27 protein-coding genes (1 of these 27 only partly in view) are annotated in these 50,349 nt (G+C 35.0%); 15 read left to right on the top strand and 12 right to left on the bottom strand.

Annotated features, from left to right (window positions below; all coding sequences use genetic code 11):
• Window positions 1-164: 164 nt before the first annotated feature.
• The 5 genes from ACFO3N_RS15830 to ACFO3N_RS15810 form a co-directional block, all read right to left on the bottom strand.
• On the bottom strand, window positions 165-533 hold the full coding sequence (locus tag ACFO3N_RS15830) for a SpoIIAA family protein (RefSeq protein ID WP_095930732.1): 369 nt from the start codon (window positions 531-533) through the stop codon (window positions 165-167).
• Window positions 534-1,408: 875 nt separating this feature from the next.
• Window positions 1,409-3,178: a RagB/SusD family nutrient uptake outer membrane protein gene (locus ACFO3N_RS15825; RefSeq protein ID WP_379799226.1), complete on the bottom strand. Its 1,770-nt coding sequence runs from the start codon at window positions 3,176-3,178 to the stop codon at window positions 1,409-1,411.
• A gap of 5 nt (window positions 3,179-3,183) precedes the next feature.
• Window positions 3,184-6,465, bottom strand: coding sequence for a SusC/RagA family TonB-linked outer membrane protein (locus ACFO3N_RS15820; RefSeq protein ID WP_379799224.1), 3,282 nt, complete (start codon window positions 6,463-6,465; stop codon window positions 3,184-3,186).
• Window positions 6,466-6,535: 70 nt separating this feature from the next.
• Complete coding sequence (locus tag ACFO3N_RS15815) at window positions 6,536-7,459, bottom strand: FecR family protein (RefSeq protein WP_379799222.1); 924 nt, start codon at window positions 7,457-7,459, stop codon at window positions 6,536-6,538.
• A 279-nt stretch (window positions 7,460-7,738) separates the two neighbouring features.
• The gene (locus tag ACFO3N_RS15810; protein WP_129748155.1) at window positions 7,739-8,263 is read right to left on the bottom strand and encodes an RNA polymerase sigma-70 factor; all 525 of its coding nucleotides are present in this window, start codon (window positions 8,261-8,263) and stop codon (window positions 7,739-7,741) included.
• A 265-nt stretch (window positions 8,264-8,528) separates the two neighbouring features.
• On the opposite strand from ACFO3N_RS15810, the gene ACFO3N_RS15805 reads away from it, so the two are divergent.
• A complete protein-coding gene (locus ACFO3N_RS15805; RefSeq protein ID WP_379799219.1) occupies window positions 8,529-9,587 on the top strand; it encodes a phosphatidylinositol-specific phospholipase C1-like protein in 1,059 nt (352 codons plus the stop codon).
• A gap of 363 nt (window positions 9,588-9,950) precedes the next feature.
• Window positions 9,951-11,882 (top strand): metallophosphoesterase family protein, encoded by a 1,932-nt coding sequence (locus ACFO3N_RS15800; RefSeq protein ID WP_379799217.1) that lies wholly within the window; start codon window positions 9,951-9,953, stop codon window positions 11,880-11,882.
• 493 nt (window positions 11,883-12,375) lie between these two features.
• Here ACFO3N_RS15800 and ACFO3N_RS15795 read toward each other — a convergent pair whose 3' ends face one another.
• The 5 genes from ACFO3N_RS15795 to ACFO3N_RS15775 form a co-directional block, all read right to left on the bottom strand.
• Window positions 12,376-14,001 carry a glycosyl hydrolase family 18 protein gene (locus ACFO3N_RS15795; RefSeq protein WP_379799215.1) on the bottom strand — a complete coding sequence of 542 codons (1,626 nt, stop codon included), beginning with the start codon at window positions 13,999-14,001 and terminating at the stop codon, window positions 12,376-12,378.
• Window positions 14,002-14,178: 177 nt separating this feature from the next.
• A complete protein-coding gene (locus ACFO3N_RS15790; protein ID WP_379799213.1) occupies window positions 14,179-16,833 on the bottom strand; it encodes a beta-1,3-glucanase family protein in 2,655 nt (884 codons plus the stop codon).
• 125 nt (window positions 16,834-16,958) lie between these two features.
• The gene (locus tag ACFO3N_RS15785) at window positions 16,959-20,270 is read right to left on the bottom strand and encodes a family 16 glycosylhydrolase (protein WP_379799211.1); all 3,312 of its coding nucleotides are present in this window, start codon (window positions 20,268-20,270) and stop codon (window positions 16,959-16,961) included.
• Window positions 20,271-20,555: 285 nt separating this feature from the next.
• On the bottom strand, window positions 20,556-23,483 hold the full coding sequence (locus ACFO3N_RS15780) for a triple tyrosine motif-containing protein (protein WP_379799209.1): 2,928 nt from the start codon (window positions 23,481-23,483) through the stop codon (window positions 20,556-20,558).
• A 654-nt stretch (window positions 23,484-24,137) separates the two neighbouring features.
• Window positions 24,138-24,782 (bottom strand): HAD family hydrolase, encoded by a 645-nt coding sequence (locus ACFO3N_RS15775; protein WP_379799207.1) that lies wholly within the window; start codon window positions 24,780-24,782, stop codon window positions 24,138-24,140.
• A gap of 213 nt (window positions 24,783-24,995) precedes the next feature.
• On the opposite strand from ACFO3N_RS15775, the gene ACFO3N_RS15770 reads away from it, so the two are divergent.
• On the top strand, window positions 24,996-26,165 hold the full coding sequence (locus ACFO3N_RS15770) for a DUF4861 family protein (protein ID WP_379799205.1): 1,170 nt from the start codon (window positions 24,996-24,998) through the stop codon (window positions 26,163-26,165).
• A 239-nt stretch (window positions 26,166-26,404) separates the two neighbouring features.
• On the opposite strand, the gene ACFO3N_RS15765 is transcribed toward ACFO3N_RS15770, so the two are convergent.
• Window positions 26,405-27,412 carry a substrate-binding domain-containing protein gene (locus ACFO3N_RS15765; protein ID WP_379799235.1) on the bottom strand — a complete coding sequence of 336 codons (1,008 nt, stop codon included), beginning with the start codon at window positions 27,410-27,412 and terminating at the stop codon, window positions 26,405-26,407.
• Window positions 27,413-27,597: 185 nt separating this feature from the next.
• Here ACFO3N_RS15765 and ACFO3N_RS15760 point away from each other — a divergent pair, with 185 nt between their 5' ends.
• From ACFO3N_RS15760 to ACFO3N_RS15705, 12 genes are all read left to right on the top strand, one after another.
• Complete coding sequence (locus tag ACFO3N_RS15760) at window positions 27,598-28,047, top strand: NanQ anomerase/TabA/YiaL family protein (RefSeq protein WP_095930745.1); 450 nt, start codon at window positions 27,598-27,600, stop codon at window positions 28,045-28,047.
• Window positions 28,048-28,050: 3 nt separating this feature from the next.
• Complete coding sequence (locus ACFO3N_RS15755) at window positions 28,051-28,713, top strand: bifunctional 4-hydroxy-2-oxoglutarate aldolase/2-dehydro-3-deoxy-phosphogluconate aldolase (RefSeq protein WP_379799203.1); 663 nt, start codon at window positions 28,051-28,053, stop codon at window positions 28,711-28,713.
• Between the two features lie 146 nt (window positions 28,714-28,859).
• Window positions 28,860-29,672 (top strand): SDR family oxidoreductase, encoded by an 813-nt coding sequence (locus ACFO3N_RS15750; RefSeq protein ID WP_250836411.1) that lies wholly within the window; start codon window positions 28,860-28,862, stop codon window positions 29,670-29,672.
• Window positions 29,673-29,790: 118 nt separating this feature from the next.
• Window positions 29,791-30,975, top strand: a complete 1,185-nt coding sequence (uxuA, locus tag ACFO3N_RS15745; RefSeq protein WP_379799200.1) for a mannonate dehydratase — start codon at window positions 29,791-29,793, stop codon at window positions 30,973-30,975.
• Window positions 30,976-31,217: 242 nt separating this feature from the next.
• Window positions 31,218-32,849 (top strand): hypothetical protein, encoded by a 1,632-nt coding sequence (locus ACFO3N_RS15740; RefSeq protein ID WP_379799198.1) that lies wholly within the window; start codon window positions 31,218-31,220, stop codon window positions 32,847-32,849.
• 462 nt (window positions 32,850-33,311) lie between these two features.
• Window positions 33,312-37,406 carry a two-component regulator propeller domain-containing protein gene (locus ACFO3N_RS15735; protein ID WP_379799196.1) on the top strand — a complete coding sequence of 1,365 codons (4,095 nt, stop codon included), beginning with the start codon at window positions 33,312-33,314 and terminating at the stop codon, window positions 37,404-37,406.
• Window positions 37,407-37,710: 304 nt separating this feature from the next.
• Window positions 37,711-40,713 carry a SusC/RagA family TonB-linked outer membrane protein gene (locus tag ACFO3N_RS15730; protein ID WP_379799194.1) on the top strand — a complete coding sequence of 1,001 codons (3,003 nt, stop codon included), beginning with the start codon at window positions 37,711-37,713 and terminating at the stop codon, window positions 40,711-40,713.
• 12 nt (window positions 40,714-40,725) lie between these two features.
• A complete protein-coding gene (locus ACFO3N_RS15725) occupies window positions 40,726-42,246 on the top strand; it encodes a RagB/SusD family nutrient uptake outer membrane protein (protein ID WP_379799192.1) in 1,521 nt (506 codons plus the stop codon).
• A gap of 436 nt (window positions 42,247-42,682) precedes the next feature.
• A complete protein-coding gene (locus ACFO3N_RS15720; RefSeq protein ID WP_379799190.1) occupies window positions 42,683-43,873 on the top strand; it encodes a glycoside hydrolase family 88 protein in 1,191 nt (396 codons plus the stop codon).
• A gap of 90 nt (window positions 43,874-43,963) precedes the next feature.
• Complete coding sequence (locus ACFO3N_RS15715) at window positions 43,964-46,378, top strand: glycoside hydrolase family 2 protein (protein WP_379799188.1); 2,415 nt, start codon at window positions 43,964-43,966, stop codon at window positions 46,376-46,378.
• Between the two features lie 219 nt (window positions 46,379-46,597).
• Window positions 46,598-48,397: a glycoside hydrolase family 2 protein gene (locus tag ACFO3N_RS15710; RefSeq protein WP_379799186.1), complete on the top strand. Its 1,800-nt coding sequence runs from the start codon at window positions 46,598-46,600 to the stop codon at window positions 48,395-48,397.
• A gap of 232 nt (window positions 48,398-48,629) precedes the next feature.
• A complete protein-coding gene (locus tag ACFO3N_RS15705) occupies window positions 48,630-49,193 on the top strand; it encodes a DUF2911 domain-containing protein (protein WP_379799184.1) in 564 nt (187 codons plus the stop codon).
• 302 nt (window positions 49,194-49,495) lie between these two features.
• Here the strand turns inward: ACFO3N_RS15705 and ACFO3N_RS15700 are convergent, their stop codons facing one another.
• On the bottom strand, window positions 49,496-50,349 hold the 3' end of the coding sequence (locus ACFO3N_RS15700) for a xanthine dehydrogenase family protein molybdopterin-binding subunit (RefSeq protein ID WP_379799182.1). 1,351 nt of this gene lie beyond the right edge of the window; the window shows 854 of its 2,205 coding nt (coding positions 1,352-2,205); its start codon lies off the right edge, out of view — the gene reads right to left on this strand; it ends in the stop codon at window positions 49,496-49,498.

The following is a 50,349-nucleotide window of genomic DNA, read 5'->3' as shown; positions in this document are numbered from 1 at the left end:
GCCTTTAACCGAGTTATGCCTTTTCATAACTTCTTCTACACAACGAAGTTTAAATTCACAATTGTACTTGACTTTTCTTTCCATAAAAATGCCCCCAAATAGTGTCTAACTTTTTGGGGGCAGTTCACTTTATAAGCGCTCTTTCTATTTTTGATTAGATTGAATTAAGAAATATTTCCTTCAACCCAATTTAATGCTTTATTAAAATCAGCCTTTTTATAACCACGAAACTCGCCTGGAACAATATAGCTAAATCCGTTTGTAAAGGAGATAATTTCTTCTGTATCGGTAACAATTGCAGCTCTATTCCATTTTCCTAAATGCTTAAGTCCCAAAAGTCCATCTTCTAGCCATGCTCCTGGTGTAAAATTTTTAATGTCTGTATCTAAGACCAATAAAAAATTAATTTCATTGACTTGTTTTACCAAATGCTCAACCGCTGGAGTTACTGTAGTCAAAAAATCTTCTTTTGTTACTTCTGCCAATGCTCTAAAGGCAACAATATTATCTGTGGTATCAATTTGATGTATCATGATTTTTATTCTTTTTGAGTTATTTAATTCTGTTCATTTTTAAACATTTTAAGAATGTTCAACACATACTCAAATATACTCATTATCAATCAGATAACACTTACATTTAACTATTCGTTTATTATATTTTTTTAAGGTGCTAAGGTTCTGAGTTGATAAGTTGCTGAGATGCTGAGATACTGAGATGCTGAGATACTGAGATGCTGAGATTTATATACTTTACGTTCTATGCACTGCAGTGCATTTCTACAACTATAATTACTACAAACCATGATTATCGTATAATTTGATTACCAAAGATCTTCCGTAGAGACGCACTGCTGTGCGTCTAACGTTTTGTGAAATAATGTAAGGAAATCTAATCGGAAATACTTTGCGTTAGATGCACTGCAGTGCATCTCTACAATTCTGTTATCTTATAAACCTAGATTATCGTATAATTTAATTACCAAAGATTTTCCGTGGAGACGCACTGCTGTGTGTCTAACGATTTATGAAATCATACAGAAAATCAAATCGGAAATACTTTGTGTTAGATGCACTGCTGTGCATCTCTACGATTCTGTGATAAATATAAACCTAGATTATCGTATAATTTAATTACCAAAGATTTTCCGTAGAGACGCACTGCAGTGCGTCTAACAATTTGTGAAATCATACAGAAAATCAAATCGGAAAGACTTTGCGTTAGATGCACTGCAGTGCATCTCTACAGTTCTGTACGGAATATCATTATCTAAAAAGCCTTTGCAACTTTGCAACTATAAACCTTAGAATCTTAGCATCTTAGAACCTTAGCATCTTTAAAAGAAAAAGCCTGCTTTTTTGAAGCAGGCTTTTTGAAAAAAAAATAAAAAATAAACTAACACACAAACTTAATTGTATCCTTGATTTTGTTTGAATTCCTTAGTCACATCGATAGTAGACTGTGGAATTGGAAAAACTCTTCTGTATGGTTCTGAAGCTGGTTTTGCGGTTCCTGGAAGATCAAATTTCCCGAAACGGATCATTTGTGGTCTTCTGTATAATTCCCAGTATAATTCGAAACCAATTTCGTTATATAAAACAGTCTGATCGATTGCAGTCAAAGCTTTTCCTGGTGTGCTTCCGTATAGAGATTCTCTTTTTCTGCTCGTACGTAATTTGTTCAAATCTTCCATAGCTTGAGCTGTATTCCCTTTTCTGAAATAAGCCTCAGCTCTCATCGTGTAAATTCCTCCTAAACGGAATAAAGGAATATCAACATTACTGTTTCCGTTTCCTCCTTCTGGATCGAATTCATATTTGAAAATACGTGCTCCCTGATTGATCTCGTTCTGAGCAAAAACTGCCTGAGCCGGATTTTTGAAAGTCAAGGAAGGTGTAAAATCCATTCTTGTAGTTGTGCTTTTTTCCATGTATAACGGAGAAACTTTAATACGTCCGTTAACCATTTCTAAAGAACCAGACGATAATAAGATTGGTCCATACTGAGGTCCAAATTCAATTCCTCTATTGAAGTGGAACCAAGGTAAATTAGCACTTTTCGGAACAATATCTGTCGCTGGAACGCTTACATCTGTACCGTCATTTTTAAACCAAGTTCCGTCAGCATATTGGTATTTCTGTTGAAATCTCGGATCATCGTGATTTCCATTCCATGTCGCAAAAAACTCAGGAGTTGTGCAAGCCGCGTTTGTTCCTCTATTGGCTGCAGAAGTCCTTTGGTTACGCTCCATACATACATAAGCAAAACTGTTAGATCCGTTTCTGATATAATCTATCTTCTGAGAAATAGCAAAAATCAACTCTTTTCCTTTATCATTGTCTCTCGCGAAGTTTTTGAAATAATCACTTTCTAAAGAATACTTTCCTGAATCAATCAATAATGAAGTATAATAAATTACACGATCCATATCTGTTCCTGTACCAGTTGCGGCAGCTTCAGTAAAATTAAAACTTGAAGATGCATTGAAACGATCTTTAAAAACCGCACGATTCAAATACATAGTTGCTAAGAATCCATAAGCTGCTTCTCTTGTAAATCTTCCGTGATGCGTTTGCTGTGTTCCCATTTCTGCTAAATCTGGCAGAAGAGCTTCAACGTCTTTTATCAATTGATCGATTTGCGTATCGGCTTTTAAAATCTGTAAAGGCGCATTTGGGTTCATCGGATCTCTGTAAGGCGCTTGTCCGTACAAATCTAATGTGGTGTACAAATAATACGCTAAAAGTCCTTTCGCTTCCGCTAAAAACAATTTCTTTTCGGGAATTGAACTTTCTTCGACTGATTGAATTGCAGTTAACGAACGCGTAATTCCGTTTGTCAATTTGTTCCAGTTATCCACTACAACAGCATTATCAGATTTCCATGTAAACTCATGCATATCTCTCCATTTTCCACCATCTCCCCAGTCACTTCCTCGAGTTGGCAAAATTGCTTCGTCTGTCGTGTATTCCTGCAAAGAAAAAATTCCTCCATGATCTACAAACGTTCCATCTCCTAAACGGTCGTAAGCAGCCGCAAGAGCTCCAGCAGGGTTTGAAGCATCTTCTCCTAAAACCTCATCCAAAACAACTTCGTCAAGGTTAGTACAGCTTGCAAAAAGCCATATAAAAGAAAATATTGCTAATGTTTTTATATTAAAAATTGTATTTGTCTTCATAATAATTATAGTTTTAAAGTTGCTCCAAAACTGAATGTTCTAGAAGTTGGATAACTTGCATAATCGATACCAATAGATTGATTTCCTCCGTTTGATTTCGGACTGTTGATTAACGGATCGTAACCTGTATAATTTGTAATCGTAATTAAGTTCTGACCTGTTACATAAAGCGTTAATCCGTTGATCCAGTTTAATCCTTTCAAATCGAAGTTGTAACCAATACGAGCTGTGTTTAATCTAATAAAATCTGATTTTTCTAAGAAAAGAGTTGATAAGATTGGTGAGTTTGCTGCATTTGCTCCAGACTCATAATAACCTGTTGCCACGTTACGATCTGATGCTAAATTGTTTATGTTTAATGCATTCAAACCTGTATTGTTTAATAAATAACCACCTGTTTGTCCGATGATAGAGAACGAAAACGTAAAGTTTTTGTATCTCATGTCACTATTAAATCCGTAGTAGAAAGTTGGAAGGGCGCCTTCAATAATAATTCTATCGCTGTTATCAATTTTACCATCTCCATTCTGGTCTTTAAAAATGTTTCCTCCATTTGCATCAAAACCAATGTGCTCCAATAAATAGAAAGATCCAGCTGCATAACCGCTTTTGTAAATATTTGCATTTACTCCAGATTGTCCAGGTCCTGAAATTGTTCCTGTTAAGATTTCTGAAACTGGAAGATCTTCAATCTTGTTATTTAATGTTGCTCCGTTCATGTCAATATTCCAAGAAAAGTTCTTAGTATCTACTATTTTTGAACCTAACATAAACTCAATACCTTTATTGATAATTTTACCGTCAATATTGGTCCAGATTGTAGTGGTTGGACTCAAAGCTTGAGAAGGAACATTCAAAATCGCATCAGTAGTGGTTTTATTGAAATAATCTAATGTTCCGTACAATTTGTCATTCCATAAATTGAAATCTAAACCTACGTTAAATTGCGTCACAACCTCCCATTTCAAATCAGGATTTGGTGTTCTATTTACAGAAACTCCATTTACTAGATTTAAATCATCATATAAATAATATCCATCAGCTCCAGATAATGAGTAACTTGCTTGCGTAATTTTATTCTCAACTTCTTGGTTTCCTGTCTGCCCCCAACTCGCTCTTAGTTTTAAGTTGTTTAAAGTAGAAGATTCTTTTAAGAAACTTTCGTTAGCAATATTCCATCCTAAAGCAAATGATGGGAAATAACCGTATTTGTTGTTTTTACCAAAACGAGTAGATCCATCACCTCTCATAGAAGCTGTTAGAAGATATCTATTATCGAAATTATAATTCAACCTTCCAAAATAAGACTGTAATTCGTTTTCCTGCGCATAACCTGTTGTTCCCGATTGAGTCCCTTTAAAACCTGGATTTATGGAAGGAGGAACGCCTTCACCTTGGTTTGAAATTCCGTCGATACTGAAACTTGTTCCTGATCTTTCAAATTTCTGATATGAAAAACCTCCTAAAGCTTCAATTTTATGTTTATCCAAATTTAAATTGTACGTCAGATAATGCTCTACCAAAGAGTTTTTAGAATCTAAATTATTCTGAACATATTTCCCTTTCGGATTCAAATCTGTTAAGTTTGGAAAAATAGTAGTATTTCTCTCTGACATCGAACGATCGATACCAAGGTTCAATTTATACTCTAATCCGTTCACGATTCTAAAAGAAGTTTCAAAGTTTCCTAAAACTCTTAAAGTACGGGTCTGATCGGTATAAATGCTTAATAAATACGCTGGATTGTAATGCGCATTCATATTAAAATTGGTATAATTTCCATTTGCATCAAAAACCGATCTAGTTGGATTTGCCATTAATGTGTGAACCAACAATTGTCCGTTAGAACCTCCGTCATCACTTGTAGGAACACCATCATCCTTAGTTTCACTAGCCGTAAGATTAAATTTTAATTTTAAACGTTTATTGTCTAGAAATGACTCAGCAGCATTAATTCTTCCTGTCAAACGTTTAAAATTGCTGTTTCTAATAATACCTTCTTGATCTAATTGTGATACAGAAGCATAGTAATTTCCTGATTCTGTCTGTTTAGAAAATGCTAGCGAATTGCTTTTTGTAATAGCTTCTCTAAAAATTACATCTTGCCAATCTGTATTCCCACCGTGATCAAAAGCTTTATCTTTAATTGCATTTCTGTATTGACCTGCACTCAAAACATCTAATTTGTTTGCGACAGTAGAAATTCCCAAAGACGAATCAAAAGTTAAAGTTCCGTCTCCTTTTGCTCCTTTTTTAGTCGTTACCAAAACAACTCCATTAGAACCTCTTGCTCCATAAATTGCAGAAGCAGATGCATCTTTCAAAACTGTAATCGATTCTATATCACTATTATTTAAAAAGTTTAAAGGGTTTTTAGCTTGCGAACTACCAAAACCAACATTCGTTCCCGATGGACTCACATCGTCATTAGACAATGGAATTCCGTCAACAACAAACAAAGGCGTACTTCCGCTTCTAATAGATCCGACACCTCTAATGGTTACGTTTACCCCCGCTCCAGGCTCACCGCTTGTACTCACCACACGAACACCCGCAACTTTTCCTTGAATTAAATTATCTGGCGAAATGCTTACTCCTTGTTTAAAGTTTGCCGCTTCCAATTGCGTAACTGCTCCCGTAACGTCTTTTTTAGATTGTTTTCCGTAACCAACAACCAAAACCTCATTTAATTCTGCAGTAGCTGGCTCTAACTGAATTGTCATAAAACCACTCTGTGCAGGAACCGTCTTAGATTTGTATCCTACATACGAAATATCGATTGTTTTTCCTTCTCCTACAGTAAGTTCAAAAACACCGTCAAAATCGGTCACTGTTGAGTTTGAAGTGCTCGTTTCTATTACAGATGCACCAGGAATAGGCAATTTATTTTCGTCAACGACTTTTCCTTTTATTTTAATTCTCTCAATTGCTTTGGTATTTACTGCTTTTGGCTCAGCTGTTTTTTGAATTAAAATTAATTTACCATTAATGTTATAATTGAAATTGGCTTTTTTAGAAAGATCATTCAAAATAGCAGTAATAGACTCTGTATTATAATTTACTGTATAAGCTGTATTATCAGCAATTATAGCTTGTCCGTAACTGAATTTGTAATCGGTCTGCTTTGTTAATTTTGAAAAAATAGAGACAAGAGTCGCTTTTTCTATTTTATTTGCTATTTTTGACTCTTTTAATAAAGTTTTACTATAACCGCTCTGAAAGGCAAGTAAAGCTAGAACTAAAAAGACAAAACTCTTTAGATTTAAATAAGAAGGTTTAAAATACATGATTTAAGTAATTGTTTTTACGATGCTTAATTTATTAATGGCAGTTGTTCCCGCAACTGCTTTTTTGTTTTTAATCCACTTTTACTATTTCGCCATAGACTTTGAATTTTAGGTTTGTGATATAATTTATTTGTTCCAAAACATTTTCTAATGTCGCGTCCTTCTTAATGAATACCGTTAACGGCATTGCTAATACGTGTTTATTGTTATACTCAAATGAAACTCCGTATTTATATTGTAAAATGGTGATTACTTGTTTTAAAGTAGTTTGATCTAACGTAACATCTTTATTATACCAATTCACCAAAAATGCTTTATCGGCCAATTGTTTGGTTAATTTTTCACCTTCAAATAAAGCTTCCTGATTTGGTACTAAATCAACGCTCTGCCCTTTTCCAGACACATTTACTTTTCCAGTTACTACAATCACTTTACAGTTTAATTTTGATAATTGAATGTGAAATGAAGTTCCTACAACTCTGGTTTGAATTTCGCCAGAATGAATAATAAATGGATGCTTTTTGTCTTTGGCAACTTCAAAAAACGCATTTCCTTTTACTAAAGAAACTGTTCTTTGATCGCCTTCAAATTTTTCAGGATACTGAAATGATGAGTTTGCTGCCAGATAAATTTTCGAACCGTCACTTAATTGGATAGATTTGGGAATCGATGACGTTTTAAATGTGATTTGTTTTTGGTTTAAAACATTTGGTCTCAAGAAAAATCCTAAACCAAGCAGAAAAAGAATGCTGGCAGCAGCTATATATTTTAAATAAGGACGGAAAGATTTCTTCTTTCCAATTCTTAACTGAATTTCATCGTACATATTTTGAGACTCGATTTCTGGGTTTCCCATAAAATCATTATTCCACTTTGATTTTTGATATTCGCTGAAAGCAAAATCATGTAATAAATTTTCTTCTGCCGATGAAGTTTTTCCTCGCGAACTTTTATCCAGCAAATACTCTAAACTATGTTTGATTCTTTTTATCATAATACTTATTACTGCCTCTTAGTGTAATTTTTCAACACATAGAATCATAGTTTCTCATTGCTTGCTAAAGGCGTTTCACTAGTTTAAATAATCATAGTTGTATAGCTATGTGTAAAAACTAGTTTTTTTAATTACCTTTTTTAAAAAGAAAAATCTATGTTTCTATGTGTTAAAACAAAATTGCTAATTACCCTTAACAGACTATTGTTTTATATAAGTACCAGAATCTCGAAATCGTACTATCGCCAAATATTATGAAAACATCAAGCAAAAGTTATTTTAAAATTTTTGATTGAAAATAATAAATGGAGCGAGCCAAGCTAGATCTTTTAAGCCTTCGCGAAGTTGTTTTACTGCAGATGAAATCTGATTTTTTACGGTTTGTTTCGAAATTCCAAGTTCTTCTGCAATCTGATCGATTGTCATGTCTTGAAATTTATACATCAACAAAACTTCTTTTCTTTTCTCCGGAAGTTTATCTAATAATGAATAAAGCAGATCCATCACTTCTGGATCAATTGTCGAAAAATTGTCGATAATGTAGTCTTCGAATTTTTCTTCTAAAATCGTCTTATCAAAACGATTGTTCTGATAATGTTTAAAGACTTGATTTTTTACAGCGCGAAACAAAAAAGGTTCAATCGCATTAATATTCAGCTCTTCTTTTCTTTCCCATAAATCCACAAAAACATCCTGAACGATGTTCTGCGCCAAGTCTTTATCCTGAGTCATCGTATAAGAAAATGCGTTAAGCTTTTTCCAATATTGATTATACGTTTGTTCAAAAATTTCAGGATTGTTCATATTGTAATTACAGGCTTTTTAATATCGTAAAATAATAAAATGAAAACCCAATGCTTTTTGCGTCAAGGTTATCTTTAAATTAATAAATAAACACGTTTGTTGTATTAATACTACTTTTTTATGGACAAAAGAGGAATGTCTTTGCGATTTCTTTTTTTTAATCTAACATAAAAACGAGCGGCAGACTTTAATTTAGTCACTTTCAAAAAATGCAATTTTCTTTTGATGCGTCCCCAGTCAACAGTATCAATTACATTTTAGAATTATGAAACCATTTTTGTTCACTTTATTATTAGCAGGAGCTTTAAGTGCTCAGGCTCAGAACGACAATCTGAAAATAAACCAGCTTCAGGTTATCGGATCGCATAACAGCTATCGTCATGCGATCGAAACGGACTTATACAATACTATTCAAGCACGAGACACTTCTCGTTCGCTTAAAGGTTTACAGTACACTCATATTAGTATTACAGATCAATTAAATAAAGGTCTACGCAATCTGGAAATCGATATTTTTGCTGACGCGAAAGGCGGAAAATATGCGCATCCGAAAGGTTTAGATATTGCAAAATCTGAAGAAGCTTACGATCCAGATGGACTAATGAAAAAACCTGGCTTTAAAGTTTTCCACATGCCGGATATCGATTTTAGAACTTCTTGCTATACTTTCGAAATCTGTTTGCAGGAATTGAAAAAATGGTCAGATGCCAATCCAAATCACGTTCCGGTTTTTATCACTTTAGAACCAAAAGACGGCGATGCCAATTTCTTCGGAACAAAACCTGAAGATTTCACCGCAGCCGTTTTTGACGAAATGGACAAAGTAATCCGCAAAGAATTAGGAAAAGACAAACTGATTACGCCAGATATGGTAAGAGGAAAATACAAAACACTCGAAGAAGCTGTTTTGCATGACAACTGGCCAACATTAAAAGAAGCCAAAGGACGATTTTTATTCTTATTAGATAATAACGGCGCAAAAAGAGATTTGTACGCATTGAATCATCCGTCCCTTAAGGGACGCGCCGTTTTCATTAACGCCGAACCCGGAAAACCAGAAGCCGCAGCTTTATTCCGAAACAATTCTGAAGATCCACAAATTGAGGAATTAGTAAAAAAAGGCTACTTAATAAGAACAAGAGCCGATTCTGATACCAAAGAAGCGCGTGCTAACGATTATTCGCATTTTGAAGCAGCTAAAAAATCAGGCGCACAAATCATCACAACCGATTATTATCTGCCAAGCACTTTCTTTAATTCGCCATATCAGATTAAATACGATGATGGAAGTTATGTGAGAAATAATCCTGTTAATGGAAAATAGTTTTTTTTGTTTCAGGTTTCAAGTTTCAAGTTATTTCTGGAACGGGAAACCTGAAACTTGAAACAATAATAATTTTAACCACAAAGAGCGCAAAGATTTACGCAAAGTCCGCAAAGCTTTATGTATGTAGTTTGTAAATATAGCCCGCGGTTTCAACCGCGGGAACGCTCAGAGAGACTATATACATTGTGTCCCCGCGGTTGAAACCGCGGGCTATATTAAAACGAGATTTGATAATTATCTTTTTAAAAGGCGCAATCCACAAAGCTTTGCGACCTTATTTATTTTATAAATCATGCTCAAAAATCTTTGCGAACTTTGCGTAAATCTTTGCGCTCTTTGCGGTTAAAAAAAACAAACCCTATGAATTCAAGATATACAATATTATACATGTTAGTGTTCCTAGTTTTTTTCAACAATAATGCATCAGCACAAAATGTAAAAAACCTCAACGGAACGCAAATCGCATTTTTATCTGATGTGCATCTACAGGATTTATTCGGAAGATTTTCAGATTCAGATTATAAAGGCGTTATAAATCCGAAAACGGGAGAATATGTTTTGGTGCGAACGATGTCATCTCAGCTGCATTCTACTCGAATATTCAATGAAAATTATTTCGCCTTTATAGCCGCTTTAGAAGATATCGCTAAGCGAAAAATCAAATACGTCGCTCTTCCAGGAGATTATACCGATGACGGACAGCCAATTCACGTTCGCGGATTAGCCAAAATATTAGAACAATACACCAAAAAATACGGAATAGAATTCTTCATTACCACAGGAAATCATGATCCAGTTGGGCCATTTGCGCAAAAATCTGGAAAAGAAGATTTCTTAGGGAATGATGGTAAAAGTCAACCCATTTTTAGCAAAGACGGTATTTATAAGCCAAATCTAAACATCGAACAGCCAGTAGTTGTTACCGCCGACATTGCTAAAATGGGTTATTTAGGAATTACAGATCAACTTCAGGATTTTGGTTTTCATCCGAATAAAAAATACAAATTCTGGGCAACTCCATTTTCTACTTATACAAGCGAAAATTATACATTCGAAAAAGCTTTAGAAAGTGCAAAATTGGAAAATCGCGTATACGAAGTAGCGCTAGGTTATGAAGTTCCAGATGTTAGTTATGTCGTAGAACCTATCGACGGACTTTGGTTGATGGCCATTGATGGAAATGTTTATATACCAAAGAAAAATGCTTCTGCAGATAAAGACTCTAAGAATTACAGCGAAGCCAGCACGGGTTATAACAATGTACTTTCGAACAAAAGACATCTTATAAAATGGGTTGAAACTATTTCGGCGGAAGCCAAAAAACAAGGAAAAACTTTAATCGCATTCAGCCATTTCCCTATGATTGATTTTAATGACGATGCTTCAGCAGAAATAAAAGAATTGCTTGGTCCAAACAAATGGCAATTAAACCGAGTTCCTGTCGAAGAAGTAGCACAAGTATTTGCAGATGCAGGATTGAAGATTCATTTTGGAGGTCATATGCATATCAACGATACGGGAGTTCGAACTTCTGTAAAAGGAAATACTTTGGTTAACATTCAAACACCATCTTTAGCAGCTTATATTCCCGCCTACAAATTATTGACTTTCAAAAAGGATAATCTTGTAGATATTCAAACTATTACTGTTGATGATGTTCCGAGATACAACGAACTTTTTGATTTATACAAAATGGAATATCAGTTTTTGGAAAGTCAGAACATGCAAGACATTTGGAATATTGATATTTTAAAAACAAAAAACTATCATGATTTTACCGATTTTCATTTAAAAGAATTAGTTCGTCTTCGTTTCTTAAAAGACGATTGGCCTTCTGCTTTCAAAGATTTTATATTGAATGTTTCTGCAAAAGATTTACTGGTTTTAGCCAATATACAATCCAATCAAGATTTTGATTTTATACTAAAAAATAAAGAACAGTTTCAAAAGGAATGGAAAGAAGCTGAAGCGAAATCGGAAAAAATCCTAACTCAGAATAATCTCAAAAAAGAAAACTTTAATTGGACGGGTTATGATCTTCTAGTAGATTTTTATCGTTTTAGAAGTGCAGATGAATTGGCTTTGGCTGATGTTGGAATTCAAAGAGCAAAAGAATATAAAGTTTTGTCTGATTTATTTTTAGAAGGTTCCAAAGCTGATCTTTCAAAAGATACTCCCTTGCAGAAACAGATGAAATTATTCCTGATCATCTTCAATAAATTTATGCACGAAGTTCCAGCAGATCATTTTACTGTTGATTTAAAAAATGGTGAGATTAAGAGTTTGAAGTGATGTTTTTTTTTAACGCAAAGAGCGCTAAGGTTACGCAAAGTTCACAAAGAATTTTGAGCATAATTTTATAAATTAAAGTTCGCAAAGCTTTATGAATTCTAGTTTTGTAGATCTACAGAAAAAATAATTTTAACAAACTAAATTTTAACATAGCCTGCGGTTTCAACCGCGGGTATCTACGGATAGGCAATATGCATTGTATTCCTGCGGTTGAAACCGCAGGCTATATTCACTAAACTCCAAAAAAACATATCCATAAAGCTTTGTGCCCTTTTATATTTTTACAAAATTTAGCTCAAAAAAACTTTGCGAACTTTGCGTAAAATCTTTGCGCCTTTGCGCTACAAAAAAACGTCTTAAATTAACTTTACGTAAACCTTTGCGCTCTTTGCGGTTAAAACAAAAAAAAGACCGTCCAAATAGACAGCCCTTTTCATCACATTAAAACCTAAAATTTAATGTATCTAAAACCATTATGGCAAATGGGTTATGATTATTTTTTAATAAAACGTCTTACTGTTTTTATTCCGTTTTTCTCTACCGAAATCAGATAAATTCCTGTTTTTAAAGTCGAAACATCAATGCTGTTATTATTTACGGTTTGAGAAAAAACAGTCGCACCGCCTTCTGTATTGATAACATTTACATTTCCGCCAGAAACCTCTGTGCTGAAGAAAAGCTGACTTTCAGTCGGATTCGGATAAATTTCTAAACTCGCAATGGATTGTTCTGAACTTGCAGGAGCAGATTTTGCCGTTGAACCCGATTTTATAATTCTAAACCAGTTTATATTAAACCCTGTGTTCTGGACATATATCCCGAAATTGTACGTTCCAGCATTTACATTTACCGTCTGCGAAATCGTCTGCCAATTTTGCCATCCTCCTGTATTTGGAACATTTATAGCACCAAGTTGAATAGTTCCTGCATTTAAATCTGATGATAATCTTCCGCCTGCAACTGCACTTGCAACTCGATATTCAATTTGGTACGAACCCGAAGTTGGGAAATTAATATTATAATATGCCATCCAATCGCCTGTATCGCAATATCCGACATTTAATCCACCGCCTGTATCAGTTGTTGCTTCGGTTTGAACACCGCTCATGGTATTGTAATTTTCTGCTTGAATTAAAGTTCCTGTTGCTGGTGGATTGCTTCCTGTAATAACTTGGTTAATGGCAGTTAGCAAAGATTTTGAACCTGTTGCATCTTGAGACAATTCCCAAATCATTACTCCAGCCGCATTTTGAATCGCAAAAGTTGTTTTTTGTTTGATCGTCGGAATTCCGTTGTAATAAATTGTGTTTCCAACTTGATCTAAATTTTCAGCGCCTGGATATTGTGCTACAATATTGGCATAAGAAATTCCCTGATTAGCAGAAGCTCCAAAACCATATCCGTAAAACGGAAGTCCAATTACGGCTTTACTTGCAGGCAATCCTCTTCCTGTCCAATAATTAAACTGATTTACTGCCATGCTATAAGGAGAATGCTGTCCCGGATTGTTTGGTGCCCAAGGACCTGTTGCATCATAAGCCATAATATTGATCCAGTCGTAAGCTGCAAAAGTAGATGAAGGTACATTTGCACCACCATATCCTTCTGAAAGTGCTGCTGAAATCAATTTGCCATTTGCATGCAGTTTATTCGCTAAAGCAATCACAAATCCGCCGTAATCACCATTAATTGCAGGCCCTTCTAAATCGACATCGACTCCATCAAAATTGTGAGCAACAACATAATCGTATATTTTTTGAATGAAAGCGGTTCTATTTGCTGGAGTTATCAGATTAAAATAATTGTCACGAATCGCTCCTCCTTCTGAAACTGAGCCTCCTCCAAGAGAAACAAAAACTTTTACATTCTGTGCATGTGCCGCATTTATGATTGTATTGCTTCCTGAATTAAAACTCAAATATCCACTGGAATCGGGATTTTCGAAAGCAATATTAATATGTGTTAATTTACTGTACTGAATAGTGCTTGAAAAAGCATTTAAATCAATCCAATTCGGAATGTAAGCTATCACTTTTTTCTGGGCTGTCGCTAAATTAAAAGCGACCAAGACTAAAATAATCATGCATTTCTGCAGCATTCTTTTGTAATTGTTTTTCATAATAATTGTTTTAATAGATTAATAAACTCGTAAACATGGGACGGTTATTTGAGTTGTATATTTTTTTATTTTAGATTTCAGACTTTAGATTTTAGGTTTGATTTGCAATCTAATTTCGTAGAACTAACACTACTCCATTATTATTTAAGATCTAAAGCCTGAGATCACTTTTTAAAACTATTTCTTTATGAATCGTTTGATTGTTTGTTTGCCATCTTTTTCAAAAACTATAAAATAGATTCCTTTTCTAAGATGCGAAACATCAAAACTATTGTTGTTGATTTTTTGAGATGCTACAGTAGATCCTGTTTGCGAATCGACTATTTTTACACTTCCTCCAGAAAGATCTGTTGTTACATACAAGGTATTTTCAACTGGACTTGGATAAACATTTAAAACAGTTTCTGCTGGTTCTTCAACAGTTTCAACTGAAGCCATTCGTGCTGTTCCGCCAGCTACTTTTGTAATTTTAATCCAGTTGATATTCATTCCTGTATTCTGAATGTAGATTCCGAAATTATATGTTCCTGCATTTACATTTACAGTCTGCGAAACGGTTTGCCAATTTTGCCAACCTCCCGTATTCGGAATATCAACATTTCCTAAAACGACAGCTCCAGCATTCAAATCAGAAGATAATCTTCCGCCCGTAACACCGCTTGCTACTCGATATTCAATTAAATAAGAACCAGTTGTTGGGAAATTAATATTGTTATACGCCAGCCAGTCCCCTGTTTCTGTATAACCAACGTTTGAACCTCCACCTGTATCGGTAGTCGCTTCAACTTGAATACCGCTCATTGCTGAATAATCTTCTGCCTGAATCAATACAGAAGTTTGAGAACTAGTTGCCGGAACCAATTTCCATTGTCCGCAAGTTTGATTGTTGTTATCCCATTGCTGAACGATCGCTCCCGATGCTGTACTTGCTCCAGCCACCTCAACAATTCTTCCGCTATGACGGGCAACAATTTTATAATAGCCATCGCCTGTTGCAACCAAAATAAACTGCTGATTTGTGGTAGCATTGTATGGATATTGTTCTACTCTTGCGCCATTTGCTTTGTTGAAGTTATTAATGTCCATTGACATTCCGCTATGGTTCGCAATGATTTTATACATTCCATCACCTAAATGCGTGAAAGTAAATTTCTGATTGTTTCCAGAATTCAAAGTGCCTTGATTGATTCCTGCTCCGTTTGACATGCTGGAATTCCAAACATCCATGTATAAACCGCTGTTTCTGTTTTGAAGAAAGAAAGTTTGGTTTCCTAAAGTTGTCGTTCCGTTAGCAATAACCCTGATTGAACTCACTTTATCATTCCAAGTGGTATTCAAACAAGAATTATCAGAATTGATTACCGTTGAAGCTCCGCCAAAATTATCGTCTTGATATAAAATCGCTTGATAACCTTGAGTAATTTTAAGCGAAGAAATATCATCGTTTAAAACGCCTAAAGAATTTAAACGAGCCAGATTATAATCTCCAATTGTTAATCCGCCAGAAAAACCTGTGTAATTACAATCTTTATAAACAGTGATTACATCTGTTGTAGCTGGAACTGAAGGCGTAGTAAGTCCATAATAACCTCCAAATGTTGCAATAACTTTTGTTGGCTGTGGCGAATGAAGCGATGGCGATTGATCGGCAACATCATCATACGCAAATCCGTAAGCCAAATTATCAATATTAATTCCTGGTAAATGCCAGAATTTAGAATAATGATTGGTTGGATTTACTTGATAATATTTTGATGCATCGTACCAATTTTGCTGACCCGGATTTGCTGTTGTAGTGTTTACCACATGTCGATTAATTGCGGCTGTCAATTGTGCTTGAATTACAAGATCTAAATCTCCATCTACCAACCTTCTGTCCAAAACGCCTTTTCCTTCAAGAGCTTCCTGAGTTGTTGGTCGGTTTTGAACGCGTCCTGTTCTTCCAACAAAAGCACCAGATTGTCCTACCATTTCTAGTTGTTCTCCAATAACTCTTCCTTTAAAAACACCAGCATCTCCAGCATAGAAAATTAAATCTTCATTTTTGTATTTATTCCAAATCGCATCAATGTATGATTTTAAATAATTTGCATATGGCCCTGATCCTTCGGCGTAAGCTGCAGTTTTAGACGGCGCTGTAATTTCTCCTGTCGCATCGTTTACACAGCCTTGAAATTCAGCTGGAACATTCGCTTTAAAAGCCGCAACAATATCAGCATGTTTTTTCAAGTCTCCCACTTTCTTTTGATATCCGTTAGCTCCAAACAATTCCAATCCCATTGGATATTTGTATGAATCGACTCTTGTTGGATTTCCGAAGAAACCATATTGATTATTAGTCAATTCGATCATTTCATACAAAATCCCCTGATTTGGATCTGTTGCGTTCTGCGGATTTGGCGATGCATATCCCGACGGTGCTCCGCTTGCTCCAAAAAAATAAAAGTACAATTGTGAACCTTTTGAAATAAAAACTCGACACCCTGCAATTAATGGCAAGGTGAAGGTTTTGTTTGGAATTTCACTCAGTTTTGTAAAACATGCTGCATATTTAGAATTTTGTCCCGGTCCTGTGTTTCCTCCATAAGTGGGTCCAGTAACCGTATTGTAAGATGCACTCATTGGTAAAACCTGACTTGTTTTGGCATTGACCCAAACGTGGTTTCCTGTAGTATAATCGATTCCTACAATGGCAACATATAAGTCGCTATCGGCAAACGTCGAATTATTACTAATTGTAAATGGTACAGGCCCTTGAGCATGCATTAGGCTTGAAAACACTAAAAAAAGTGTCATCAAAAAAGAAAATCTTTGAAGTCTAATTTTATTCATATCTAAATAATTTTGGGGTTACATAATAATTAGATTCTAAAACTAAAGTCATTTTCAAATGACTAAATAATCCGCCAGGTGCAACTGGTCTGCCCTCCTTGAATTGCACCCAACGGATTTAAAAATTATTTCTTAATTAACTTCTTACTCCAACTCTTTTGATTTGATTTGAAGTTCAGAATGTAGATTCCTCTGCGAAGTTTACTCACGTCAATTACACTTTCATTCCCTTGAGGTTTATTCTGTAAAATCAAAGTTCCAGAGTTATCATAGATCGTGATCACTTTATTGTCTAAGTTTTCAGGAGATGAAACTTGAACATAGTTTGTTGTCGGATTTGGATAGACTGCAAAAACAGTTTCTTCTTCCTGAGGCTCTTCGGCAACATTCAAAGCCATTCTAGCTGTTGACGAAGATCCGTAAGCTTCAATTTCATACAATGAATATCCGTAAGGAGCCAAAGCTTTTGCTGTACATAAAATGCGAAGATATCTTCCTGTTCCGCTTACCGCTAAATCATCCGTTCCGCCATCGCTTGCCGTTTGCGTACTGATCGTTTCATTTTCTGTAAAAACATTGTCAGTTGAAAGCTGTACTTTATATTGCGTTGCATAAGCTGCTTCCCATTTTAAAACTACTCTGTTAAGTGTGTAATTACTTCCTAAATCAACATAAATCCACTCGGTTGCATTGGCAAAAGAACTTGCCCATCTTGTACCTGCATCTCCGTCTGTTGCTTGGTTTGCAGTAAAAGTTGCATTTTCTAATGTCGAAGCCGTTGCCGTTTTAGCCAAAGCTAAATTTACATTTGGAGTTTCTGTAGACACTAAATTTAAAGCTCTCAAATTATCAAAATAATACGTATTTCCAGAATTGGTTCCCGGCTCAAACAAGAAAACAAAACGGTTTACATCATTATCTGGTGTCGAAGCATCTGGCGTACTTACATAAGTAAAAGTTATGGTATGCCAAGCATTTGATTGTTTTACAACTCCCTGATAAATACTATGTCTACCAACAGGATAATTGGACGGAACTGAAGCACTGCTTTCTGCCTGCCAAGAAATGATTGATCCAACTGGCGCAGAAGTATAAACATCCATCGCGAATTTTTTTGTTCCCGCTTTAAAATCTCCAATGTTATTTAAAGTCGTATTGAAGGAGAAATTATCATATAATTCTGTTGACTTACGAACATATTTTCCAACATTCGAAGAAGTATTGATTCCGCTTGCATTTGGATTTGCTGTATTTGCCGTATACGTTCCAATAGCATCTCTAAACGTAATGTTATGAATTGTTTGATAATCTTCATATACAACACCAGGCGTAAAAGTATCTGGAAGTTTAGTCGATCCAATTCTAATATTATCAAAATAATACGTATCGCTTGTATAAGAACCCGAATTAAACAGTAAAACCATTTGATTTACTGCCAGATTCGAAGTTCCAGCATCCGGACTGGAATTATAGTAGAAAGTTAATGTTTCCCATTGATTTTGTTTGGTTGTAATGGCTACGTAACTACTATTTCTTCCTGTCGGATAATTTGCTGGAAGCGAAGTCGCGCTATTTTCAAAATTCATGCTTACAACCGTACCAATTGGTGCCGTTGTATAGACATCGATCATAATTTTATTGGTCTGATTTTTAAATAAACCAGCATCTTCGATTGAAGTTTGCGTATTAAAGAAAAGCACATCGTATTGTTCTGATGCATTTCGAACATACTTCGCCACATTTGCAGATGAGTTAACAGAATTAGAACCCGGATTTGCCACAACAGAATACGTTCCTGTCGTAGTTCCTTTTATAATTTTATTTGCTCCATCATAGTTTTGCAGAACATCTGTTGCAATAATTGGTTTTTCGGGTGCTGCTTTTGTCAGTAAATTATCAAAATAATAAGTTGCTCCCGAATTTGAATTCGATTCAAAAAGAATCACTACGTTATTGATAGCCAAAGCACTCGTATTAGGATCGATTACTTTTTCGAATTCAAATTCTATTGTTTCCCATTTGTTCTGAACCGTTGTAGTCGCTTTAAAACCGCTATGCCTTCCCGACGGATAATTGGTTGCTGTTGTTACATTGCTATTTTCCAATTGCATCGAAATCTTTGTTCCAACTGGAGCCGAAGTATAAATATCAAACGAAAGTCTTTTTCTTCCGTAAACATAATCGTTGGCATTGGTAATGGTTACATTTCTGATATTCAAAACATCGTACAATTCGCTTGAATTTCGAACGTATTTACCAACCAAAGCCGATGTATTAATTCCTGTGGCAGAAGGATTTGCTACAGCTTCTGTCAAAACTCCCGTTTTTACAGGATATACTACATTTCGATTACTCTGGAAATCTTCATGTATTTTTTCAACCGGCAATGCTGGTTCGGTTGTAACGGCAAGTTTGTAAGTATTTACATTACAGCCAGAAACTGTTGCAGCTACAGAAACATCTCCTCCAGAAGTTCCCCAATTTACAGTAATCGAATTTGTTCCCTGCCCTGATGCAATTGTTGCTCCTGCTGGAACAGTCCAGTTATAGGTCGCCCCCGCAATTGCATTTACAGAATAGGTTTTACTAGTTTCATTTTGGTAAACTTTGTTATCGCCAGTTACCGCATATTTAAAACTCCCATCGTAAACACGAACATAATCGACTTGTAATTTTGCTGGAAAATCAGCTGGAACTGGCGGTACTCCTGCTCCATTTACACTGGTGTAAGGCGTTCCTGCACTACCAACAGCAAGGTTTAAAATGATATAGAACTGACTATCGTTAAAAGGCCATCCGCCATTAACTGTTGTATTTGGAGTTGCGGTGTGAAATAAAACATCATCAACAAACCATTTTATATAATTTGGTCCCCATTCGACAGCATACACATGAAAATCTGAAGATAAATCTGTTGGAGAACTGTAACTTCTTCCAGTAAAATGATAGCCGTTTCCGTCATAATGAATTGTTCCGTCTACAGATTTTGGATTTCTGTGTTTGGCTTCCATAATATCAATTTCACCAGTAAACGGCCAGTTTCCGTTTACAGGAAGCATCCAAAAAGCGGGCCACGCGCCTTGTCCGTTAGATAACTTCATACGTGCTTCAACCCTTCCATATTTTAGAGAATACTTTCCTTCTGTAGTTAATTTTGAAGAAGCATACGGCTGATCTGGAAATGAAGCACTCGGCTCATACTTTGCCTGAATGTTCAAATAGCTGTTTGCGCCTTCTTTTACAATTGTCGCCTGATTCGGATCATAGCGTTGTGCTTCGGCATTTCCAAATCCGCAGAGCGACGGACATCCATTTCCGGAGATGCTTTGCCATTTGGTCAAATCTACCGTAGTGCCATTAAATTCATCAGACCAGACCAATGTATTACATTGGGCTTGGGTTTTAAGAAATGGCAGCAGTAGAAATAAAACTGCCACGCAAAATTGTTTTAATAAATTGGAATTGCTTTTCGGTGGTCGGCCGAAAAAAAAGTCTTTTTGCTTCATTTTAAATAGGTTTTAGTTAGTAAATGTTATTTCATCAATAAAAACCATTAAAAAAAAATAGTTTGTATTTTCCGACAATAACAAAGCAATATTAACTAAAAAATCAGGCAAGACTTACATTTTGGAGTACGGTTTGACTACGGTACTATCGAAGAAATGTAACAAATCATCGATGAAATGCATAAAATCACTTAAAATCTCACTTAAACGAGAAAATTAAAAATTGAGAATAAATTCGGTGATGTTTGTATCTGATGGAAGCTGCAATTTTTTGCGAATGCGATAACGGGTATCTTCAACACCACGAACAGAAATTCCTAAAAGCGGAGCAATTTCTTTTGTATTGAAGTTCATTCGCAAATACGCACACAATCGCATATCTCGCGGAGTCAATTCTGGGTAACACGATTTTAATCGCTGCATAAAATTATCATGCAATTGATTAAAGATTTCTTCAAATTCATTCCAATGTTTGTCTCCCTGCAATTCGTGATCAATCAATTTATTGATTTTCGTCAGAAGACTGAAATTTACATTCGGATCATTCTTCTTATCAATCTGTCCGATCAATTCTTTAATAGAAAGTAGAATTTCATTTAAATGAATCAAATTGACTGTATTGGAAGCCACTTTAGCATTTTTGAGATTTATCGTCGTTTCAAGATTCTCTCGCACAATAGCCATATTCTGTTGTTCGAATGTCAGTTTCTGTTCGTTAAGTTCTGCACGGCTTCGAAGCAATTCTTTTTCCTGATTCTCTATCAATTGAAGGCGCTGACGCTCAGCAACAGATTTCTGATATCTCACAATTAAATAAATTACAATACTATAAAGCGTAAAATAAAATAAGTAAGCCCAAAAAGTTCTATACCAAGGCGGTAAAACTTCAAATCGAAAAACCGCTTCTTCGCTAACCACATCATAAATATTTTTTGCCCTAACATGAAAAACATATTCATTTTCAGGCAAATTGGTATATTCTTTTTCTGTCTGAAGACTATAATCTGACCATGATGGCTCAAAACCCTCCAACCAATATTCATATTTTGTTGCATCGGCATCTTCAAAACAAAGCGATGCAAAAGAAAAATGAAGCGCGTTATTAGAATGTGATAAAACAGTCGAAAATTTATCACTTACTGATCCTCTTTTATTCGGAAGAACATCATAACGGCTAGAAAACAACAGACTATCTTTTGGAAAAATACATTTTACTTCAGAAATAACTGCTTTATATTTCGTTTGATATTTTTTGTTTTTAATGGCACTGTAATGAATCAAACCTTCTTGCGTTCCAAAAAATACATCACCGCTTTTTGTCGTTTGAATATTTTCAAATCCAGGAACATATAGGTATCGAAGTTTTCGAAAGGGAAGTTCTTCTGTCTTGAAACTTCCGTTTTTCTGTTTGCTCATTTTTCCAGTATTTTCATCAGAAATGTACCATATATTATCCTGCTGATCTGGTTTTAATAATCGGATATGATTTTCTAATCCCAGATATTTCTTGAAAACAGGATCTGGAATCATTTTTTTTGAAGATACATCTTGTCTGTAAACGCCTTTTGTGGTTCCAAACAAAATCTGACTATCGATTTTAAAGGTATTCAAAAATAAACTCGACGGAAATCCATTTTTATCATTATAAAACTGAATATCAGCAACGGAATCATATACTGCATTCAATTTCAATTTATAAATTCCTTTGTAGCCGTGTGCAATCCAAATGTTTCCTTGTTTATCGGTTTCCATAATTCTGCTACTTTCTTCAAAACCTTTTATTCGATGCTGAAAAACCCACGAACCGTTTATTTGTTTTAGAAGGTACAATCCGGTATAACCGCCAACAAGCAGTAAATCTGGACGATTTGGAATTAAAATTCCTTGCCATGCGCCATCAATTTTGGCCAACGCTTTTGCGGAATTTCCTTTGATTTCGAATATTCCGTTTTTTTCAAAAGCCAATAACGAATTGCCAAAAACGCCCACATTCCAAACATTTTCAGACATTCCAGAAACATACTGAAACGTTACATTTTCTCTTTTTCCACTTTTATAAGCTTCCCAATCGAGCCAAAATACGCCATTGTCTGTGCCGATATACAATTTATTCTGGTAAATCTGACTGCAGTAAATTTTGGTTTCAGAATTTGTACCGTCAATAATTTTTGATAAAGGAGAAGAAATCTGAATTAATGAAATTCCGCCTTTGAGCGTGACCCACAGATTGCCTTCCTTATCGATTTTAAAATTGGTAACATATTCGTTTTGAAGTCCCATTTGTTTGTCAATATGCTGAATCAAATGACCTTCACTATCAATAACTATCAACCCCGATTGACGAGTTCCGATTCCTAAATAACCGTCCGAAAGTTCAATTCCCGCCGAAATCTGATTTTGTTTTAATAAAGGATCAACTTCAGTTACAAAAGGCTTTATTTGATTTTCATTGAAAGTAAAAAGACCATTTTTTTGAGTTAATACTAAAAGTCCATTTTTGATTTGAAAAATCTTTCGAACCTGCAATCCAACAAACTGCTGGCTATTTTCAACTGGAATTAATTCATTTCCTTTCAGCTTTAACAATCCTTTTCCATTGTCTGTAACATAGATTTCTTTTCCCACTTCGAAGAAATCATCAAAAGAGGTTTTGGCATTAATTACCTTGATTGTATTGTTTTTGTAAATAAAAATCCTTTCGTAAGAGAAAAAAATAACTTCATTATTTCGAATGACCGTATGAAGTACATCTCCAAAATTTCGAGCCGATTTAGGAAGCAGTTTTACTAAAGAAGTATATTGATATTGCCCATTTGGAAGCTGAATCACAAACCCGAAATCACCTTGCGCACCCACATACATTTTATCGCTTTTATCAATTGTCATCGACCGCACCATGCTTCGGTTTTCTGGCTGTGTCACAATAGCCCAACGCACACCGTCGAATTGCATAATACCAAAATGATTGGCAAAAAACATCATGCCTTTGGAATCTTGCAAAACATCCCAGTTTTCTGATGCAGCTTTATAGGTCTTCGGACTATAATTTGCTATAAAAGGAACACCAATCTTTTTAATTTGGGAATGGATAATTGGAGAAAATAATAGGAATAGAAGTAAAATTCTAGTTTTAAATTTCATCATTCTGTTTGCGTCTGTAGGTTAATAAGTGACTTTGGGAAATCACTGCCTAAAAAAGACTCTTTGGGAAAAATCATTTTCTAGGTAAAAAACATTTCTTTTTAAATGTAGTAATAACAATTATTTAATATTACCAAATCAAAAAAGAGAATGTCGAAACTCAAATATATAAAAATTTATTTTAATGCAACAAATTACATTTTAATAAGAGAATTTGATAATTAGAAAATGTGGTAATTTGATAATTGAACTTTGACAAGGTTCAAAAAGATGTTATTCATTCCGTAGGAATGTCTGGTTGGTAGATTTTTTTAATTAGATTCGGAGGTACACGTTCCGTAGAAACGTTTGAATACACAAATAAAATTCATTTCACAAAACAGGTGTCCCTACAGGACACTATGCAAATGCGTTTTTATTTTTCTACCGACCAGATATTCCTAACGGAATATTTTTTTTATAAAACAAACCCGACAGGTTTAAAAAACTGTCGGGTTTAATTTAAAACTTGAAACTTGAAACAAAAATCATGATATTCTTTGCGTGCCTTCGACTTCGCTCAGACTGACAACTCGCTGTCTGGCTGAGCGAAGTCGAAGCTCACTCTAACAAACTTGAAACTTGAAACTTGAAACAAAACAAACCTGAAACAAAAACTCAAAATCCTAGTTTCTCGCTTAGCTCCTTGTAAGTATAAAAAAGCTCTGCTCCTTCTTCTTCTAAATCATCATTATTGAAACCATTGGCAAAACCATAAACTTTAAATCCTCCGCTTACTCCTGCTCTTACACCAGCTTTACTGTCTTCTAAAACAATGCATTCTTTTACCTCAAAACCCATTACTGCAGCAGCATGAAGAAATATTCCTGGTTCGGGTTTCCAACTCCCAATTTGATACGAACTGAATATTCTATCTTCGAATTTATCCAGCAATCCAGCCACTTCAAGATTCAGACGAATTTTATCTAGTGGTCCGCTCGAGGCAACACAATACGGAATTTTTAATTTTTCGATATTTTCGATAAAATCAACAATTCCTTCCATCGGTTTTACCTGTGTTTTAAAGGCTTCAAAACTCTTTTCGCGATATTCTGTTTCAAAAGTTTCTGGAAGTTTCTGGTCAATCGCTTCTTCAATATGTCTGAAACAATCTTTTAGATTTCGGCCATTAAAATAGCGGTATGCATCTTCCAGTTCCATTTCGAATCCATGTTCTTGTGCCATTTTCAGCAATATTCCGTTACCGATTTTCTCTGTATCGACCAAAACTCCGTCACAATCGAAAATAATACATTTAACCATTTCTGTTGATTTTCATTTATTTATAAATTCTCCTGAAGTAAAATCAGGAAATGTAAATTACAAAAAATAATCTAGTTCTTTCCTAAAGCTTTTCTGCTCATTTTCAAACTTCTGTACAGAATTACTCCTATTCTGTATTTTCAATTCCGTTTTGATTTGTACTTTTATAATCCTATCAAACCTAATTTTTGAAATATTAAAAAACGAAGAATTTTGAAAAAACATCTTTTTATCATAACCATTCTGACAGCTAATTTTGCTGCTTTTTCTCAGAATAAAATCATTACGATTACCAATAATTTAAAAGTTGACCGAGAATTTGAAACCGTCGAATTGACTAAAAAATCACTTGGTTTACCAGATAATGCAAAACTCGAAAATTATGCTGTAAAAGAAATTGGAAGCAATGCCTACTTAGAAACCCAAACTGTAAATAATGACGGCGATGGAAATGCCGATTTGTTGTTATTCCAGCCAAAAATTAAAGCTTCTTCTAAACAGGATTTTGAAGTTTTGGTGGGAACAAATCCTAATGCTTCAAAAGTAATTAGCTGCTATTCTCGATTTGTTCCAGAACGTACAGACGATTATGCTTGGGAAAACAACAAAGTAGCTTTTAGAACTTACGGACCTGTAGCCCAAAAAATGGTCGAGGATAAAATTCCGGGCGGAACTCTAACCAGCGGAATCGATGCTTGGCTCAAAAGAGTCGATTATCCAATTATTAATAAATGGTACGAAAAAGCCACAAACGGAACTGGAACGTATCATAAAGATACTGGTGAAGGTTTGGATAATTTTCACGTAGGTGACAGTCGCGGTGTGGGTGGAATTGCTGTAAACGTAGATGGAAAATATTATTTCTCTAAAAACTTCATTAGCTGGAAAACTATTACAACAGGCCCAATTAGAACCAGTTTCATCCTAACTTATGCCGATTGGGATGCAAAAGGCAACAAGATAACGGAATCGAAATTAATCAGTTTAGATTACGGAAGCCAGCTTTCTCGTTTTGAAATCAATATTACGGGAACCAAGCAAATTGCTGCCGGATTAACACTTCATGATAAAAAAGGAACAACTGGAACAAATGTAAAAGAAGGATGGCTAAGTTATTGGGAGCCAATCGACGATTCTGAAATTGGAATAGGTTTAGTCGCTCCAAAAAACACTTTATTAAGCTTTGACAATCATGTAACAGACGAAAAAGATCTAAGTAATCTGTACGGAAATATTGCTGTTAAGAACAATAAAGCTATTTATTATGTTGGCTTTGGATGGAAAAAAGGAAGTCCGTTTCAAACTAAACAAGAATGGGAAAAATATTTGAGCTCTTTTGCTGACAAGATTAATAATCCTTTGATTGTGAAGGTGAAGAAATAATTATTTTTTCCTCTAAAGCGCTAGGACACGAAAGTTTTTAGGCCACAGATTAAAGGATTAAAATGATTTTATTTCACGCAGATTTTGCTGATTATAGCAGATTTAATTTAGATTTTAATTTAAAACAAATCTGCCTAAATCTTTTTAAATCTGCGTGAAACAAAAAACTTTGCGTCTCTGCGACTTTGCGAGATTAAAAGGTAAAACTAAAAAAACTTAGTGCCGTAGCGGCAAAAAAACTATCGCTTAACAGGAAAATAATTCTCTTTCAAAATAATCTCCAACGGAATATAATGCGTTCGATCCGTCGCTTCTTGCAGAACCAATTTCTTATACAAATAATTAATCCCCATATAACCTTGATCTTCCGGTCTCTGATTGATTAAAAAATCAATTACGCCTTTGTTTAAATATTCGACATTCTCTTTCAGCAAATCAAAACCAATAATTCGAACGCCTTTTATATTGTTTTTTTCTAAAAATTCAGCAACAATATACGCTCGAGAATTGGGTACAAAAACGCTGTTTACACCAGAAAACATTTCTAAACTCAATTGATCGATTCCGGAATCTTTTAAGGTAAATTCAGAAAATTTAAAATTGGTCAATTCATCGTGGTCTTGAAAATACGAATAGAAACCTTTTATACGTTGCTGATACACAGAAGTGCTTTCGATTTCTCTAGTAATCTTAAAAATTAAAACTTGTCGCTCATTTTTTACGGCAAAACTAATTAATCTTCCAGCTAAATAACCGCTCTGAAAAGCATCTTGCCCTACATAAGCATGTTCGTTTTCTTCAGAAATATTCGAATCGATCATCACAATCGGAATATTCTTTTTTTCATATTCCTTTAAAAACTGAACAGAATCTTCGTAAAAAATTGGTGCAAACAACAAACCATCGCAATCAAATTCCAATACTTTTTGAGCCGATTTTTTAAACGATGCCAAATTATAATCATAGAAAAAATAATCCAATACAATTCCGAATTTACTGAATTCCAAAGCTGCTTTTTCTATTCCGTCCGTTTGACTTTTCCAATATTCCAAAGTTTCCGATTTTGGAAGGAAAACTGCAAAATGAAACTTTTTGTTCAGTGCCAGATTACTTGCCAAAATATTTCGGGTATAACCAAACTCTTCAATTATTGCATTCACCTTATCTACGGTTTCCTGTGCTACTTGTCCGCGTTTGTGTATAATCCTGTCGACGGTTCCGGCAGAAATATTAGCTAGTTCGGCAATTTTTTTAATTGTTATAATATTGATTCTTTTTAAGTTAAAAAAATAAAAGCAGTCGGGTAAAATTAATTTATTTTATTAAAAATAAGTTGTTTTACATCACTTTTTGCATACATTTGTAAAACACCGTGTGCGTACACGCAAATATACACATAACATCAAAAAATAAAAATAATAACCGATTAAAAATGATACTAGACTCATTACAAAATGCACCAAAATACTACGGTCTGCATCCAAATTTCAAAAAAGCTTTTGATTATGTAAATCAAAATGACATTGCTAATCTAGAAGAAGGAGCTTTTGAAATTGGCGAAGGTTTAAAACTAATTGTAATTGTCGGACAAGGAAATACAAAAGAAGAAGCCGTAAAAGGATTCGAATGTCACGATAAAAACATCGATATTCAAATTTCTATTAAAGGACCTGAAACTTTTGCGTGGAAACCGAGAGAAAAATGTGTAAATCCAAATGGCGACTACAGCGATGAAAGAGACGTTAGATTTTTCCATGATGCACCAGATACTTTTTTTGAAATGCAGGAGAAACAATTCGCTATTCTGTTTCCAGAAGATGTTCATACCGCAATGATTGGTGAAGGAACACTGAAAAAAATCGTTATTAAAGTAAAAATATAAGTCATGAGCACTATTCAGAATTCGATTGATGTCATTGTAAAACAAGGAATGCTTCCATTGTATTTTAATGCAGAAGAAAGCAAAAGCATCACGATTTTAAGAACACTTTATAACGCTGGAATTAGAGCAGTAGAATATACAAGCCGTGGTCCAGAAGCATTTTCTAATTTCAAAAAAATGATTGAAGTAAGAAACGCTGAAATGCCAGGAATGCTTTTAGGAATTGGAACCATCAAAAATTTAGCGCAAGCTGAAACCTATTATTTAGAAGGAGCCGACTTTTTTATAAGTCCAGGATTTGTTCCTGAAATTGCTTCGTTTTTAATTTCTAAAGAAGTTTTGTATGCTCCAGGATGTATGACACCAACTGAAATTATTGCCGCCGAAAATGCTGGAGTAAAATTCATTAAACTTTTCCCTGGAAACATCTTAGGACCAGATTTTATGAGTGCCATCAAAGATGTTTTTCCAAACTTAATTTTTATGCCAACCGGAGGTGTTGATACTACTAAACAAAGTATCGAAACTTGGTTTAACGCTGGTGTGTCTGCTGTAGGAATGGGAAGCAAATTAATTAGTAAAGAAGTAATGGAATATGGTGCTTACGAGACAATCGAAAAAGAGACCAAAAGGGTTTTGGAATTGATTGAAACTATAAGAAAATAAATTCCAAATTTGAAAGCCCAAATTCCAAACTCAATATGAACTGATGGAGCTAAATAAATCAAAAAAGTAAAAATTAATTATACAAAAATGTACTTTATTTCCAAATTGGAATTTGGAATTTAAAGTATTGAAAATTAAAAATTAAAATGGATTCAATATTTAATTTAAAAGGAAAAATTGCCTTAATAACAGGTGGTGCTGGAGTTCTAGGAAGCAGATTTGCAAATACCTTGGCACAACAAGGTGTAATTGTCGGAATCGTTTCGCAATCATTGGAAAAAGCCGAAAACACAGTAAAAGCAATCGAAGCAAACGGCGGACAAGGTTTTGCAGTTCAAGCGAATGTTTTAAATAAGGAAGAAATAGAAAAAGCCAAAGATTTTATTGTTGAAAAATACGGCCGTCTAGATATTCTAATTAATGCTGCAGGAGGAAACATGCCAGGTGCAACGATTCAGCCTGATCAATCTGTTTACGATATGAAAAGCGATGATCTGCAAAAAGTCATTGATTTAAATATTATCGGAACTATGCTTCCAACTCAGGTTTTTGCCGAACTTTTTGCGAAACAGAAATCAGGAAACATCATCAATATTTCATCAGCTTCGGCACAAAGACCTTTAACGAGAGTTGTAGGATATTCTGCTTCAAAAGCAGCAATCGACAACTTTACACAATGGATGGCGGTTGAATTAGCACAAAAATATGGAGAAGGACTTCGCGTAAACGCAATTTCTCCTGGGTTCTTTATTGGTGAACAAAACCGCGCTTTATTACTGACACCAGAAGGAAAACTGACTCCAAGAGGTGAAAAAATTATCGATCATACGCCAATGGGAAGATTCGGAACTCCAGAAGATATTGACGGTGCGCTTTTATTTTTATGTAGCGATATGTCAAAATTCGTAACAGGAACTATCTTAAAAGTTGACGGCGGATTTGCTGCAACAAGCATTTAAGATTTCACCCCTCTCCTGCAAGGTTTTTAGAACCTTGTAGGTTTAAATTGTAGATTATTATAAATTAAAATACCTACAAGGTTTTGGAAACCTTGCAGGAAATAAAAAAACATAAAAAATGGAACAAACATTAAGATGGTTCGGACCAAATGACCCTGTTTCTTTACAAGATATCAAACAAACCGGAGCAACCGGAATTGTAACGGCTTTACACCACATTCCTAATGGAGAAGTTTGGAGCATTGACGAAATTATTAAGCGAAAAGTTGAAATCGAACACGAAAACGGCGATCCTAAAAAAGGCGCTTCTGGCTTAACTTGGTCGGTTGTAGAAAGTATTCCGGTTCATGAAGACATTAAAAAACAGACTGGAAATTATCTTCAGTATATAGAGAATTACAAAGAAAGTATTCGTAATCTGGCTTTATGCGGTATTAAATGTGTTTGTTACAATTTCATGCCAGTTTTAGATTGGTCAAGAACAGATTTATCGTATACAGTAAAAGACGGTTCTAAAGCTTTACGTTTTGACATTAATGCTTTTGCTGCTTTTGAATTGTTTATTTTGAAAAGACCAGGCGCAGAAAACGAATATTCTGAAGAACAAAAACAAAAGGCAAAAAGCTATTTTGAAGCCATGACTCCAGAAGATAAAGTAAAGTTACAGCAGAACATACTGGCTGGGCTTCCGGGTGCCGAAGAAGCGTATACAGTTGAAGATTTCTTAATAACCTTAAGTGCTTATAATCATATTGACAGACAAGCTTTAAAGAATAATCTTTTTCATTTTCTAAAAGAAATTATTCCTATTGCTGAAAGTAAAGGTGTATTGATGGCGATTCATCCAGACGATCCACCTTACCCAATTTTAGGTCTGCCAAGAGTGGTAAGTACTGAAGAAGATTTGATGGAATTAATGAATGCTGCTCCTTCTCCATCAAACGGATTTACAATGTGTACAGGTTCTTACGGTGTTCGCGCTGATAATGATTTGCCTGGAATTGTGAGACGTCATGGCGATAAAATGAATTTTATTCACTTAAGAAGCACACAGCGTGACGAAGAAGGAAGTTTCTACGAAGCAAATCACTTGGAAGGCGACGTTGATATGTACGAAGTTGTAAAAGCAATTCTGGAAGTTGAAAAAAGAAATAACAGCCAATTACCAATGCGCCCAGATCACGGACATCAAATGCTGGATGATTTGAAGAAAAAAACAAATCCAGGTTATTCTGCAATTGGCCGTTTAAGAGGTCTGGCAGAATTGCGAGGATTGGAATTAGGGATCAAACGATCTTTATAATTTGTTTGCCACGAAGGCGCTAAGACGCAAAGTTTTTTATTTTTTTGTTTCACGCAGATTTAAAAAGATTTAGACAAATGAACGCAGATAATTTATGCATAATAAAATCTGCTGTAATCTGCCAAATCTGCGTGAAAAAAAATCTTTTTAATCCTTTAATCTGTGGCTAAAACAAACTTCGTGCCTTAGTGTCTTCGTGGCAAAACAAAAAAAACTAACTAACCACAAACAACCACAAAACCATGATTCGCCAAGCCATTCTTATATCCTGTGGCTTTTTTATAAACACTTTATTGGCACAGGAAATACCCAAAATTATTACTTCAAAAACCAATTATCTTCCAGATTTTAGTTATGCGGGGTATCATTTCGGCGAAAGCCAGATTCCTGAAGCTAATGGAAAAGTTATCAATGCAGTTGATTTTGGTGTAAAAGCCAATGACCATTTAGACGATTCAAAAGCACTCTTAAAAGCCTTTAAAGCTGCTAGTGCTGTTGAAGGGAATGTAATTTTACAATTGCCAGCTGGACGCATTATCTTAAGTGAAATTCTCTATATCGAAAGAAGCAATTTTGTACTTCGCGGTACAGGTTCTAACGAAAACGGAACTGAAATCTACTGCCCAAGACCGATGATGTATCTCAAAGATTCTGATGTTTTGGCTGAACTTCGCGAATATTTAACCGCTTTTGATAAAAGACAGCGTGAACCTGAAAACAATATCGATTTGCCTTTCTCGCAATACGCTTGGTCTGGAGGTTTCATCTGGACTCAAGTTCCGGGCGAACGTGTAAAGTCCTATTTAGACAAATACGAACCAGAGTCTAGTCCGTTGGCCAAAGTCAGTTCGGGGAAAATGGGCGAACATATTATTACGGTTTCTGATATAAAAGGATTAAAAGTTGGCGATGTTGTCGAGTTGCAATTGTTTAATAAAGATGGTGAAAATGGCGAAATCATCAAAGATTTATATCAAGGAGCTAAAGTAAAACCGGGATCTCATCATTGGAAATTTCCAAAACTTCCCATTGTGAGACAACAGGTTGAAATTACTAAAATCTCTGGCTCAAAAATTACTTTAAAAACACCTTTAACCATTTCAATTAAACCAAGTTATCAGGCGCAATTGGTTGAGTGGAAACATTTAAACGAAGTCGGAATCGAGCATCTTCGTTTTACGTTTCCTGATATTCCAAGAGTTGCACATCATGTTGAACCTGGCAATAATGGTATTTTCTTGACTCGTCTTTTCAACAGTTGGGTTAAAGATGTCAAAATCACCAATGCCGACAGCGGAATTCTTGCCGAAGAAGTTGCAAACGTTACCATTCAAGACATCACAACCGATGGACCGCATTTATCGCATTACACCGTAACTTTAGGCGGCGTGCACAATATTTTGGTTAAGAATCTCAAAATCTATAATTCTGCCGTCCATCCTTTAAGTTTCAACACTTTTGCAACTAAAAATGTCTATCAAAACTGCGAGATATTTACTGATCCACTTCTAGATCAGCACTCTGGAGCCAATCATCAAAATTTATTTGATAATATTACCGTTCACATAAAAACAGACAAAAATAATAGTTACGCTTTGTTTGGAGGCGGAGGTGCAGATTATTGGAAACCTTCTCACGGGCCTTTCAGTACGTTTTGGAATCTGAATGTTCAGGTGGAAAATCCTGATGCATCGAAACCAGTTTTATTGTACGGAATGAAAGACGGCGCTTTAGCAAGAATTATTGGTGTTCAGGGAAATGCAAAATTTGAAATCAAATATGACATTGATCCGTATATTGAATTTTTGAATATGCCAATTGAGAAGATTCCTTCTTTGTACGATTATCAATTAAATAAACGTTTGAAAAAATAAATTTAAACACATAGAAACATAGCTTTTAGGAACGTAAAAAGGCGTTTCACTTGCATAAATAATCATAGATTTTGCGTGAAACTATGTGTGAAAAACTAGTTTTTTTTAATGCCTTTTTTATAAAAAGAAAAAATCTATGTTTCTATGTGTTTAAAATTAATCTCGCAAAGTCGCTAAGACGCAAAGTTTTACTTGTTCATTTTAATCATTAATTAAGTATAGTTTGTCACTTTCGACAAAGGAGACTCAAGCGATAGCAAACAAGCGAAGCAAATCTCCACGAGTAACTCTATAAAGATTGACGAAATTCTGTACGGAGCTACTTGCGAAGATTTTTCCTTCGTCGAAATGACAAAAATGAGAAAACCTTCGCGTCTTAGCGACTTTGCGAGATTAAATCATAACTAAAAAAAAACTTTGCATCTCTGCTCCTTTGCAACTTTGAAACTAAAAATAAACGCTATGAAACTTAAAATAGCTCTTTTATTATTTGTATTTATTAGCGGGAATCTGTTTTCCCAAAATAAATACCGTCTTAAAAATTTCTCTACGACAGATGGGCTTTCGCAGAGTTCTGTCATTGCCATTCATCAGGATAAACTAGGACAAATGTGGTTTGGAACACGCGATGGTCTTAATAAATATGATGGAAGCCGTTTTACGATTTTCAGGAACGATGCTGCAGATAAATTTTCGATCAGCAATAATGATATTTTAGCCATTGAAGAAGACGATTCAGGAAAAATCTGGGTGGGAACTTACAACGGACTAAATTGCTATGATCCCGTTTCGAATCGTTTTACAAGATATCTTCATACCAAAGCCAATCATACCATTAGCAATAATGCAGTTTGGAGCATGAGAGAAATTGGAGGCGAAATGTGGTTTGGAACTTCAAAAGGATTAACAATTTTAAATAAAAAATCAGGATTATTTACTTCCGTTTTTCATTCCGATGATGATGCTTCTACCCTTCCGAGCAATAATATTTTAAGCATTCTAAAAACCAAAAAAGGCGAAATCTGGATTGGAACAACAAAGGGTTTATGCCAATTGACCAGTCGAAAAAATGGTAAATTATCTTTTAAAAATTATCCATTAAACACAACTGACTTACTAAACGTTCAATCGGTTATTGAGAGCAAAGATGGCAGCTTATGGGTTGGGACAAAAAACAAAGGCCTTTTAAAATTCGATCTAAAAGAAAAAGCTTTTATTTCTTTTTTACCGGCTGAAAAATACCGCGAAATCAATACCGATATTCGTTCTTTAGTGATTGACAATCAAGGTTCTCTATGGGTTGGCGCTTATGACGGAATTTATATTTTAGGTAAAGAGAAAAATATTCAAAAAATCAATAATAGCAATAATGCCAACGGAATCGACAAAGTAAAATCTATTTTTATGGATAAAAAAGGTTCTATCTGGATTGGCTGTTATTACAAAGGCGTAAATCTTTGGGACGTTTCGAATGTCAATTTCTCCAATTACAATCAGAATTCAAAAAAGATTCCAATAAGTTTTGATGTGGTAAGTTCAATAATTGCAGATAAAAACCAGAATATTTATTTTGGAACTGAAGGCGGTGGAATTAGCATTTACAATACAACTACCGAAGCTGTAAGTTATATCAATAGTAAAACTGGACAAACTCATAAAAATGATATCAAGGCCATGTGTCTTGCAGACGATCATATTTTATGGATTGGAACTTTTTCGAAAGGATTATCGGCTTACAATACCATTTCAAAAAGAATGGAAGATAATAGAATTGCATCTGATTTAACCGAATTACTGAAAGAAAGCGGTGTTTATTCTCTTAAACCTGAAAATAAAATCTTATGGATTGGAACTTTTGGCAAAGGTTTAATTCGTTACAACACATTAGACAAAACCTTCCAAATTATTGGAAATGATACTTCTAAACCTGTTTTTCTAACCAATAATATGGTTCGCAGTATTTTGATCGACAAACAAAATTCAATCTGGCTCGGCACGCAAAATGGTTTAAATCGTATTTCGCTTCAAAATTTTGATTCTAAGAAATACCAAATACAACATTTCTTTTACGATCATTCGGCTTTGTCGGGAGATGATATTTTGACTTTATTTGAAGATTCTCAAAATAAAATATGGGTAGGAACAAAAGCAAAAGGACTTCATGTTTTTGATGGAAAAAAGTTCACCAGAATCAATCTTAGAAGTGGAAATACGGTTATTACCTCTATTCATTCGATTTTAGAAGATGACGATAAAAACTTATGGATCAGTACCAATCAGGGAATTATCAAGTACAATACAATTAAAAAATCGGTTGTTATTTACGATCAGAAAGATGGTTTGGCAAGTAATGAATTCAACGATAATTCGGCTTTAAAAGTAGGTTCCAATCAGTTTTATTTTGGAAGTCCGTCCGGTGCAACTTTTTTCGATGCCACAAAAATTTCCTTAAATAAGTATGCTCCACAGGTTTTAATTACCGATTTGAAAATTAAAAACGAAACGGTAAATGCGCATGATAAAGACGGAATCTTAGAACAGAGCATCGGCTATACTAAAACGATCACTTTGGATTATGACAAGGCAAATTTCTCGATCAGTTTTGCGATTCCAAATTACATACGATCCAAAAATAACCAATACAGTTATCGTTTGGTTGGTTTAGAAAACAACTGGACAACCACTAAAAACAGCGAAGCAAATTTTGCGATTCAAAATCCGGGCACTTATACTTTTGAAGTTCGAGGCGCCAACAATGACGGCGTTTGGAATCCAACTCCAACAACTTTAACCGTTATTGTAAATCCAGCTCCATGGCGCAGTATTTGGGCATTTATTCTTTACGGAATCATAATTGGTTTAGGTTTATATGGCCTGATTTGGATTATGAAATCGAAAGCCAGACTGAAACAAAAACTCGAACTGGAATATCTGGAAACGCAGCGTATTGAAGAAAACAACAAGCTGAAACTAGATTTCTTTACCAATATTTCGCATGAATTTAGAACACCTTTAACTTTAATTTTAGGTCCGTTACAGCAAATTTTAGCCGATTACAACGGAACCAACGAAATGTATAAAAAGCTTTTGGTTATTGAAGGAAGCGCGAATCATCTTTTGAGTTTGATTAACCGTTTAATGGATTTCAGAAAACTGGAAAATCATCAGGTTACACTAGAATCGGCAAACGGAAATATTGTCAAATTTACCAAAGAAATCTTTTTATCATTTATTGAATATGCTAAAGACGGTGGTTACGAGTATTCGTTTGAAACTGAAAACGAAGAGATTCTAGTTTATTTTGACCGCTATAAATTGGAACGCGTATTTTATAACCTGATTTCAAATGCTTTTAGATACACTCCAAAAGGCGGTTCGATCAAAATTAAAATCAATCAAGACCAGCAAAATCTGTTTATTGCTGTTGAAGATTCGGGTGTAGGAATTGCCGAGGAACATATCGATAAAATTTTCGATCTGTTTTTTGAAGTTCCGACACATAATCAGGTTCAGAAAAATTACAATAAAGGAACAGGAATCGGGCTTTCGATCGTTAAGAACATTGTTGAACTTCATAAAGGAAAAATTGATGTTACCAATAAACCTTCTGGCGGAGTTATTTTTAAAGTGACTTTACCGCTTGGACGCGAACATCTTCTGGACGACGAAATTATTCCTGATTTTAAAATCAGTGACGATATTGCACAATACGCAGCTCAATTAGAATCTTCAGAAATTGCAGAAAATGATGATATCGAAGATTTAATTGTAAACGAAGAAAAGCAGACGATATTAATTGTTGAAGATCATAAAGTCTTGAGAAAGTTCATGAAAAACCTGCTCAAAAAAGACTATAATATTATCGAAGCCGAAAATGGCAAAATTGCTTTAGAGAAAGCTTTAAAATTTGTTCCGAATCTGATTATCAGCGATGTGATTATGCCAGAAATGGTAGGAACTGAATTGTGTTCGAAAATCAAAGAGAACATTAAAACCAGTCATATTCCAGTTATTCTGCTGACTTCAAGATCTTCATTGGTTTACAAATTTGAAGGATTAGAAAGCGGTGCCGATGATTACATTAGTAAACCATTCAATTTAATGGAATTCAGGCTTCGCGTTAAAAACCTTTTGAACACGACGGAACGTTTGAAAATCAAATTTTCGAGCGAAGACAGCTTTATTCCGTCAGAAATTACGGTTTCTTCTCTAGATGAAGAATTATTGAAAAAAGCATTCAAGATTGTAGAAGAAAACATTTCAAACGAACAATTCGATATTCCGTTTTTCTGTTCAGAATTAGGCGTAAGCCGAACGATGTTATTCTTAAAAATAAAAGCTTGGACCAATTGTACGCCAAATGAATTCATACATGAAATCAGATTAAAGCGTGCGGCTCAATTATTAGAACAAAATAAATTAACCGTTTCTGAAATTAGTTATAAAGTCGGTTTCAACAATCCGAAATACTTTAGCAAATGCTTTCAGAAAAAGTACGGCGAAACTCCATCTCAATACGCCGATAAATTTTATAAATCTTCGACGATTGAATTGTGAAATGTGAGATGTCAAATGTGAGATGTGAATTGTTAGAGTTAACTAATCTTTTTCACTTTTTACAACTCACATTTCACATCTCAATTAAATAATCCGCATTTTTAAAGGCTTTAAAAAGGGTATCTGTATTTTTAGATACCCTTTTTTGTATTTCTATTTCTTTTTTGGCTTCTACATTTGCGATATGAAAATCAAAAAAACAAAATTCTTATTGCTGCAAATTTTCTTTGTCATCATCATAATAGGAATGAGTTTATTGCTTTTCTACTTTATCTAACTTATTAACCTTAAAACCAAAAAATGAATGTTTACAAACCACAAAAACAAATCGTTTAAATGGTGTTTTCTAGTATCTTTTTTACTGGTAAATATCGTGATGCATGCACAGGAACGAAAAGTAACTGGAAAAATAACTTCCAGCGAAGATTTGCTCGGGCTTCCTGGTGCTAATGTCTATATCAAAAACTCCTCTGTAGGCGCTTCTGCCGATATGGACGGAAATTATACTGTAGTTGTAGGAGAGAAAAATGCTGTTTTAGTTTTCAATTTCGTAGGATTTCAAACGGTTGAAGTTCCAGTTGGAACCAAAAATGTTATCAATGTAAGTTTAAAACCAGATACAAAAGCGCTTGACGAAGTAATCGTAGTGGGTTACGGTACACGTAAAAAGAGTGACATTACAGGCTCTGTATCTTCTGTAACGGCAAAAGAGCTGACAGCTTTTCCTGTTTTAAATGCAGAACAAGCTTTACAAGGTCGTGCGGCGGGTGTTTCGGTAATGACCAATAACGGTGGCGAGCCTGGAGCTCCAACAAAAATTAGAGTGCGTGGAGGAACTTCTATTAACGCGAGCGGAGATGCTTTGATTGTTGTAGATGGCTTTGCTGGTGTTTCTATGCCAGCTCCTCAGGACATTGCTTCTATTGAAGTTTTAAAAGATGCTTCGGCAACTGCTATTTACGGATCTCGCGGATCTAACGGGGTTATCATGGTAACAACCAAAAAAGGAAAACCAGGAAAACCTGTAATTGAGTTTAGCAATTCGACTTCTATTCAATCCGTAAATAATAAATTAGATTTATTAGATGCTGATCAATTTGCGGCTTATAGAAAGAGTTTTACTACGCACACGCAAGGTCCTGCAAATACAGATTGGCAAGATGAGATTTATCGTGAAGGAATGATTTCGAATACGCAATTGTCTTTCTCAGGCGGATCTGAAAATATCAGATATTATGTTTCTGGAACGTATTTCAACCAAAATGGAGTTGTAATCAATTCTGGAATTGACAAATACACGATTGTTGGTAATCTTGAGGCCGATTTAACTCCAAAATTTAAAGTAGGTTTAAACACTTTTACAAGCAAGCAGAACAAAGAAGGAATCGTAAGTCAGACAAGTGCTGGAGGAACTGGTGCGGCTGGTGTAATTGCTTCTGCATATCGTTTTATGCCTGATAAAGGAATTTACAATGCAGACGGAACTTATACCACAACGGCTCCTATTGGAGACGATATTGACAATCCGTACGCAACAGCAATGGAAAATATTTTGGAAACTGTTTCTATCGTAAACCGAAACAATTTCTTCGCTCAATATCAAATTACTAAAGATCTTGATTTTAAAACTACTTTAGGTTTAACCGATAATAATTCGCAAACAGGAAGATTTATTCCTTCCACTTTAATTGCTGGAAAAAACATCAAAGGAGAAGCTTCTGTAAACAACACAAGATTTTCTTCTTTCCTGACAGAGAATTATTTGACTTTCAAACGTGAAATTATCGATAAAGGAATGCTGACAGTTCTTGGAGGATACTCTTACCAGAAAAATAAAAACGAAAATTCGTATGCCGCTTCAAGAGGATTTTTGACGAATACGAATTCATACAGAAATTTAGGTGCTGGAACTGTTTTCTTAAAACCTGATTCTGGTTTATCTGAAACGGAATTAATCTCTGCTTTCGGAAGGTTGAATTTTGATTATGCAGATAAATATTTGCTAACGTTTACAGCAAGACGAGACGGTTCTTCAAGTTTTAGTAAAAACTACAAATACGGAACTTTCCCTTCTGGAGCCATTGGATGGAACATTAGTAAAGAAAACTTCTTAAAAGACAATAAAACGGTTTCAAACTTAAAATTAAGAGCAAGTTATGGAGCAACAGGAAACCCTTCAATTGGTGCCTACTCTACTCTTTCTAGATTTTCTGAAATCTATTATGTAAGCGGTGACGTGATTACCAATGCGGTTCAGCTGACTTCACTAGACAATCCGAACTTAAAATGGGAAACTTCGTATCAGCAGGATTATGGAATTGATTTAGGTTTATTTGACAACAGAATCAGTATTACGGCAGATTATTATAAAACGATTACCAAAGATTTATTGTTCAACAGACCGCTTCCTGGAATTTCTGGAATTGCTTCTCAGCTTCAAAACGTTGGTGAATTAGAAAATAAAGGATGGGAATTAGGTATTAATACCAGAAACTTTATTGGTGCTGATTTTACTTGGTCAACAAACTTTAATATTTCTTCAAACAAAAACAAAGTTTTAAAATTGGCTGATAACAAAGATCTTTTAATCAACTCTGCTCCTGGACATTTCTTAGCAACAGAATCTCAGATTTTAAGAGTTGGAGAGCCTGTTGGTTCGTTCTTCGGATTTATTTATGATGGCGTAATTCAACAAGGCGAAGCAGTTTTGCCTGGAAACTTTGAAACTGTTGCAGGTGGCGAAAAATTTAGAGATGTAAATGGCGACGGAAAACTGGATTCTCAAGATAAAACAATCATTGGAAATCCAAACCCAGATTTCATCTTCGGATTCAACAATGATTTCACTTATAAAAATCTTGATTTGAATATCTTCTTTCAAGGTTCGCAAGGAGGTCAAATCTTAAACTATACTTTGATGGAATTGGCTTCTGGAAACAACAATGCTACAACTGAAGTTTTAGATGCTTGGACACCAACCCATACCGATACAAATGTTCCTGCAAATGCAGCGAGAACAAAAAGAATCACTTCAAGATTTGTTTATGATGGAAGTTATATCCGTTTAAAAAACATCTCTATAGGATATAGTTTAGATGAAAAAATTGTTTCGAAAATGGGATTAAGCAAAGTTCGCTTTTACATCAGTGCACAAAACCTTTGGACCATTACTGATTATCCAGGAACAGATCCTGAAACGAATTACTTAAACGACACGAATTCTAGAAGTAATACCAATTTAGGATTGGATTATGGAGGATATCCAAACGTAAGAACATTTACAGCAGGATTCAATTTAAAATTTTAATCTAAAACAATTATGAAAAAATATATAGCTCTTCTTTGCTTTGGAACAATGGCGTTTTTCAGCTGTTCTGATCTAGAAGAAAAACCAATAGGAATTATTCGTCCAGAGAACTTTTTTAATAATACAGACGATTTGCAGGCTGCTGTAAACGGTGCTTTTGCCAACATTGGTCACAATAATTATTGGGGAAGAGAATTTACAATTGCCCTTATGCTTCGTGACGACATGTCTGATATTGGCGACAGAACAACGCAAGCGGCTCGTATTGATGTAAACGATATGTCAATGAATGATACCAATGCGCTTGTGGCAAACTTTTGGCCTCAATCGTATGTAATTATCACAGCCGCAAATCAGGCGATTGAAGGCGCTAAAAAAACACCTGGCGATCCAGCAAAAGTCAACGCTATTGCAGCTCAAGCGTATTTTGCAAGAGCTTTTGCTTATTATCATTTAGTGCGCCTTTTTGGTGATATTCCGTATGTTGATTTTGTGGTGAATGATGTCAATCAGGTAAACTCGATTGGAAAAACAAAAGAAGCGGATGTTTATCCAAAAATTATTGCCGATTTAGAATTTGCGAAACAATGGTTGGAGGATAAACCAAAAGTGAAAGCTGTTCCTGGCAAAGGTACTGCGGCAGGTTATTTAGCTTCTGTTTACTTGACTTTAGGAAATTTTCAAAAAGCATATGATGAAGCAAAATTTGTAATTACAAACGAAGCTAAATTTGGTTTAGGTTTGGATGCTGATTTTCAGGATTTATTCAACGCTACTAAAACAGCTACTTTAAAAGAACCTCTTTTTACAATTGACTTTAACAATTTAACCTCTGGAAATTACGGTCAAGATTATACCGCGTTTTTCACTGGATCGTTAAAAGATGATAGTTATAGCTACGGACAAGGATTCTCTGTTGCTGTTCCGTCTTTAAAAGTTTTCAACACTTGGGATCAGAGAGATTATAGAAGAGCGGTAAGTTTTGATACCATTATCAGAAAGAAAACGGGACCAGGAGGAGCATTACAAGTTTATCCTTCAAGCGATAACGAAAAAGCACCTCGCCCGCATATTGCCAAATATTTCCGTTTTCCAGGAAAAGCAGGTGCTAACGGAAGAACTTCTCAGCACAACTACATTACCATGCGTTTTGCAGAAGTTTTGCTGACAGCAGCAGAAGCTTTAAACGAAATTAATCCGGGAACAACAGAAGCTAATGGTTATGTAAACCGTGTTCGTGCAAGAGCAAGAAACAAAGCTGGAAAACTGGTTTCTTTTCCTGCAAACGTAACGCCAAATCTTTCTCAAGCCGATTTCAGAAAAATGGTTATTGACGAAAGAAGATTAGAACTAGCTTTTGAATATGTAAGATGGTACGACATTAAACGATTAAAAATCGGACCCGAAGTATTTGGACCAGATGGCTTAGAACCACATGCCAATTTTGATCCAAACAAAGATTATTTATGGCCGTTGCCGGGAACAGAATTGGCTATTAATCCAACCCTAAAACCAAATAATCCTGGTTATTAATAATATGGAACGCGGATGAAACGGGTTTGCTATCGCAAAAGCGCGGATTGCAACGGATTTTTTAATCACATTGTGTATAATTAGGTTTCACGCAGATTTAAAAAGATTTAAGCTGATTAAAATTGATTAAAAAAAAATCTGCTTTATCTGCCAAGATCCACTTAAATCTGCGTGAAATAAAAAAAATCCGTGCAAATCAGCGTCTTCGCGAAAGCGAATCCGTCCAATCCGCGTCTAAAAAAATATTAACTGAATATGCTTTCAAACACATAGAAACATAGATTTTTTTTTAATAATAGGCTGAAGAAAATGACTAGTCATTAACACATAGCTATGTTTATTTGAATAAAGTGAAACGCCTTTTAGGTTATCTATAACTATGTTTCTATGTGTTAGAAATTCATTCAGTATCTACTAAAACATATATTATTTTAATATGAAGAATGTCAGTTTCATTTCTTTAATTCTTGGGTTTGCATCGCTGGTAACAGCATGCAAATCCGGAATTAATACTCAAACAAAAATTACCTCAACAACGACAGAAAAACTGGAAACGCGTTACAAAATGTTACTCGATTATCCTGTAGATTCGATGTCGATGCCGAGAAGTATGAATGTAAAAACTCTTGAGATTCGCAAAGTGCCGTCAAGAGACTGGACAAGCGGTTTTTTTGCTGGAAATCTTTGGCAATTGTACCGATTAACAGGCGACTCAAAATATAAAGAACAAGCTCAAAAATGGACTCCTTTCAGCAAAAAGGAAAGTGTCAATAGTAATTCGCATGACGTAGGTTTTAAAGTGTTTTGCAGTTTTGGAGAAGCGCTGAAAGTGGAAAACAAGAAAGAATACGAAGCGGTAATTGTTAAAGGCGCTGAAACTTTATGCACAAGGTTTAATCCAAAAGTGGGTTCTATCCGTTCTTGGGATTTCAACAAAGAAATTTGGGATTATCCAGTTATCATCGACAATATGATGAATCTGGAATTGCTTTTTGAAGCATCCAAAATATCTGGAAATCCAAAATACCGCAATGTTGCAATTAAACACGCCAATACAACTTTGAAAAATCAGTTTAGAGAAGACAATTCATGTTACCACGTTATCGATTATAATCCAACAACTGGTGAAGTTAGAAAGAAAACAACCCTTCAAGGTTACAATGATGATTCGGTTTGGGCACGCGGCCAAGGATGGGCAGTTTACGGATTTACAATGTCGTATCGATATACAAAAGATCCAGCTTATCTAAAACAAGCCGAAGCAACGGCCAATTTTTTTATGACCAATAAAAACCTTCCAGAAGACGGAATTCCATATTGGGATTTTAAAGATCCTAGTATTCCGAATGCTCCTCGCGATGTTTCCGCGGCAATGGTTATGACTTCAGGATTATACGAATTGTATACGTATACCAAAAATAAAAATTATCTGGCTTTCGCCGATAAACTGATGGCTTCGGTACAAACGGATAATTATATTTTAGATACTAAAATTAAAGCACCGTTCCTATTTGATCACAGTACAGGAAACTGGCCAAAACATGATGAAATTGACGAACCTATAATCTACGCCGATTATTATTATCTGGAAGCTCTTTTAAGAAAAAGTGGCAAAGGAACAAAGTAACAAAGCAACAAAGTTTTTTTTTGCCTTTGTAATTATGAACCTTGAAATCTTTGAGCCTTTGTACCTCTGAACCTCTGAACCTATACACACATGAAGAATTATCAAAACAATACATTTTCAATTTTTGCGCTTTTTGTTTTGTTTCAAATTTGTCTGAGCAGCAGTTTTGCTCAGACAAAGATGAACATCAATGACAATTGGCTTTATTTAGAAAATGATACTCAAAAACTAAACGAAGCGCAAAAAGCTTCAAACTGGACTTCATTAAACTTACCTCACACTTGGAACGCCGAAGATGCAACCGATTTATACCCTGGTTACAGACGCGATGCCAGTTGGTATCAGAAGAAATTAAATATTGAGCAAATCGATAAAAACCGTGTTTATTCATTATACTTTGAAGGTTCAAATGTAACCACGAAAGTATATGTAAACGGCAAAGAAGCTGGTTCGCATATTGGCGGTTATATTGGCTTTTCAATAGACATTACCAACTTTATTAAAGAAGGAAACAACTATATTTTTGTTCGTGTGGATAATAGTTATGATATTGAAATAATTCCGTCTCAAAAAAGCGATTTCTTTATTTATGGCGGAATCACGCGCGATGTGTGGCTAGTTTCGAAATACAAAAATCATATCGAAAATATAAAAATTACAACTCCTGAAGTTTCTGCCAAAAAAGCTTCGGTGCAAATTGTTTCTACTTTTGTAAACCCTGAGAATTCAAAAGATTTATCGTTAACCGTAACACTTAAAACTCCGAAAGGGAAAAAAGTGGCAAGTAAAACCGTTTTGGTTTCAGATAAAAACTCAACCATCACTTTTGAAAACATTAAAAATCCAGAACTTTGGGATACCGAAAAACCAAATCTATACCGACTTTCTGCTGTTTTATCAGAAAAAAATCAGATTAGGGATAGTGTTACTGAAAAAGTAGGTTTTAGATGGTTTGAGTTTAAAGATCATGGTCCTTTTTACCTTAACGGAAAACGTTTATTAATTCGTGGTACACATCGTCATGAAGAACAAGCTGGAGTTGGTGCTGCAATGAGCAACGAACAGCATTGGGCAGATATGAAATCGATTAAAGAAATGGGCGCTAATTTTGTTCGTTTAGCGCATTATCCGCAAGATCCTGAGATTTACAAAGCTTGCGATGAATTAGGCTTATTGGTTTGGGATGAACTGCCGTGGTGCCGCGGCGGAATTGGTAATGATGTTTGGAAAACAAATACCAAAAACATGCTGGCAGAAATTATCAATCAAAATTACAATCATCCGAGCATTATTATCTGGTCTTTAGGAAACGAAATCAATTGGCTTCCAGATTTTCCTGATGGAGATAATGCGGATAAAACCAATGTGTTTTTAAATGAATTGAATGATCTCGCTCATAAACTCGATCCCGCAAGAAAAACGGCTATTAGAAAATATTATGAAGGGTCTCATATTGTAGATGTCTTCTCACCTTCTATCTGGTCGGGCTGGTATTCTGGAAGTTATAAAAGCTACCAGAAAGCAATTGATGTTTATAAAAAAGAATACAAACATTTTATTCATGCTGAATATGGCGGAGACAGTCACGTAGGACGCCACAGCGAAAATCCTGTAACAGGCGAAAATGTAATAAAAGCCGAAGGTTGGGAAGAAGCCATTGTACAAACTAAAGTGGCTAACATTGCCCAAATTGGTGATTGGAGCGAAAATTATATAGTTGATTTGTTTGACTGGCATTTGCACATATCCGAGAATGATCCAACGTTTGTGGGAAATATTCAATGGGCATTTAAGGATTTTGCAACGCCATTACGTCCAGAAGATGACATTCCATATATGAACCAAAAAGGTCTTACGGATCGAAACGGAATTCCGAAAGATGCGTATTATGTTTTTAAAAGTTATTGGGCAAAAGAACCTTTCGCTTACATCGAATCGCATACATGGACGGAACGTCAAGGTCCAGAAAATACGCCAAGAACAATCAGTGTTTTCAGTAATTGCGAGAAAGTAACGTTATTTCAAGACGGCAAATCATTGGGAGAAAAACAGCGAAATCTTTCCCTTTATCCTGCTAATGGCTTAACTTGGGATGTCAATTTTAAAAAAGGAGAAAACATACTAATTGCCATTGGTAAAAATAAAGATGGAAAAACGGTTTCTGATACGATAAAAGTCAATTATCGTTTCAATAAAAATGATACGGCTTCTTCTTTGCAATTATCATCAGAAAAACTAAAAAATGGCAATTATCTGGTTACGGCAATTGCAATCGATAATAACAATTTGCGCTGTTTGGATTATGAAGCGAGTGTCTATTTTCAATGTCTAAAAGGCGGAAAAACATTAAAAAACCAAGGAACACCAACCGGAAGTGAATCGATTAAAATGGCAAACGGAAAAGCTTCTATAGAGGTTATCCCTGACGGTTCTGGCAATCCGATTGAAATGACGGCGTTGAACCAGAGTTTTAAAGGGGAATATTTGAAGATTCCAGTTGAATAAGATTTTCTAGCCACAAAGACGCTAAGACGCAAAGTTTTTTTAGTCTAGTTTGTCATCCTGACGAAGGAAGGATCACACTCGTAACTCTACAAAGATTGGTGACAAAGATTGCGGAGCTTCTAGTGTGATCCTTCCTTCGTCAGGATGACAAAAAAACAAATGAAAAAATCTTTGTGCCTTAGCGCCTTTGTGGCAAAAAACATAATAAACAAATTTACAATGAAAAAAATTCTAACATTATTATTCCTAACCTCGTTCGCAATTGGACAATCACAAGGTTTAATTTCTAACGTACCAAACAGAAACACCACTTCTCTAAACGGAGTTTGGAATTACATTATCGATCCTTACCAAACTGGCTTTTACAGCTTTCACCTTGACCAATATGATAAACAGGAAAAACCAACAAAAGGAGCTTTTTTTACGAATTACCATGCTCAAAACAAACAGGAATTGGTAGAATATGATTTTGATAAATCGCCAACAATTACGATTCCTGGCGATTGGAATTCGCAGGTTATGGAACTGAAATATTATGAAGGAAATGTATGGTTTAAAAAGTCTTTCGATTACAATTTAGCACCCAACAAACGTCTGTTTTTATATTTAGGAGCTATTAATTATAAAGCTGATGTTTATTTAAACGGAAAAAAACTAGGAACTCATGAAGGCGGTTTTACTCCGTTTAATTACGAAGTAACTTCTATTGTTCAACCAAAAGATAATTATTTGGTTATAAAAGTGGATAATACGCGCCATAAAGAAGATGTTCCAACCGTAAACACCGATTGGTGGAATTACGGCGGAATCACTCGCGATGTGACTTTAATTGAAGAGGAATCTTCATTTGTGGAAGATTACAACATTCAGCTGAAAAAAGGCAATGCGAATGTTATTTCAGGATTCATCAAGATCAACAATTTAGATGCATCAAAAAATCAGATTTCGATTGCTATTCCTGAATTAAAAATCAATTACAAAGGAAAAGCGGATAATAATGGAATTCTAAATTTTGAAATCCCAGCAAAAAAGATCTCTTACTGGTCGCCAGAAAATCCGAAATTATATGATATTAGCATTGACTTTAACGGAAAAAAATTAAATGACAAAATTGGTTTCAGAACAATTGAAACGCAAGGTGATAAAATCTTATTAAACGGAAAAGCAGTCTTTTTAAGAGGAATCTCTATTCACGAAGAAAATGCAAAAGGCGGACGTGCTAATTCTGAAGAAGATGCTTTACGTTTGTTGAACTGGGCAAAAGAATTAGGCTGTAATTATGTTCGTCTGGCACATTATCCGCATAACGAGAACATGGTTAGAGAAGCAGATAAAATGGGATTAATGGTTTGGGAAGAAATTCCGGTTTACTGGACTGTTGAATTTACTAATAAAAATACGTATCAAAATGCCCAAGATCAATTAACGGCTGCTATTACAAGAGATAAAAACAGAGCGAGTATTGTGATCTGGTCAATGGCAAATGAAACTCCTGTTTCTGACGCTCGAAATACTTTTATCACGAATTTGGTCCATCATACAAAATCATTGGATAATACAAGGTTAATTAGCGCCGCTTTATTAACGCATAACGGAAAGATTGACGACGAAATTGGCAAATCGCTTGACATTATTGCTTTCAATCAATATTTAGGCTGGTACGGCGGTAACTTAGAAAATGCTGAAAAAACATTCTGGACTACACCATACAACAAACCTGTTTTCGTTTCTGAATTTGGAGGTGATGCAAAAGCGGGCTTTCATGGAGAGAAAAACGAACGTTGGACAGAGGAATATCAGGAATATTTATACATTCAGAATCTAAAAATGATTGAAAAGATTCCTCACTTAAGCGGGACAAGTCCATGGATTTTGGTTGATTTTAGATCTCCGAAAAGATTGCTTCCAGGTATTCAGGACGGTTACAATCGTAAAGGTTTAATTTCAAATGATGGTGAAAAGAAAAAGGCATTTTATATTATGCAGGATTGGTACGCAAAAAAGAGAAAGGAATATTAAAAAATTATTCTAACAGAACGTTTATCTGTAGAAGACGCACTCCAGTGCGTCTAACGTATTGTAAATGCCGCTGTGTAGACGCACTGCAGTGCGCCTCTACGGAAAATAGGATCGGAAATAGAATTGTTTTATCAAAACTGTTACCAATTCATTAACAAAAAACAAACTGTAAATTATATGATTTTTCTTCATTATTAACTTACTTTGTAGTTATTCTAAAAATTGTAATCCTATGAAAAAAATTTATTTACTGGCAGTTACATTGTTTGCTGCCTTTACAGTTCAGGCACAAGAAGTGGTGAAATTTGCTCCATTAGACAACAGCCCTGTTGATATTTCTTATTTCCCAAACAAGGCGGTTAAATTCAAAAAAACAGATAGTCCAAATCCGGTTATCAAAGTTACTTACGCAAGACCTTCTGCAAAAGGAAGAACTATTTTTGGCGATGTTGTAAAGTTTGGAGAAATCTGGAGAGTTGGTGCTAATGAAAATACAGAGATTAAATTCTACAAAGATGTAACTATTGGCGGTAAAAAAGTTCCTGCAGGATATTACAGTTTATTTGCTATTCCAGAAAAAGATAAATGGACGATCATTATCAATAAAGAATTGGATTTATGGGGAGGTTATGCTTATGATGAAAGTAAAGATGTGGTAAGAGTTTCAGTTCCTGTAAAACCAGTTTCTGAAGTTATCGAAGCCTTATCTATTGCCTTTACAACTCAAGGTAATGTAGCAAATCTTGTTATTGGTTGGGATAAAACAACAGTTGAATTACCAATTACGATTAAATAAGTTTTAATGATATATGCCACGAAGGCACAAAGTCGCAAAGTTTTTTTTAAGCTTTGCGACTTTTTTTGTTTAACCTCAAAAGACATTAAGATTTATGCAAGATCTTAAAGCTTTATCACGCAATCTTGTCATTTCGACGAAGGAGAAATCTCCGTAAGTAGCTCCGCAGTAATAATCCATTCTTTGTTGAGTTTCTCGCGAAGATTTTTCCTTCGTCGAAATGACAAAAATAAGGTTATTTCACAAAAAAAATCCCTTTAAGATCTTATTCTCAAAGGGATTATTGTAATTGTTTTATATGCTTAAACCTTTGCGGTCTCAATAATTTTATCCAATGTAATTGGTAAATCTCTAACACGTTTTCCAGTTGCATTAAAAACGGCATTTGCAATTGCTGGTGCCATTCCGACTAAAGCTGTTTCACCCAGACCTTTTGTTCCCATTGGGTTACTTATTGGGTCTTTTTTATTAACGAAGAACACTTCTTGTTTTTCTATATCTGCATTTACAGGAACATGATAATCAGCGAAATTATTGTTGATTGGACGGCCAAAACGATGATCGATTTCTAATGCTTCCATCAATCCCATTCCGATTCCTCCTACTGCTCCACCAAACATTTGTCCCGCAGAAGTTTTCTGACTGATTACGGTTCCAATATCAGCACAAGACACAACATGAGCCAATCTTATTTTACCCAAATTCGGATTCACTAATACTTTTACAAAATGAACCGAAAACGAATAAATGGAATATTTCTTCGCTTCTTCTGCAGCTTTAGAAAGATTTTCTACTTCAAAATCTTCTAATTTATTACTGCTTAAAAGTGCCGCTAATGTAACCGATTTAGATTTGTCTTTTTTAGAAGAAACTGCACCATTTTCAAAAGTTAAATCTGTAAGAGCGATTCCTTTTAAAGCAGGATTTTTGCTTCCCAATTCAATTATTTTATTCAGCAATAAATTACAAGCATCATGAACAGCAGAACCAACAGACGAAGTCGTTGCCGAACCACCTTGCGTTGGGCCTTTTGGCAATCCGCTTTTTCCCATTTCGATAACTACATTTTCAGCTGGCAAACCAATTACTTCGGCTCCAATAGCAGTCATCATGGTTGCCGTTCCGGGTCCCATATCATTTACACTGCATTGCAATA

Source organism: Flavobacterium chungangensis (assembly GCF_042654045.1).
Taxonomy (GTDB): domain Bacteria; phylum Bacteroidota; class Bacteroidia; order Flavobacteriales; family Flavobacteriaceae; genus Flavobacterium; species Flavobacterium chungangensis.
Note: the sequence above shows the minus strand (reverse complement) of the source record. Positions and strands in the feature narration are given on the sequence as shown.

Bases quoted from the DNA above. Each gene is read 5' to 3' on its own strand.
- ACFO3N_RS15830 (WP_095930732.1), bottom strand. From the start codon at position 533: ATGATACATCAAATTGATACCACAGATAATATTGTTGCCTTTAGAGCA.
- ACFO3N_RS15825 (WP_379799226.1), bottom strand. From the start codon at position 3,178: ATGAAGACAAATACAATTTTTAATATAAAAACATTAGCAATATTTTCT.
- ACFO3N_RS15820 (WP_379799224.1), bottom strand. From the start codon at position 6,465: ATGTATTTTAAACCTTCTTATTTAAATCTAAAGAGTTTTGTCTTTTTA.
- ACFO3N_RS15815 (WP_379799222.1), bottom strand. From the start codon at position 7,459: ATGATAAAAAGAATCAAACATAGTTTAGAGTATTTGCTGGATAAAAGT.
- ACFO3N_RS15810 (WP_129748155.1), bottom strand. From the start codon at position 8,263: ATGAACAATCCTGAAATTTTTGAACAAACGTATAATCAATATTGGAAA.
- ACFO3N_RS15805 (WP_379799219.1), top strand. From the start codon at position 8,529: ATGAAACCATTTTTGTTCACTTTATTATTAGCAGGAGCTTTAAGTGCT.
- ACFO3N_RS15800 (WP_379799217.1), top strand. From the start codon at position 9,951: ATGAATTCAAGATATACAATATTATACATGTTAGTGTTCCTAGTTTTT.
- ACFO3N_RS15795 (WP_379799215.1), bottom strand. From the start codon at position 14,001: ATGAAAAACAATTACAAAAGAATGCTGCAGAAATGCATGATTATTTTA.
- ACFO3N_RS15790 (WP_379799213.1), bottom strand. From the start codon at position 16,833: ATGAATAAAATTAGACTTCAAAGATTTTCTTTTTTGATGACACTTTTT.
- ACFO3N_RS15780 (WP_379799209.1), bottom strand. From the start codon at position 23,483: ATGATGAAATTTAAAACTAGAATTTTACTTCTATTCCTATTATTTTCT.
- ACFO3N_RS15775 (WP_379799207.1), bottom strand. From the start codon at position 24,782: ATGGTTAAATGTATTATTTTCGATTGTGACGGAGTTTTGGTCGATACA.
- ACFO3N_RS15760 (WP_095930745.1), top strand. From the start codon at position 27,598: ATGATACTAGACTCATTACAAAATGCACCAAAATACTACGGTCTGCAT.
- ACFO3N_RS15755 (WP_379799203.1), top strand. From the start codon at position 28,051: ATGAGCACTATTCAGAATTCGATTGATGTCATTGTAAAACAAGGAATG.
- ACFO3N_RS15750 (WP_250836411.1), top strand. From the start codon at position 28,860: ATGGATTCAATATTTAATTTAAAAGGAAAAATTGCCTTAATAACAGGT.
- uxuA (WP_379799200.1), top strand. From the start codon at position 29,791: ATGGAACAAACATTAAGATGGTTCGGACCAAATGACCCTGTTTCTTTA.
- ACFO3N_RS15740 (WP_379799198.1), top strand. From the start codon at position 31,218: ATGATTCGCCAAGCCATTCTTATATCCTGTGGCTTTTTTATAAACACT.
- ACFO3N_RS15735 (WP_379799196.1), top strand. From the start codon at position 33,312: ATGAAACTTAAAATAGCTCTTTTATTATTTGTATTTATTAGCGGGAAT.
- ACFO3N_RS15730 (WP_379799194.1), top strand. From the start codon at position 37,711: ATGTTTACAAACCACAAAAACAAATCGTTTAAATGGTGTTTTCTAGTA.
- ACFO3N_RS15725 (WP_379799192.1), top strand. From the start codon at position 40,726: ATGAAAAAATATATAGCTCTTCTTTGCTTTGGAACAATGGCGTTTTTC.
- ACFO3N_RS15720 (WP_379799190.1), top strand. From the start codon at position 42,683: ATGAAGAATGTCAGTTTCATTTCTTTAATTCTTGGGTTTGCATCGCTG.
- ACFO3N_RS15715 (WP_379799188.1), top strand. From the start codon at position 43,964: ATGAAGAATTATCAAAACAATACATTTTCAATTTTTGCGCTTTTTGTT.
- ACFO3N_RS15710 (WP_379799186.1), top strand. From the start codon at position 46,598: ATGAAAAAAATTCTAACATTATTATTCCTAACCTCGTTCGCAATTGGA.
- ACFO3N_RS15705 (WP_379799184.1), top strand. From the start codon at position 48,630: ATGAAAAAAATTTATTTACTGGCAGTTACATTGTTTGCTGCCTTTACA.